Here is a 57,671-nt window from a genome sequence, read left to right as displayed (position 1 = left end):
AAGGAAAGACGGCACGACGAAGGAAAGACGGCACCGCGAGGAAATCCGGTGCCAAGAGGAAGAGCTGGTACCGGGAAGAAGAATCCGGCCCACGAGCGGCAAGGAAGCCCGGGCGGGAGGCGGACAGCACACGGCGCGGGGAGAGGCGGGCGGTGGAGCCGACGCCAGGGTGAGCCGGTGTCAGTGGGGCCGGGCGGCCTGGATCATCTCGGCCAGCGCCGCGACCGGTTCCCGCATCGTGGTCCGGCGGCTGGCGAGCACGAAGTCCACCTCGCCGGGATGCGGCAGCTCGTTCTCCGGGTCGACCTCGACCAGCCCCTCCGGGATCAGGCTCCTGGCGAAGACCGCGACGCCGAGCCGGCCCAGCGCCGCCGCGCGCAGGCCGTTGAGGCTGCCGCTGGTGCAGACGATCCGCCACTCGCGGCCCACCCTGGCCAGGGCGTCGAGCGCGTGCTGCCGGGTGTGGCTCGGCGGAGGGTAGACGATCAGGGGCACGGGTTGCGCCGGGTCCAGCCGGAGGTCCTCGGCTCCCGCCCACACCAGCTCCTCGCGCCAGACCACCCAGCCGTGGTCCTCCCCCGGCCGGCGCTTGGCGAAGACGAGGTCGAGGTCGCCCGCGCGCAACCGGCCGGTGAGCACGTCGCTCAGCTCGACGGTGAGCTCCAGGTCCACCAGGGGGTGGCGCAGGCGGAACCCCCGGAGGATCTCCGGCAGCCGGCCCACCACCAGGTCCTCGGACACGCCGAACCGGACCCTGCCGCGCAGGCCGGGTCCGGCGAAGTAGGCGGCGGCCCGTTCCTGGGCCTCCAGGATGTTGCGGGCGAAGCCGACCATGGCCTCGCCGTCGCCGGTCAACCGCACCGAGTGGGTGTCGCGGACGAACAGTTCCCTGCCGACCACCGTCTCCAGCCGACGCACGTGCTGGCTCACCGTGGACTGGCGGAGGTCCAGCCGGCCGGCGGCCCTGGTGAAGCTCCCCGTCTCCGCCACGGCGAGGAACGACCGGAGCAGACCATGATCGAACACGGGGTCGGTATACACCGGCCAGACCGGGCGGTCACCCCAGCGCATCGCCGTTGGACCGTTCAGCCGAAGGTCAGGTAGGTCAACAGGGCGTTGAGCGTGATCACACACACGGTGACGACCACCGCGGCGGCGGTGGTGGCGCGGCGGTTGGCGTGCTCGCCGAGGACCGAGCGGCGCGCCGTCAGCAGCACCAGGGGCACCAGGGCGAACGGCAGGCCGAAGGACAGCGCCACCTGGGAGACGACCAGCGCGCGGTCCGGGTCCATGCCGGCGGCGAGCAGCAGCAGCGCGGGCACGACCGTGACCACCCGCCGGACCAGGACCGGCACCCTGCGGTGCAGCAGTCCCGCCATCACCACCGAGCCGGCGTAGCAGCCCACCGACGTGGACGCCAGGCCCGAGGCCAGCAGGCCCACCGCGAACAACACCGCCACCACCTCGCCCAGCGTCCCGCCGACCGCCGCGTGCACGTCCTCGATGGAGTCGGCCGACGACCCGGCCAACGCGCTGGCGCCCAGCAGCAGGATCGCGAGGTTGACCAGCCCGGCGAGGGTCATCGCGACGGACACGTCGACGCGCGTCGCGGCGAGCAGGCGGAGGCGTTCGGGACCGGAGGGGTGTCCGAACCGGTCGCGGGACAACGCGCTGTGCAGGTAGATCGCGTGGGGCATGACCGTCGCGCCGACGATCCCGGTCGCCAGGAGCACGCTGCCGGAGTCGGCGAACCGGGGCAGCAGCCCGGCCACGGTGGCCGAGGGCGAGGGCGGGGCGACGAGCAGCCCGGCGACGAAACCCACCGCGACCACGGCGAGCAGCCCGATCACCACGCGCTCGAACCGCCGCTGCCCGCCCCGGTCCTGGGTCAGTAGCAGGGCCGTGGACACCGCGCCGACGACGAGCGCGCCGCCCAGCGGGGGCAGTCCGAACAGGACGTGCAACGCGATCGCCCCGCCGAGCACCTCAGCCAGGTCGGTGGCGGCGGCGACCAGCTCGGCCTGCGCCCAGTACGCCAGGCGGGCGACCCGGCCCAGCCGCTGGCCGAGCAGCTCGGGCAGGGTCCGCCCGGTCACCAGGCCGAGCTTGGCCGACAGGTACTGCACGAGGCCGGCCATCGCGTTGGCCACGACCACCACCCACACCAGCAGGTAGCCGTAGCGGGCGCCGGCCGAGGCGTTCGTGGCGACGTTGCCGGGGTCGACGTAGGCCACGGCCGCCACGAACGCGGGTCCGAGCGAGGCCGCGCCGGCCCGGAGCCGGCGCAGCCGGGTGGTCGGGCCCGGCGAGGGCGGGGCGCCGGCGGGCGGTGGGACGGCGACGCTGCTGACCGACGACATCGAGCCCTCCTCCACGACCGGCGCCCCGACGCTGGCGCGTTACTTCTTCTTCGCGATGACGATCGGCTTGACCTCCGCCGGGATCGAGGAGAAGGCCGAGGCGGGCACCCCGAACACCGCGCCGAGCACGTCCCGGGGAATGGCGTTGAGCGAGGCGACGATGCCGATGTCGTCGTTGGGCTCGATCGAGCTGGTGTTGAACATGACGAGGACCTGGAGGCGCTCGGTCTGGCTGGCGTTCTCGAAGTAGTGGAAGAATCCCTGAGGAATGAACACCAGATCGCCGGCCTCCGCCTGGAAGGTGTCCGCCTCGTACTTTCCGGTCGGGTGCGTCCCGAGAATCGTCCAGCGCACCTTCCCCGACATGATGTAGGTCAGTTCCCACGCGGTGGGGTGCCAGTGCGGCTCGCGCACGCCGTTCACGTCGAGGTGGATCATGTAGACCGAGGCGTTCTGCCCCTTGAGGATCGGGAAGTCCTCCTCGTGCGCGCCGCGCAGGTCGCCGCCGGGGAACGTGGTGGGCTTCGCCTTCTCCAGCGGGAACACGTACGGGTGCGGGCCGGGCTTGGGGGCCGAGGGGGCCTGGAGCCTCTCGGCGGCCTGGGCGGCCGGGGTGAGCGCCGCCCCGGCGAGGGCGGCGGCCCCCGCGGCGCCGGCCGCCGTTCCCAACAGTTTCCTGCGGTTCATCTCCACCATGACGGCATTCCTTTTCTCGCTGTCGGGGGAATTCCTGCTCCGCCCTTTTTCCCGGCGGCTGCCACCATCGTGTCGGCGACGCGGGGCGCACGGAAGGCTCCGGAGCGTGATCACTACTATCACGGGTCTCGATACCGCGCTTTCGGCGCGAAGTCGCCAACCGGGACAACGCGCCCGACAACCACGCCAACCGGACACGCGTGGCCGCGTTGTCGCAGGACGGCGTCGCGTTCTCCGTCGGGAGCCTCCCCCGGGAACGACAAATTCTGTCACCGTCCCGAGACGCACGTCACCCCCGTATCCGGGGCACCGGGAGGAGAAGGCGTCGGGACGAAGAGGACATCGGGGCGAAGAGGAGATCAGGACGAAGAAGACGCCCGGGAGAGGAAGACGTTGGGAGGGAAGAAGAGGTTGGGAGAGGAAGACGTTGGGAGAGAAGGAGGTGTTGAGACAGAGGAAGACGTTGGGACAGAAGAAGACGAAGAGGACGTTGCGAGGGAAGACATCGGGACGGAAAGGGACATCAGGGCGGGGAGGGCGTCAGGGCGGGCGTGACACTGGGGCGGGGACGGCATCGGCGCGAAGGAACGCGACGGTCCGGGCGAGGCGTTCCTGGCTCGCTACACCGGAAGCCGGTGCCTCATGCCTGAGGGCGGCGCTCCTCGCACGGTCGGAGCGGGCGAAGGCGCGGCCTATGCTGGGGTTCGTTCGTTCCCAGGGCGTTTCCGCGCCGGGGAACCCGTCCGGCGGGAGCGGGCCATGGCGAGCCGCTCACCAGATGATCTCGTCGACGCCGCGCGGGCCGTCGGCGTCACGGACGAACGTGTGCTCGGCGCGTTGCGTGCGACGCCGCGAGCCGCATTCGTGCCTCCGGAGCACCGACACAGCGCGTACGTCGACGAGCCTGTGCCGATTCCGCACGGGCAGGTCACCACGCAGCCCTCGCTGGTGGCGAGGATGGTCTCCCAGCTCGCGCCGCGCGCGGACCACCGCGTGCTGGAGATCGGCACCGGTTACGGCTTCCAGACCGCGGTCCTGGCCAGGCTGGCCGCCCACGTGGTGAGTGTCGAACGCTGGCCGGACCTCGCTGAGGCCGCGCGCCGCAACCTCGCCGCGCGGGGCGTCGCCAACGTCCTGGTGGTCGTGGGCGACGGCACCCGGGGCGCGCCGGACTGGGCGCCCTACGACGCGGTGGTGGTCTCGGCGGCCTTCCCCGAGGTTCCGGCGCCGTTGGTGGCGCAGCTCCGGGTCGGTGGCCGGCTCGTCCAACCGATCGGCCCCGGCGGGTACGAGCGGGTGACGCTGTTCGTGCGGACCCGGCACGGTCTGCGGGAGCGCGGCCTCGTCACTCTCGCGCACTTCGTCCGCCTCTACGGCGAACACGCCTATCCGGAGCGCCCCTGACGCCTCCTCCGCCGCCCCGACGCGCCTCGCGGCGGGAGATCGGGCAGGAGACGGCCGGAAACCCTGTCAGAAGAGCGGCGGGAGAGCGGCGGACGGGGCGGACCGGTCAGATGCGGCCCCGCAGGCGCGACCAGGCCAGCACGGCGTGCACCCGGTCGGGCAGGCCGAGCTTGCTCAGCACGTTGGAGACGTGCACCTTCACCGTGTACCGGCTGATCCGCAGGCGGTCGGCGATCTCCTGGTTGCCCATCCCCTCGGCGAGCAGCTCGAACACCTCGCGCTCGCGTTCGGTGAGCGACTGGATGGCGGCCACGACCGCCTTGTCGTCCTCGCTGGGCATCGACGGCTGGAGCGCCTCGATCATCCGGGTGGTGGCCTCGGGGGCGAGGATCGAGTGGCCGGAGGCCACGATCCGGATGCCGTCCCTGAGCCGCTCGCTGGGCGCGTCCTTGAGCAGGAAGCCGCTCGCGCCGGCCTGCAACGCCGCGTAGACGTAGCTGTCCAGGTCGTAGGTGGTGAGCATGAGCACGCGCGGCACGTGCTCGCCCCGTCGGTTCTGCACGATGCGCCGGGTGGCGTCGATGCCGTCGAGCACGGGCATCCGGATGTCCATCAACACCACGTCGGGGGCGTACCGGGCCACGGCGTCGATGGCCTGCTGCCCGTCGGCGGCGGTCGCGACCACCTCCAGGTCCGGCGCGACCGACACCAGCCGGCTCAACGCCTCACGGAGCAGCTCCTCGTCGTCACACACGACCACCCTGATGGTCATTCGATCCTCCCCGACGGCATGGTGGCGTACACCGTGAAACCCCCGTCCTCGGCGGGGCCGGCGTTGAGCGCGCCGCCGAGCAACCCGACCCGCTCCTGCATCCCGATCAGCCCCGTGCCCATGCCGGCGCCGCGCGGGCGCCGCCGGCCGTTCTCCGGCGGCCGGCTGTTGCGCACGACGATCTCCAACGCGTCCGGCAGGTAGGTCAGCCGCACCACCACGTCCACGGGGCCGGCGTGCTTGACCACGTTCGTCAGCGACTCCTGCACGACGCGGTAGCCGGCGAACTCGACGCTGGTGTCCAGCGGGCGCACGGTGCCGTGCCGTTCCACGGTGACCCGGGGACCGCCCTCGGGCAGGCTCTCCACGAGCTGGTCGATCTGGTCCAGGGTCGGCGGAGGGGCGACGGGGTTGTGGCTGGGCCGCTGGCCGTCGGGGCTGGCCCGCAGCACGCCGAGCAGCCGCCGCAGCTCGACCAGGGCGTTGCGCCCGGTGTTGGCCACCCGGTGCAGCGTCGCCCGCGCGGCCTCGCAGTCGCCGGTCTCGGCCCCCGCCTGCGCGTCGAGCACCATCGCGGTGACCGAGTGGTTGAGGATGTCGTGCAGTTCCCTCGCGAGTAAGGCGCGTTCCCGCTCGGCGGCCCGTTGCTCGGCCAGCGCCCGCTCACGTTCCAGCTTCGTGGAACGCGCGTGCAGTTCGGAGATCTTGTTGCGTTGCACCGCCTCGACCCGTCCGGTCAGCCCGAATCCGAAGAAGGCCAGGGAGAAGAAGACCAGTTCGACGAACCACCACCGGTCCAACAGGCCCGGCCCGCCGGCGGGGGACACGACCGCCGTCTCCACGACCCTGGTGCCGAGCACGGCCAACGCGGTGGCGAACCCGATGACGCGTTGCGCCAGCCCGCCCCACGCGGCGACGCCGTAGGTCGCCATGAGCGTGCCCAGCAGCAGGAACCCCTGCGCGACCAGCAGGTCGGACACGATCTGCGCGACCGCCGTGACCACCATGACCGTGGCCGGCCAGCGCCGGTAGCCGCACAGGGCGATCGTCTGGACCAGCGCCGCCGTCATGCCCAGGGCGATCCGGCCCGCGCTGAGCTGGTTCCACGCCGCCGTGAGCGCCCACAGCGCGGCGAGCGGGACCGGGCCGACCACGAACACGTCCATGGTGCGCCGCAACGGGTCCAGCTCGGTGAACCACGACATCCACGCCCGGCCGCGCCGGGTGAGGGGGTCGCCGGTGACCGGCTGCGCCGGCGGCCCGGTCAGGTCACCGGTCACGACCATCCCCGTCCCACCCCAACGACACGTCCCCTCCCCGACACGATCGCCGCGGCGCGGGAGGCACCCCGCCCACGGCACCCCACCCGGGCCGCCCCGCCGTCGCGGGACACCGCAACACGTCGCGGCCGAGGGGGAAGAAAAACATCTTTCACCCCGAAGCCGACCTCTGGCCAGAAATCCTATCGATCTTCTTCCCGAACGGGCCACCACCACCGTTTCCTCGGGCACGCCGGCGGCCCCGGCTAGTTCGCGGGAACTAGTTCCGCACGTGCCACGGCCAGATGTGTTCCCGTTCGTCGCCGGCCTACCGTGCTGATGTCGCCGTTGTCGCGGCGAGGTGTGCGTCGCGGTGCGTCGCCGAAATCCGGCGCCGTCACGAGGGGGAGGACATGAGGCGCGTTTCCCTGGGCCTGGCCGCGGTGCTGCTGGGCGTTCCGCTGGCGCTCGGCGTCGGCGGCTGCAAGGCGCTCGACGACCAGGGCGCGGGCTCCGGCGCCGTCACCCCGCCGTCGCTGACCAAGGCCAGCGAGGCCGGGAACAAGGTGAAGATCTGCGCGCAGGCCCTGGTGGCGTCCAACTTCAGCCCGGTCCAGAGCAGCCCGGAGCGCTCGGCGCGGGAGGCCGGCGACTCCGCGCGGGAGCTGGGCGAGCTGGCCGGGAAGGCGAGCGACCCGCAACTCCAGCAGGCGTTGCGCGAGATGGCGCAGGCCTACACCGACGTGTCCGAGGGGCGGGTCCAGCCCAAGGACTACGGCGAATGGAACAAGGTGAAATTCGACCAGGCCAACCGCCTGCGCAAGGCGTGCCTGGGCCACTCCAACTGACGGCCGGGACCGTCGGGGCGAACACGCCCGACACAACCGACACGACCAACCGGCCGACCACCGACCCTTTTCCCCGCCCGGCGTTTCGTCCCGGCAGTGTTCTCTCTCCCCCCACCCCCACACTGCCGGGACGAAACGCCACCCCCAGCGTTCGGGCCCCGCGCCAATGGCGCGGGGCCCGAACGCGTTTCCGGCTCAACCGGCGGGTTCCATCGACGACCCTGAACGCAGCAGGCGCCGGGGGTCGGCGTTGTCGACCACGCCGAGCAGGCCGCCCCTGGCCACCGTCCAGTCGTGCACGGAGTAGCCGAGCAGGTCGGTGACCCGCTCCGGCAACCGCCGCGCCACCTCCGGCGGCACGGACAGCACGCTGTTCTCCATCGCGCGCAGCCAGCCGGCGCAGTAGCTGAGCACGACCCCGCGCCGGCCCTCGTCCTCGGTGCGGTTGGGGCCGCCGCCGTGGATGACGTCCGAGCGGAAGAACAGGACGTCGCCGGGCTCCATGACGGCGAGCACCACCTCGCTGGGCTTGGCCCGACGGGCCGGGTCCTCCCACCGGTGGCTGCCCAACGCCACCCTGGTCGCGCCGTTGCGCTCGGTGAACGGGGTGAACGCGATCATCGCGTTGACCACGTAGGGCTGCTCGCCCCTCGGCAGGTGCGGGCCCCACGAGTCGGTGTCGCGGTGCAGGTACTGCGGGGTCTCCCCCGGCCCGATCTGCACCATCTCGCCCGCGCTGAGCAGGACGCTGGTGCAGATCGGGGCGAGCATGCGGTTGGCCCAGGCCACGATCTCCGGGTGGGCGACCACGTCGCCGCCGCTGGCGAACTTCGCCGGCAGCCCCTGGACCCGCACGGTGCGCGTGCCCAGGAAGTGGTCGTAGAGCTGCGACCCGCTGTCCGGCCCGTCGGCGCCGGGATGGGCCGCGATCCACGCGTCGACCTCCGCGTTGAACCGCGCGCGCAGGTCGGCGTCCACGAGCCCGGTGACGACCGCGGCGCCGTGGGTCAGCACGGCGTCGTCCACGGTTGGCCAGTCGGGCGGCGCGGCGAAGCGGGGCACACCCGCGACCCCGCCGGTGGGCGTGGTTGCTGCTGGTGGCACGGCCTCTCCTCTCAGTTCCTGGCGACGAGCTGGGCGAGGTGGGCGATGGTGAACTCCTGGAAGGCGTCCTCCGGGTCCACGGTCACCCCGAAGCGGCGCGCCACCTGGGTGAGGATCTGGTAGGCGAACACCGAGTCGCCGCCGAGGTCGAAGAAGCTCTCGTGCACCCCGACGTGCTCGACGCCGAACGCCTCCCGCCAGATCTGGGCGATCGCCTCCTCCACGTCGTCGCGTGGCGTCTCGCCGTCGTCCGAACGGCCGTCCGAACGGCCCGCGCCCCGGGCGGGGCTGGTGGCCTTGTGCGCCTCGGTCACCACGGTCGCGCCGGCGGCGGTGACGGTGGCCGTCGTGGCCGGCGCGGGCTGCGCCGGGGCCGCCGGAGCAGGGGCGGCCGGCGCGGGAAGGGCCCGACGCTCGCCGAGCAGCGTCAGCCCCGGCCCACCGGGGTGCAGCCGCACCAGCTCGTCGACCCCGAACGGCAGGACCACGGCCTGCGGCTCGTCGCTGGCCAGCAGCGACTCGAACAGCGCGACGCCGTCCTCGGGGGCGATGGCCGGCATCGTGTCGGCCAGCGCCTCCGCCCCGCCGGACGCGGTCGCCGCCATGCCCACGCCCGACCACGGGCCCCAGTTGACGGACTGGGCGACCTGGCCGGCGCCCCTCCGGTGGTGGGCCAGCGCGTCGAGGAAGGCGTTGGCGGCGCAGTAGTTGGCCTGGCCGGGCGAGCCGACGGCCGAGGCGGCGCTGGAGAACAGCACGAACCAGTCCAGCGGGTCGTCGCCGGTCAGCTCGTGCAGGTTCCAGCCGCCGCGCACCTTGGCGTCCATGACCTCCCGCAGCGCCTCGCCCGACAGGCCCAGCAGGGCCTGGTCGCGCAGCACGCCCGCCGCGTGCACGACGCCGCGCAGGCGACGGCCGTCGCGCCGCGCGGTGTCGAGCGCGGCGGCCAGCGCGGCGCGGTCGGCGCAGTCGACGGCGAGCAGCTCGACCTCGGCGCCCAGCGCGGTCAGCTCCTCGACGGCGGCCAGGGACCGGGGCGAGGTGGCGGACCGGGCGAGCAGGGCGAGCCGGCGCGCGCCGCGCTCGACCAGCCGGCGCGCGACCGCCAGGCCGAGGCCGCCGGTGCCGCCGGTGATCACGTAGACCCCCTCGGGGTCCGGGCGCGTGGCGTGCGGGGCCACCGGGCGGGCGCCGGTGAGGCGGTGGGTGAACCGCTGGCCGCCGCGCAGGCCCACCTCGCCCTCGCCGTCGCCGGCCAGCAGCTCGCGGACCAGGTCGACGGCCTCCTCGGCCGGCGCGGCCGGGTCGAGGTCGACGTGGTGGGCCGGTGTCGTCGGGATCTCGAACTGGGCCGCCTTCACCAGGCCGCGCAGCGGCGCGGCGTGGGGCTGGACGGCCGGGTCGGCCTCGCGGACCGGTTGGGCGTTCCTGGTCACCACCCACACGGAGGGGCTGGTGGTGACCGGGGCGGTCGCGGTGGCCCTGAGCAGCTCGACGGCCGCGGTGGTCAGGTGTTCGGCCGTCGTCGGCACGTCGTCGCCGAACGGGTTGCCGGTGCCGGGCAGGTCGACCGGCGACAGGAACACGACGCCGCGCAGGGGGCTCACGCCGCCGGCGACCTCACCGACGAGGCGTTGGTACTGCTCGGACCGCTCGGGGTCGAACTCCACGACGTCGCGGTTGTGCCAGGACCAGGTGGCGCCCGGCAGCGCGGTGACGACCTCCTGCCCGTGCTCGCGCAGGGCGGCGGCCAGCCGCTTGGCCAGTTCGCCCCGGTCGGCGACCAGCAGCCACATGCCGCGCTCGACCGACGCCGGCAGCGCCGGGGGCTCGCTCACCCGCCACTCCAGCGCGTGCACGCCGGGTCCGCGCCGGGCCGCCCTGCCCGGACCGGCGGTGAGGGTGTGGAAGCGCACGCCCTCGATCGCGCAGAACCCGCCGGCGTCGGTGGCCGTGCTGGCGGTGCTGGCGCTGGCGGCGACAGCGTCGACGGTCTGGTCGTCGCCCTCGCCCCGCAGGCGCACCTGGAGCGTGACCTCCGGGCTGAGCCGTCCGCGCACCCTGACGCGCCGGACGCCGACCGGGATCCCGGCCGAGGAGGCGTCGCTGAGCACGTCGGCCGCCGCCGCGAGCTGGAGCGCGGTGTCGAGCAGCCGAGGGTCGCAGTGGTAGCCCCGGTCGTCCTCCACCCTGGCCAGGCCCACGGCCGCGCCCTCGGCGCGGGCCGCGCGCCGCAGGCCGGCGAAGTGCGGGCCGTAACGCAGACCGCTCCGGCCCAGCCACGCGTAGACGTCGTCCACCGGCACGGGCTCCAGAGCTGCGTCGTCCACAATGGACAGATCAGGCGTCGCGCCCTCCCTGTCGTCCCGCCAGGTGTCGACGACGCCGGTGGCGTGCAGCGTCCAGCGGCCGGAGCCCTCAGCCCTGCGGCTGTGGACCTGCGCCCGGTAGCCGCCGTCGCCGCCCTCGTCGGGGCGCAGGGTCACCTGGAGCAGTCGGGGCGCGTCCAACAGCAGGACCTGGTGGAACTCCACGTCCCGCAGCTCGATCCGGTCACCGAGGCCGAGGTCCCTCCCGGCGGCGACCAGCGCCTCGACGTGGGCCACGCCGGGCAGCACCGGCGTCTCGGCCACGACGTGGTCCAGGAACTCCGGAACCCACCGGGTGTCCAGGCGGTGCTGCCAGATCAGCTCGTCGCGCACCGTCGCCAGCTCCAGCCGCTGACCCAGCAGCGGATGCCCCTCCGGCGCCGGGGTCTCGATCTCCGGCGCCGGCGTCTCGGCCCTGGGGGTCGGCGCGTCGCGTCGCGCCTCGGCGGGCAGCGGGGGAATCCAGTGCCGTCGACGGTTCCACGGGTACGGGGGCAGCGCGACGACCCGCCCCTCCGGGTACAGCGCCTCCCACGCCACGTCGGCGCCCCGCACGTACAGCTCCGCGAGGGTGTCGAGCACCTGCCTGCGGTCGTCCGCGTCCGGGCGCAGCGTGTTCAGCACGGCGATGCGGTCCTCGCCCCGCTGGCGCAGCGTCTCCCGCACCGCCCGCGACAGCACCGGCTCCGGCCCGATCTCCAGCAGCACGTCGACGCCGTCGTCCACCAGGCTCTCCACGGCCGGCTGGAACAGCACCGAGCCGACCATGTTGCGGTGCCAGTAGTCGGCGTCCAGCGCCTCTCCCGACAGGACCTTTCCGTCCACAGTGGAGTAGAACGGGACGTCGCCGGCCCTGGTGTCCAGATAGGACAGTCGCTCGGCGAGGTCGCCGGCGGACTCACTCATCATCGGGCTGTGGAACGGGTACGCGGCCGGGAGGAACCTGGCGAACACGGCGTCGGCCTGGAGCTGGTCCCGGAGCGCGGTGAGCGCGTCGGTGTCGCCGGAGAGCACGGTGCTGCTCGGCGCGTTCACGGCCGCGACGGACACACCGACCCGCTCGGCCAGCTCCCGCGCCCGCTCGACCGGCAGCCCGACGGCGAGCATCCGGCCCATCCCGGCCGTGCGCGCCATCGCCGCGCCCCGGTCCAGCGACAGCCGGATGCCCTGCTCCAGCGTCAGGCACCCGGCGGCGTAGGCCGCCGCCACCTCGCCCGAGCTGTGCCCGACGACGGCGACCGGGGCGACGCCCAGCGACCTCCACAGCTCGGTGAGCCCGGCCTGCACGGCGAACAGCGCCGGCTGGGCCAACGCCGTGTCGTCGAGCGCGGCGCCCGAGCGCAGATGCTCGCTGACGCTCCAGCCGAGGGCGGCCGTGGTGACCTCGTCGCAGCGCCGCACGACGTCGGCGAAGACGGGGTGGGTGTCGAGCAGGCCACGGGCCATGCCGGCGAACTGGTTGCCCTGCCCGGTGAACACGAACCCGACCCTCGGCACGGGCAGCGGCCGGCGGCCGTTGGTGGTGCGCGGTTCGGCCTCGGCGACCGCACGGAGCTGCCCGACCAGGTCGTCGGCGTCCACCGCGGTCACGGCGGCGCGGATCGGGTGGTGCGAGCGCCGGACGCCGAGGGTGTGCGCGACCTCCGCCGGGTCGCCCCCTCCGGCGTCGAGGTGGTCAGCCAGTTGGGACGCCAGTCCCCGCAACGACTCCGCGCTGCGGGCCGACACCGGGACGAGCAGCGGCCAGCGCCCGCCGGCGTCGTCGGCCGGCCGCGTCGGGGCAGCGAACTCGGCGGGAGCCTCCTGGATCACCGCGTGCGCGTTGCTGCCGCCGAACCCGAAGCTGTTGAGGCCGATCCGCCGGACGTGGTCGGCCCGCCACTCGCCGCCCTCGACCACCGGGCGCAGGCCCTGGCCGTCGAAGTCGATCTCCGGGTTGCCCGGCCGCGAGTGCAGCGTCCTGAACCACCGCCGGTGGTGCAGCATCAGCACGGCCTTCATCAGGCCGGCCACGCCCGAGGCCGCCTCGGCGTGCCCGATGTTGCTCTTCACCGAGCCGATGGGCAGCGGCTCGCGCGGCGTGCCGTCCTGGGGCCGCAGGACGCCGGACAGCGCCTTGGCCTCCACGACGTCGCCGATGGCGGTGCCCGTGCCGTGGCACTCCACGTAGTCGATGTCCTCCGGCTCCAGCTCGGCGTCGGCCAGCGCGGAGCGGATCACCGCCATCTGGCTGACCGGGCTGGGCGCGGTGATCGCGTCGGTCCGGCCGTCCTGGTTGGTCGCCGTGCCCCGCACGAGCGCGTAGCACCGGTCGCCCTTCGCCCGCGCGTCCGACAGCAGGCGCAGCAGCAGCACCCCGACGCCCTCGGCGCGCACGTAGCCGTTGGCTCCGGCGCCGAAGGACTTGCACCGGCCGTCCTTGGACAGCATGCCGGCCCGGCTCAGGCTCAACGAGAGCTGCGGCTCCAGGATCAGGTTGCTGCCGCAGACCAGGGCCTGCTCGCACTCCCCCGCGCGCAGGCTGCGCACGGCCTGGTGCAGCGCCACCAGCGAGGACGAGCACGCGGTGTCCACCGCCAGACTCGGCCCGCGCAGGTCGTAGTAGTGGGAGAGGTTGGCGGCCGTGACCGACAGGCAGGCCAGCGGCGCGAACCCGTCGGTGGTGGCCGGGTTCTGGTAGAGCAGCGTGCCGTAGTCGAACGTCGAGACCCCGACGAACACGCCGGTGGCGCTGCCCGCCAGGTCCTCGGGACGCCAGCCCGCGTCCTCGAACGCCTCCCACGAGGTCTCCAGCAGCAGCCGCTGCTGCGGGTCCATCCGGTCGGCCCGCGCCGGGGAGACCCGGAAGAAGCCCGAGTCGAACATCTCGACGTCGTCGAGGAAGCCGCCCCACCGGTACGGCGGGCTGTCCCCCGCGTCCGGGTCGGTCTCCCACCACGCGCCCAGCTCCCACCGCTTCGCCGGCAGCTCGCCGACCGCGTCGGCGCCCTCGGTCAGCAGGCGCAGGAACTCGTCCCGGTTCCGCGCGCCGGGGAACCGGCACGCCATCCCCACGATCGCGACGTCCTGGTCCCTGGGGTCACCGTGTCCCATCGACTCTCGCCCCTTCCTCGTCCAGCCCATGGCCGGCGCGCGCCGGCCCCTCCCCACGTGGCTCGTCCCCACCGTCCATCGTGGACGTGACGCGGCCGATGAAACCCAGCAGCGAGGTCATGCTCGCCATGCCACCCTCGGCGACGCGTCCGTTGTGGACGGACACGGCGCGCTCGGTCGGCACGACGTGGTAGCCCTCCTCCTCCAGCAGCCGCAGGTTCCGCGCGGTCGACGGGCGGGCGAAGGCGTGCTCGGAGTAGGCGGGCGCGACGAACACCGGCGCGGCCGTGCCGGTCACCACGCTCAGCGCGAGGCTGTCGGCGATGCCGTGCGCCGCCTTGGCCACGAAGTTCGCCGTGGCGGGGGCGACGATCACCATGTCGGCCCAGTCGGCCAGCTCCTTGTGCGGGACCATGCCCTGGTCGGTCGGCCAGTGCGGCCCCCACACCGGCGAGCCGGTCGCGGCGGCGAGCGCGTCCCTGGCGACCAGCCGGGAGCCGGCGTCGGTGAGACAGGCCCGGATGCGGCAGCCGTACCAGCGGCGCAGCACGACGGCCAGGTTCGGCAACTGCGTCACCGCGAACGCGCCGCACCCGACGAGCACGAGCTGCCCCCTCGGCAGCGGCAGGCTCTGCGGGGCTCCCTTGGGTGGTCGCGCCACCGCTTTCGGCATCGCCTTCCCCGTCGCGGAGTCGTTGTCGGTCACGCGGACCTCACCCGTCCTTTCCTGACGCGGTTGGTGCCATGTCCTGGGAGGCGGCGCCGGCGGTGCCGTCCGGTGGCTCGGCGGTGCCGTCCGGCGGCTCGGCGGTGCCGTCCGGCGGCTCGGGGGTGCCGTCCGGTGACTCGGCGGGCGTCGCCGCGTGCGGGGCGTCCAGCTCCGCCAACGGCCGGACCGCGACGGCGGCCGTCGTGACCAGCAGCAGGGCGACGGCCAGCCCGAGGAACACCGGCCCGACGCCGAAGGACTCGACCAACGGCCCCACGGCCAGGAAGCCGAGCGGGCCCGCCGAGTACGCCACGGCGTTGACCACGCCCAACACCCGCCCCCGCAGGCGCTCGGGCGTCCTGGTCTGCATCGCCAGGTGCAGCAGGGGGTTGATCGGCCCGTAGACCAGACCGCTGACCGCGCCCAGCGCCACCAGCACGGAGTACGAGGGCAGGAACGCCATGCCCAGCACGGTCACCCCGCTCGCGACGCAGGCGGCCACGAACGCCGTCCGCCGCCGGAACCGGTGGGCCAGCGCGCCGTAGCCGAGGGTGCCGAGGATGCCGCCGGCGCTCATCGCCAGCACCAGCGCGCCGAGGCGTTCCGGCTCGCCCCGCGCCTGGAAGTGGGCGGGCAGCACGACGCCCTCGATCGGCAGGTAGGCCGCGAAGATCGGGAAGGACAGCAGGACGATCGCCCGCAGCAGGCGGTCCCGCCACACGAACACCAGGCCCTCCCTGGTCGCGCGCCACAGGCCCCTCGGCCGCTCGTCCAAGGTCGGCGCGCCGGCCCTCGGCACGCGGATCAACGCGGCGGTGACGGCGGAGACCAGGTAGGCGGCGGCGACCACGGGCAGCGTCGCGGCGGCGCCGAACGCGCCGACGACCACGCCGGCCAGCCCCGGCCCGGCCAGCATCGTCAGCCCCCACACGCCCTGGTGCAGGCCGTTGATCCGTTCCAGGCCCCAGCCGAGGCGGCCGGCGACGGCGGGCAGCATCGCCTCCCGCGCGGTGACCCCCACCTGCACCAGCGACGCGCGCAGCACGCTGAGCACGACCAGCCACAGGACGTCGGGGCCGAGCCAGGCGTCCACGGCCGTCATGCCCAGCACGGCCACGGCGGACAGCAGTTCGCACACGGTCGCGGCGCGCCGCCGGCCGAGCATGTCCACGGCGGTGCCCGCGAACAGGACGGCGAGGATCATGGGGGCGGTCGTGGCCGCGGCGACCAGCCCGGCGGCCGCCGCGCTGCCGGTGCGGTCCAGCACCAGCCACGGCACCGTCAGGGTGATGATCCCGTTGGCGGTGCCGGTGAGCAGGGTCGAGGACTCCAGCAGGAGCAACGGAGCCCACCGGCCGGTGGGCTCCGCCCGGTCGACCCGCACCCCGGGGACGGTCGGCACGGTCAGTCCGTCCCACCCGGGTCGGCCGGGTCTGCCGGGTCGGCTGGGTCGGCTGGGTCGGGGAACCGCACGAGGCTGGTGGTCTCCGCCGTGCAGGCGACGCCGCCGCCCTCGACCTCGACGGTCACCGCGAGCACGACCTCGACGAACCCGCGCGGCCGGCGCCGCGCCGACGCGAGGGTGGCCGTGGCGCGGACCCGGGAGCCGACCGGGACCGGGGCGCGGAACCGCACGGCGTCGACCCGGTGGTTGATCTCCAGCTCGGCGGTCGGGACGCGGTACACGTCGTCGACCAGCGTGGGGATCAGCGACAGCGTCAGGAACCCGTGCGCGATCGTGCCGCCGTAGGGGCCGCCGGCCGCGCGCTCGGGGTCGACGTGGATCCACTGGTGGTCCCCGGTGGCCTCGGCGAACAGGTCGACCTGTCGTTGGGTCACCTCGTGCCAGCGGGACGAGCCGAGGCGCTCGCCGACGGCCCCCAGAAGTTCGTCCACAGTGGACAGGATGCGGGGGTTCGGGTCAGACGCCATTGAAGTGCGTCCCTCCGTCCACGTAGAGCAGCGACCCGGTGGTCGCGGGCAGCAGGTCGGACAGCAGCACCAGGCAGGCGCGCGCGGTCGGCTCGGGGTCGGCGGGGTCCCAGCCCAGCGGGGCCTGCCGGTCCCACCACGGCTCGAACTCGCCGTAGGTGTCGGTGCCGTCGGCGCCGTAGATGTTGCGGGCCGCGACCGTCCGCAGTGGACCGGAGACGACGATGTTGACCCGGATCCGGTTCGGCCCCAGGTCCCGCGCCAGGTAGCGGGCGCAGGACTCCAGCCCCGCCTTGGCCACGCCCATCCAGTCGTAGCCGGACCAGGTGCGGGCGCTGTCGAAGCTCAGCCCCACCACGGACCCGCCCGAGGACAGCAGCGGCAGGCAGGCCACCGACACCGCCTGGAACGAGTAGGTGGAGACGTGGAACGCGGTGGAGACGTCCTCCCACCGCGCCCGCAGGAAGTTCCCGCTGAGCGCCGTCGGCGGGGCGTAGGCGATCGAGTGCAGCACGCCGTCCAGCCGGTCGGTGTGCTCCCCGACCCGCTCCGCGAGCGTGTCCAGGTGGTCCTGGTTGGTGACGTCGAGTTCCAGCACGGGCGCGGGGCGCGGCAGCCGCGCCGCGAGCCGTTCCACCAGGCTGAGCCGGCCGTAGCCGGTCAGCACCAGCTCCGCGCCCTCCTCCTGCGCCATCCGCGCCGCGTGGTAGGCGATCGACGAGCGGGTGATGATCCCGGTGACCAGCAGCTTCTTGCCGTCCAGCATGCCCATGTCAGTGCCCCATGCCGAGTCCGCCGTCGACGGGGACGACCGCGCCGGTGACGTAGGCGGCGGCCGGCGAGCCGAGGAAGTAGGCGACCTCGGCGACCTCCTCGGGCGTGCCGAACCGGCCGAGGGGCACCTCGGCCGCGCTCGCGGCGCGGTCCGCCTCGCTCATCCCCGCCGTCATGTCCGTGCTCACCCAGCCCGGCGCGAGCACGTTGACGGTGATCCCCCTGCCGCCGACCTCGCGGGCCAGGGACCGGGCGAGGCCGACCAGGCCCGCCTTGGCCGCCGCGTAGTTGGTCTGGCCCGGTGACCCGCTGAGCCCGGCGGTGGAGGAGACCAGCACGACGCGCCCGCGCCGCTGCCGCAGCATGTTCCGCAGGGCGCGGCGGGTGACCCGGAAGACCCCGGTGAGGTTGGTGTCGAGGACGACGTCGAAGTCCTCCTGGCTCATCACCGCCATCAGCCGGTCCCGGACGATGCCGGCGTTGGCGACCAGGACCTCGACCGGCCCCAGCTCCTTCTCCACGGTGGCATAGGCCGACTCGACCTGGTCGAGGTCGGTGACGTCGCAGCGCACCGGGAGGAACGGCCCCTCGGGCGGGGTGTCGCGGTAGGTCACCGCCACCGCGTCGCCGGCGGCGGCGAAGCGCCGCGCGATCGCGAGGCCGATTCCCCGGTTGCCACCGGTCACCAGGACGACTGCCATGGCGTGCTGAACCCCCAGAAGAGAAGAACGTCACGAGACACCGGTTGGCGTCGGGCCGACGGCCGGCCGGTGGTGGCCCGGTGGGCGCGGGCATGGCGCGCGGCGCCGCGCCCACCGGGGTCGGCGCGGGCTAGCCGCCCAGCACGGCGAGCACGGCCCCGACCGGGACCTGCACGCCGCCGAACCTGATCCCGCCCTCGTCGGGCACGTCGATCATCCCGAAGAACTTGAAGTGGTAGAGGCAGTTGGCGAGCAGGAAGAAGCCCACGATGCCGATGATCCACAGCATGGTGTCCCTGCTGCCCTCGCGGATCTTGTCGCGCATCCGCTCCAGCCGGCCCCTGATCCGCTCGCCCATCAGCTTGTAGGCCACCAGCATCAGCAGCGGCGGCACGATCATGATCAGGTTGTAGATGACCAGCACCGGCAGCCACTGCACCATCGGCAGACCGGAGGTGCTGATCATGCCGATCGCGCCGAGGTAGGGGAACGCGGTGCTGAACTCCACCAACGAGATCAGCAGGCCGAGCCCGAAGATGGCGACGTGGTTGAGCGAGCGGGGCGTGCGGTCCTTGGGCTTCTTGTTCTTCCCGCCCGGCGGGTAGAAGCTGTAGTACAGCAGGACCGCGCCGACGACGCCCTGGATGCCGTAGGCCACCGGCCCGTCGAGGTAGCCGCTGAACTTCGCCTTGAGCACGTCCAGGCCGAGCACGAGCAGCAGGCCCACGGTGAAGTAGGCGACGAAGATGCCCGTGACGTAGGCCAGGACCCGGCTCGTCGGGCGTCGGGTGGCCAACAACAGGTAGATCGTCACCGCGAAGGCCGACGGGTTGATGCTGTCAACCAACGCGAGAGCGAAGACGCCGGCGAGCAGGCCGAGCATTGAGTCCTCCACCAGTGGCGCCCCGCGCGCCGGTGGTGGTGCGCGGTGGCGCCGGTCAACAGCGACGCCGGGCGCGCGGCCGTCCGCGCCCCCGGCGTCGCCTCGATCAACGTGCGACGCGGTCAGGTGCGGTCGACGCGGGTCTTCGCACGGTCCACCTCCCAGCGCAGCAACGACTCCAGGTTGTGCTCGGCGAGGTCGACCGCCGCCCTGCGGGGGCTGACGCCCCGCGCGGCGGCGTCGGTGAGCACGCGGTCCACCAGGCCGCCCAGCGTCTCGGCGATCCTGGCGAAGGCGCTCTCGGCGGTGGGCTCGACGTCGCCGAACAACGTCCACCACCACCAGCAGTTCGCCGCGCAGTTGGCGACGAAGTCGGGGACGACGACCACGCCCCTGTCGAGCAACGCGCGTTCGGCCTCGGCCGAGACCGACACGTTGGCGCCCTCCACGAGATAGCGGGCGACGACGTCGGCCTGGTTGCGCGCGTCCACGGCGTAGGAGACGGCGGCGGTGACCAGGACGTCGGCGGGGAGGCCCAGCCACGCGTCCCTGGGCAGCTCGTGGTCTCCGGCCCGCAGGGCGGAGCGGTCGAGCACGCCGTGCGCGTCCCTGGTGCGCAGGAGGTGTTCGACGTCGAGCCCGTCCTGGTTGACCACCAGGCCGCGCTCGTCCGCGATCCCGACGACCAGGACCCCGGCCTCGGCCAGATACCGGGCGGCGGCGCCGCCGATCGAGCCGAAGCCCTGCACGACGGCGGTCCGGCCCTCGGGCCGCTCGCCGCGGTGCCGTAACGCCGCCAGCGCGGCGGTGGCGACGCCGTGGCCGCCGACGAGGTCGCCCAAGCCGACGCCGCCCACGTCGACGGCGAACGCGCGGGCGAGGCGGTCGAGCCCGGCCTCGGCGCCGTCGGGGACGTGCGCCAGTGCCGGGTCCACAGTGGACCGCAGCCCCATCTCGGTCGCGATCTCGTCCAATGTGGACTGACGAACCCCGAGGTCCTCGCCGAACGCCCAGCGCCGCTCCAGCATCGGCCGCACCGCGTGCAGGAACCGGCCCAGCACGGCCCTGGCCTCGGGGTGGCGCGGGTCGAAGTCGATCCCGCCCTTCCCGCCGCCGAAGGGCACGTAACGGTCACCGGGGCGGTAGGCCAGCGCCTCCTTCAGCGTCATCGTCCTGGCGAGGTCGACGACCTCCTCCAGCGTGCAGCCGGGCCGCATCCGCAGGCCGCCGCTGGCGACCCCGCCCACCACCTGGTCCAGCACGAGGTGCCCCCGCGCCCCGGTCACGTCGTCGGTCCAGGTCACCGTGAGGTACGGCTCGGCGCGGCGCGCGAGCGCTCGGGGGGCGACCGGCCCTGGCGACGGGTCGGTCCTGGTCTCCGGTCCTGTCACGGTCTCACGCCACCTTCTCCGGCACGACGACCACGGTGGGCACGTCCGCCTCCAACGCCTCGCGCACGGCGCGCTCCACCTCGGGCGCGGTCGTCGCCGCGACCCCGCGCGCGCCGTAGGCCCCGGCCAGGGCGACGAAGTCCGGCCCGCGCAGGTCCACGCCGGTCGGCGTGATCCCGCGCTCCCGCATCTCCTCGCGCAGCACGCCGTACCCGCCGTTGTCCACGACCACCACGGGCAGCGGCAGGCCCATCTCCACGGCGGTGGCCAACTCGGTCAGGCTGAACTGGAAGGCGCCGTCGCCGGTGAGGGCCGCGACGGCGCGGCCGGGCGCGCCCACCGACGCTCCGATGGCGGCCGGCAACGCGTAGCCGAGGGTGGCGAAGCCGGTGGGGACGAGGAAACTGCCCGGCCCCGGCACGCGGAACTCGGCGAGGGCGCCGTGGTAGCAGGCCATCGAGGTGTCGCCGACGAGGACGGCGTCGTCGGGCAGGGCGCGGCGCAGCGCGGGCACGACGTGGTCCCAGCGGGCGGCCGCCCTGACCGACTCCTCCTTGATCGCCGACACCCGGGGATCGTGGAACGGGCGCGGGAGCGTGTCAATCGTCCTCGGGACGTAGTTCCGCCCTCCCCCCGACGGTCCTCCCCCCGACGGCCGTCCCGCCGACGACGCGCGCGCCGTCAGCTCGCGGGCCGCGGCGAGGAGCCGGCCCACGACCTCACCCGCGTCGCCGACCAGCGGGTGGGTGGGGATCACGGGGCGTCGGGTCTGGTCGACGTCGACGTCGACCCGCACGAGCGAGCCGGGCAGCTCGGGCGGCCCGGCCCAGAAGTCCGTTGTGGACAGTTCAGTGCCGACGGCGAGCACGACGTCCGCCGCGGCCAGCAGCTCCCTGGTCGCGGCGAGGTGCAGCACGGCCCCCACCGACAGCGGGTGGTGCTCCGGCACGGTCCCCTTGCCGTTGGCCGTGGTCAGCACGGGCGCGCCGAGCAGCTCGGCCAGGACGACGAGGTCGGCCGCCGCCCCTCGGGCCCCGCCGCCCGCGATGATCACCGGGCTGCGCGCGCCGACGAGCGTGGCCGCCGCCCTCCGCACGGCGTCGTCGCTGGGCGCGGGACGCGGCGGACGGGCCACCCCCAGGCGGGGCGCCGGCCGCGCCGGCGTCTCCAGCACGTCCAGCGGCACCTCCAGGTGGACCGGTCGGGGCCGGCCGTCCCGGACCTCGGCCATGAAGTCGTCGACGACGCGGTGGATCTCGGCCACGGACCGCACCCGGTGGCTGCTGGCGCAGATCGCCGCCATCGCCCCGCTCTGGTCCTTCACCTCGTGCAGCTCGCCGGAGCCCGGCACGTGCGAACGCGGCATGCCCGGCGAGACCAGCAGCACCGGCACCGAGTCCGCGTAGGCCACGCCGGCGGCGGTGGCCGCGTTGAGCAACGCCGGCCCGGTGGTGGTCAGCACGACGCCCGGCCGGCCGGTCACCCGCGCGTAGCCGTCCGCCGCGTAGCCGGCGCCCTGCTCGTGGCGCGGGGTCACCACCCGGATGCCGGAGCCCGGCAGGTGCCGGTAGATCTCCAGGTTGTGGGTGCCGGGGATGCCGAACACCACCTCGACGCCGTGCTCGGCCAGCGCGGCGACCACGGCCCGGCCCCCGGTCACCGACGCGGGCGCGCCCCCGTCGGCCCGGTCCCCGAGGGGAGGCCGGGCCGAGGGGGCGACGCGGACGCCGGCGCCGTCAGTCATGGTCGCCGCACGCCTTGCTGGCCAGGCTGGCCACCTGGCCGGCGTCGGACGCGGCGTGTCCGCCGTCGCGGTCCCGCCGGGCCAGCAGGGCGAGGATGTGCTCGTTGAGCCGGTAGCGGCCCAGCACGTCCTCGGACAGCTCCTTGGCCCCGGTCACCAGGCGGATGCAGTCGGGCGTGCCGCACTGGCAGACGAACGGCCCGACCATCTCCCACTCGGTGGACGGGTAGAAGAACGTCAGCTCCTCGCCCACCTCGATGGGCCGCAGCGCCACGACCTTGCCGGCGGCGACGTCGATGTGGGTGTTGGGCGCGCAGGAGTGGTTGAGGTACCGGATGGTCGGCCCGTCGACGTGTTCGTCCACTCCGGTCTGGACAGTGTGGATGGTCGGTCGCTCGGCCACCGCGCACTCGGCGAGGTCCAGCAGCACCGCGCCGGCGCGCAGCGCGACGGCGGCCCTCAACCCGAGGCCGGACATGCACCCGTCGGCCACCACCGCGGTGGAGGCGACGTCCCCAGTCAGCGACACGTTCGTTCCTTCCTCTCGGGGCAGCCGGCGCGCGCCGACGGCCGGGACGGGCTCACGACGAGCGCCGTGCGCGGTTCACCAGGGAGGTCAGGTAGCTGTCTCCCGAGCGCGCGAGACAGTCGGTGAGCACCCGTTTGGCCTGCGCCTTCTCCTGCGCGGAGATGACGTCGATGTCCTCCTCCGGCAGACCGGGCACGGACATCGCGTAGTACTCGTCACGCAGGATCGAACAGATCACGGCGTCGTGGTACTCGCCGTCCAGGAAGAAGTAGTCCCGCAGCACGCCCTCGACGGTCATGAAGCCCTTGGCGACGAACTGCAACATGTTCCGGTTGTAGTCACCGATGATCGCCTGGACGCGACGCGCGTTCCTGACGTGGAACAGGTAGCGCAGGAGGATCGCGGCCGCGTCCATGCCGTAGCCCAGCGTCCACCGCTCGGCGTCGCCGATGCCCAGGCCCACCTCGTAGCTGCCGGCGTGCGAGACCTGCGACCAGCTCACGCCGCCGACCCGCTGGCCGTCGTGCGCCACGGCCATGAGGTAGTGGAGGCCGGCGCGGCGCGCGCTCTCCTTCAGCTCCCTGCCGTCGACGAACTCCGGCCCGCTGGACGAGTAGACGCCCATCCGCTCACGCGACCACCGGGACAACAGCTCGTAGTCCTCGTCGGTCATCGCCTCCAGCGAAACGAAAGCGCCCTTCACCTGTTCCTCTTCCCTCCAGCGTGCCGGCGGCGCCGTCGGGACCGCTCGACCCCGTGACCGCGCCGCCCCGACCGACGGTCAGCCCTCGTACCGCCGCACCACGACGACGGCGTTGCGTCCGCCGAAACCGAACGAGTTGCTCATCGCGGTGCGCGTCGTCCACTCCTGCGCCCGGTGCGGCACCAGGTTGAAGTCGGTGACCTCGGGGTTGTCGAGGTTGATCGTCGGTGGCACCACCCCGGCGCGCATGGCCTCGATCGTGGCCACCAGCTCCACCGCGCCGGCCGCGCCCATCAGGTGGCCCTGCATGGACTTCACCGAGCTGACCGGGATGCGGGTGGCGTGCTCGCCCAGCACCTCGCGCAGCGCGCCCAGCTCGACGGTGTCGTTGAGCTTGGTGCTCGTGCCGTGCGCGTTGACGTAGTCGATCTCGTCCGGTTCGACGCCGGCGTCCTCCAGCGCGCGCCGGATGGCGTTCTTCGCGCCGAGGCCCTCGGGGTGCGGGGCGGTCATGTGGTGGGCGTCGGTGGTGGCGCCGTAGCCGAGGAACTCGGCGAGGATCGGCGCGCCCCTGCGCTCGGCGTGCCCGGCCTCCTCCAACACCAACACCCCCGCCCCCGCGCTCATCACGAACCCGTCGCGGTCGACGTCGAAGGGCCGACTGGCCTTCTCCGGCTCGTCGTTGCGCTGCGACAACGCGCCCGCCCGCGCCGTCGAGGTGACGTCGAGCCGGTTCAGGCAGTTGTCGGTCGCGCCCGCGAACATCACGTCCGCCACACCGTACTGGATCATGCGCGCGGCCTCGCCGACGCAGGTGTTGCCGGTGGCGCAGGCCGTGCTCATCGCGCCGGACGGGCCGGTCGCGCCGAACCGGATCGCGATCTCGCCGGCCGGGTTGTCGATGCCGCTGGTGGCCGCGAACATCGGGCTGACGATCCTCGGCCCCTTCTCGTGCATCCGCAGCACGCTGTCGAAGACGAGGTTGGCCGCGCCGTAGCCGGAGCCGACGATCACGCCCGTCCGCTCGCCCATCCCCTCGCCCACGGGCAGCTTCGCCATCTCGGCGGCCTGCACGGCGGCGGCCAGGCCGTACTGGGAGAACGAGTCCAGCCGGCGCGCCAGCGGCTTGGGCATGTAGTCGACCGGGTCGAAGTCCTTGACCTCACCGGCGATCCGCACGGGCAGGTCCGAGGCGTCGAACCGCTGGACGGGGCCGATGCCACTGCGCCCCGCGACCAACGACGCCCAGTACTCGTCCACGGTGTTGCCGATCGGCGTGACCACCCCGTACCCGGTCACGACCACCCGCCGGCGGAGTTTGCGCAGTTCCTCCAGTGACATCGTCACGTCTCCTGACTGTCGGGCTCGGCTCGGCCGGCTGGCTCGGGGCGGCGCACGGGCTGCTCGGGCGACCCGAAGCGCGGCGACGGCACCGAGGGCGCCCTCCGCGCGGACGTCGCCAGCTCGCGCAGCACCAGCTCCCGCAGCCGGTGAGCGTCCGGCTTCCCGTTGCCGTTCAACGGGAACCGGGGCACCACCACGACGTGGTTGGGCTGTTCGAAGGACGGCAGGATCGCGGAGAACTCCCGGCGCCAGCGCTGCGCCGGCGACCCCTCCGCGTCCTCGACGACGAACACGAGGCTGCTGCCCCTGCGCTCGTCGTCCAGGGCCACGATGCGCACCGGGCGGCCGCACTCCTCCGCCCTGCGCTCGATCGCCTCCGGGTAGAGGGTGTGGCCGAGCCGGTGGACGGCGAACTTCCTGCCGAGCACGTGCAGGTTGCCCTCGGGGTCCCAGTACCCGAGGTCGTGCGTCGGGTACTCGCCGGGAGCGGTGGGCGTCAGCTCGCCCGCGTCGTCGAGGTAGCCGCTCATCAGGTCGGGCGTGTCCAGCCACAGCTCGCCGACCTGGCCCGGCAGGACGTCCTCGCCCCGCTCGTCGCGGATCGCCACGCGCACGCCGTCGAGCAGCCGCCCACAGGCGACGGGGTTGTCCGGGGTCGCGAAGGCGACGTTGCCCGCCTCGCTGCTGCCGTAGCCGTCCAGGACGGGGGCGCCGAGTTCGGCGCGGAACCGCCGGGCGAGCGCGCGGTCCAGCGGCGCTCCGCCCGTGCACCACATCCGCACCGCGCGGAAGCACTCGCGCAGGGCGGGCCGGTAGTCGAGGAGGTTGAGCAGGCTGCGGTAGGTGGCCGGCGTGGCGTCGGTGATCGTCGCCTCCGCCGATCCCGCCACCTCGGCGACCTGGTCGAGCCGGCGGTAGGGGCCCACGACCAGGGAGGCCCCGCTGATCCAGGCGAGCACGGCGATCGACAGCCCGTACTGGTGGGAGAAGGGCAGGATCGGCAGCAGCACGTCGCCTTCGGTGTAGCCCATGAGCTTGCGGGTGCGCTCCAGGTTGTCCAGGAACGCGCGCCCCGACTTCGCGATGATCTTGGGTTCGCCGGTGGAGCCCGAGGAGGACAGCAGCATCGCGTCCGGCCGGCGCCGCCAGGCGTCCCAGGACAGGCCGTCGGCCAGGGGCCGAGGGCAGTCGGCCGGCGCCAGCGCGTCCAGGGGGAGAATCGTCCCTCCGATGCCGGCCTCGACGTCGGCCTGGCTGTCGGAAATCGTCCACCTCACGCGCGCGCGTTCCGCGAGACGCTGTTTCTCCGCCACGGTCCTGCGGTGGTCGACGAGAAAGAGCGAGGTGTCGAGGTGGGCCGCCGCGAGCACGACGGTCAGGTATTCCTCGTGATTGTCGGAGGAGAAGAGAACGCGGTCCCCGGCGGCGACGCCCAGGGAACGCAGGGCGGCGGCGACCCGAAGCGCGTCACGTTCGACCTGACGTCCGGAACGCCCGGACCGGACGCCGATCAGCCGGGACATCATCGCCATCCACCCCATTTGTCGCCGGTTTCTCGCCGGTGCCGCCAGAACGGGAGAACAAAGGCCGCCCCCATCGCGGTGCCGTCAGCGCCCCCTCGGTGCCGACGCGCGGGGCGGCCCAGCCGCGGGGCCGCCGGTCAGGCGGCCCCGCGGGCGGTGACGGGGCGGTCGCGACGGACCGCCCCGCCGGTCATGCCCTGCTCAGCACGAGTTGCTCGAGAAGCTGGCCGGCAGCAGGGTGTCGTCCTCCGGAGCGAGCTCCATGTCCTGAAGGTCGAGAACGTTCTCCATGTCGTGCACCTCCTCCCAACAATGCGTTACCAAGACCGCACCCCAGTGAGCGCGGTGGTCATGTGGTGTTTCTTCCGGTCAGGTCGCGACCGGCGGGGCGACGCCGTCGCCAAGAAAGGGAAGGAACTCGAACTTCCGATTTCTCGCGCTCGTCATCCCCAGGAGCACACCGGCGGTTCCGGTGCCAAGATCCATGGACAGCCTGTAACTCTGCCCTCCGGGAAAGGCAACCTCTCCCTGATATGAAACAGCATACCACAGAAGGCGCCTCGCGCGAAGCCCCACAATCTCACCAATTTCTGTCGAGGAATCGCCGGCCGACATGCGCGACAACGCGGCGACAATGCCCGACAAACCGGTGAAGAGCTGCGGTTCCACGACGAACTCGGGCTGGCAGGCCAGCACGATCGCGGGCAGCGCCTCGGCCAGGCGCTCGTCCTCGACGTGCCGCAGCACCTCGCCGGCCACCAGACCGATGCCGCCGCTGCCCCCGTCGAGGTAGACCAGCGTCCGCACGCCCTTCTCCTCGACGTGCAGCGACCCGTTGCGGGTCCGCACGCAGTGGTCGAGTTCGCGGTGCAACGCGCGCACCGCGAGGTCCAGGAAGGAGCGGTCTCCCCCGGCCTCGTAGGCGCGGAGGAAGAACAGCGCGGCTCCCGACCACCCGCCCAGGAGGCCGACGGGTTCCCGTGGCCCCACCCCGCGCTCCCAGCGCTCCGCCAGCCGCCGCGCGCAGGCGAAGGCCAGGTCGCGGTGACGGGAGTCGCCGGTGCGCTCGGCGAAACGCAACAGGTTCAGCCCGATTCCCGACAGGCCGCTGAGCATCCCCGGCGCGGTGACCCGCGCCGTCGGCTCCTCGGCCCTGTCGAGCAGGTCGAGCGCCACGTCGTGGTGACCCAGGTGGTCCAGGACGTAGGCGATGCCGTGCAGTCCGGTGTAGAAGCCGGGCTGGGTGGGCGGTTGTCGGCGCAGGGCGTCGAGCAGCCACTCCTCGTGCCGCGGGTGGCGCCCGAAGCCGCACACCGACAACGCCCACAACACCCCGGCCGCGCCGTAGGCGAAGCCCAGGCCGCCGCCCTCGTGCGTGAACTGCCGCATGTCGCCGGGGAACAGCCGGTCCCGCCGCTCCGGCGTGGCGCTGCGCAGGATGCCCCTGACCATCGAGTCGGTGATCGCGGCCCAGTCCGGCTCGGCCGCGGTGACGTCCACCCGCAGCGGGCGGTAGTCGGGCAGCCGGGACAGGACCGCGCCGGGGCGTGGGGCCAGCTCGGCGCGCACCGAGTCGCCGTAGCCCTCCGGCAGGTCGAAGCGTCGCTCCACAACGGACACGAACTGGTCCACTTTGGACCAGTCAAGCGCCCAGGTGCGGTGGAAGGGCATGAACATCCACAGCCGCACGGCGGCCATCGCGTGCCGGTCGGCGTCGAACCCGGAGCGGTCGGCCCACGGCGGCGCGAACCCCACCACCTCCAGCGGGGGCCGGCGGTGCGGCCGCCCGGCGGGCGTGGAGATCTCGAAGTCGATGAGCCAGACCCGGTCGTCCTCGCTGACCAGGATGTTGCCGGGGTGCAGGTCGCCGAGCACCACTCCCCTGCGGTGCACCTCGGCGACGATCTCCTCGATCGTGGCCACCACCCGGAGGGCGCGGCGCGTGTAGGCCGCGACGCTCTCCTCGGTGACATCCGGGTTGACGAACGGGTTCTCCTGGCCGACCCAGCGCCAGACGACCTCGCCGGGCACGTGCTCCAGCACGAGGAAGTGGTGCCCGTCCACCACGTGGTGGTCGAGCAGCTCGGGGATGCCGGGCACCCCGCGCAGCCGCTCCAGGATGTCCTTCTCGTGCAGCAGCCGGCCCACCGCGTCCCTGCCGTCGCGGTCCAGCCCGGCGTGCGGGCGGCCCTCCTTCAGCACGACCTGGCGGTCGTCGCTGGTGCGACGGGCGAGGTACACGCCGCCGGCGTTGGAGAAGTGCAGCGGCCGGACGACGCGGTAGGGGAAGTCAGCGGCGGAGCGGGACTTCCGCGCGGCCAGGTGGGGCTCCAGGAAGGCCGGCAGCGTGACCCAGTCGGGGACGGTGAAGCCGCCGCCGCGGCGGTCGGGCACGAGCGTGCCGTCCGGCCGCTCGACCGCGAGCACGGTCTCCCCGTTGGCGTCGGTGCACTCCATCCTGGCGAAGCCGCCGTAGCGCACGTACAGCGGACCCTCGCCCCAGCGCAGGTCGCTGAGCACGTAGGGGCCGTGCTGCCCGGCGAGTTCGGCCGACAGCTCGGTCAGCAGCGTCCCGAGCTGTTCCTCGTCCGTCGGGTAGATGGTGACGAACTTGCCGCTGGACTCGCGGGGCGCGTACTTGGAGTTCTGGACGAAGAGCATGTTCCTGTCGCGCAGGAACTTGAACGCGATCCGTCGGGGAACGCAGTACTCCCACACGCGGTCCAACACGTCCTCGGCATTGTCCATCGCCGCCGAGACATGCACCTTCCAGCCCTGCGCGGGCAGTTCCCCGCCCGCGGGGCGCACCGAAACCCAGAAATCACGGTCGGACCGCTCGAAACCGTCCGGCAACGCCCGCCCCACCGCGCCGAACGGTTTTTCGTCGGTACGCCAGCGCGTGGGCGAGTCATAGAAGACCGGATCGGCGAGAGCGAACAGCGAGTACCGCTCACGCATCAACGGAAATGCACCTCTGCAAGCTTTGTGAAAGAAAGCCGTCGCGACGCCGGGCGCGCCGTTCGACGGCGCGACGCCGACGCGTTCGTTCGGGTGACACCGCGCCCGACGACCAGGAGGGCGATGCCCGGCGCGACGCGGCCACCTCGCACGACCACGCGTGTGACCAGCGAAGACAGTGTGTCTCAGAGCGCCGAGGAGACCCTCGACCCCGGCAGCGCCGGCAGCGCCGGGCTCGGCGTCGAGCGTGGCGCGGCGTGCCGACGAGACCGCCGCCGCGGTGGCGCGCTTGTCCAGACCATCCCCAGCCCCCAGGTGATGTGCGCCGCCCGGCCCCAGGCGGCCCGACCTGTTCTCGGCCCGTTTCGCTTCGCCGGCGACGCTACCTTGACTCCGCAACCATGTAAAGGCGGCGACCCGGAATCGCGAACGAAACCATTGCTACTCCGTTCGGAGCACGTAACCGCGATTCACGGCGAAGCAGGAGGTGTTCACCCCGTTTCCCTCCCTTCGCACGAGAACGACCTCTCGAGGCGATGACTGTAAGTGTCACAACCCGTTCGCGCATACCTCGGAGGGACTGATTCGCCTAGTTCCCGAGAACTAGTACACCGTTCCGTCCTCGACCGATCGGCCGGTCTTTCCGTTACCGGGGGTAACACCAGTGGGGGACCCACCCGGTCAGGGGGACGCGCTCCGCCCCCGGTCGGCGTAAACCGTCGGCGTCACACCCGGAACCGCGCCCCGACGCGCGGGAGAACCCCAGGAAAACCAGCGGTGACGCGCCAATATTCGCTTCCTTCTTGTTCGCCGTACAAGTTCTCCCGCATTGTGGGAGACCTCGGATCACCCGATGAGCGCGTATCGGGGAAGCGGTGGGGCGGTGCCACCCGTGCGGGGCCAGCGTCCGCGCCGCCCTCGTCGCCCGCGCCGCCCCGACGACGACACGCCGCGGCGGCGGCCGGGACCCTTCCCCTCAGCCCCGACCGCCGCCGCGTCCCCCACCCTCCCACTCCTGCCCCCGACGGCGTCAGCACCACACGAGTCCACTGAGGACGTCCCAACACCCCTACGGGGCAAACCGTTCGAAACGGAGCAATCAGCATCCTCAGTAGACAAAAGGTCTGTCCTCAGTGGAGCGATCGCGGACGGTGACCCGGTCCGACGTCACCACCAGCCCGCGCACCGGCCCGCGAAGTCGGCCACCCTCGACCGGGGAACGCACCGCAGGTCGGCGGCGTCGCCCCACACCGCCTCGTCGAACTCGTCCCGGTCCGGCGAGCGGTCGGCCAGGGCCACCATCTGGGAGAACCGGGTCGCCACGGCGTGGTGCCGCCGCGAGCCGGTGATCCACTTCGTGTGCGAGCGCCTGGCGTACAGCCCGACCACCTCGGGCCCCGAGCCGTCCGGCCGGACGGTCAGCCCGGCGAGCTGCGTCAGCCCGTTGTCGACCCCGACCACCACCTCGGCCGACGCGAACAGGTCCACGCAGTCGGCGGGGTCCGGCGCGTGCACGACCTGCGCCGACATCTCCTCCAGCTCCGGGACGGAGCGCAGGGTGCGCGGCACGACCGCCGTGAACCGCCACGGCGCGCTGCGCGTGCGCATCATCTCGGCGGCGACGGCGGCGAACTCGGCGGAGCCGTAGCTGGAGCGGGACGAGCCGGCGCACAGCACCAGGACCGCGTGCCACGGCACCGCGCGCTCCTCGGAGCGGAACGTCGGCGCCGGGGTGTCGTCCAACGACAGCCGCAGGCCGAGCTGCTGCTCCATCGCCAGGTAGTGCCGCATGGGGAGCGCGCCGTGCACCTCGACCTGGCCGGGGGCCAGGTGGTCCAGCCACGCCGGGGGCTCCTCGGCGTCGACCCGGAACCGCACCGGCGACCGGGTGCCGGTGCGCACGATGTGGGGTCCCCACCCCTCGGTGGTGGTCATCGGTATCGAACACCGCCGCATCAGCCGCGCGCGGGGACCGCTGTAGTGCAATGACAGCCCCGGCGTCACCTCGCGGAGCGCGACCACCGCCGACAGCCCGAGCAGCATGTCCGCCAGCCCCTGCTGGCCGAGGTCGGCCAACCACCCCCTGGACCGCACCAGCGGCAGGCAGCCCGGCAGGGGCGTCTGCCCCGCTGCCCTGCGGTAGGGCAGCACGCGCCCGAACGGCGCGTGCTCCACCGGCACGAGTTGGCGGCCCCCTCGGTGCCACCGGACGTCCTGGACCTGCCACCGGATCGCCGTCTGACCGGACCGCACCGCCTGCTCCGTCCGCACCGCGCCCACCTCCGTCACCCTCGGTCGCCGCCTGAACTGTGCGGGTGATCACCCGGACATCGCACCGACCAAGGGGGACATCTGCCGGACACACGGGGGACATCTGGCGTTCGCGCGCCGGGAACACCCCGTTCACTTCCTAGGGTGGAGGGTGTCCCCGACGTCCGGAGCCTGCCACAAGGGGGTGGCGACATGCGTGGCACCCACCCCGTCCCCCGCACGCGCGTCGAACAGCTCGTCCGCCAACGCCGGCTGACCACCCAGGAGTTCTGCGCCGAGTTCCACGCGGCCTCGCAACGGGTCGGCCGCCCGCTCGCCGTGTCCGAGCGGCACGCCAGCCGGTGGTTCTCCGGCCGGCTCGGCGGCTTACCCCACCCGGCGACGTGCCGGGTCCTGGAGCACATGTTCGGCGAGCCGGCGGAGGTGCTCTTCGGCCCCCCGCAACCCGACCCCGTCCCCGGCGGTCCCGAGGCCACGTCCTCCGTCGCCGCCGAGGGGGGTGTGGAGACAGCGACGACGGCGTCGTGGGAGAGGGAGATCGCCATGGCAGCGGTGGAGTCCGCCCGGTTCGGGCAGTTCGCGGAGCAGACCAACGTCGGGCCGCACACGTTGGAGCAGTTCCGCGCCGACGCGGCGCGGATCGTCGCCACCTACCCGACGCGGCCGGTGTACCCGGTGTTCGTGGAGCTGCGCGAGCTGCGCAACCGCATCTTCGAGCTGTTGGAGGGACGGCAGCACCCTCGGCAGACCCGGGAGCTGTACCTGGTGGCCGGGGTGCTCTGCGGGGTCCTGGCCAACGCGTCGTTCGACCTGGGATGGCTGGCGGCGGCCGAGACGCAGGCGCGCACGGCGTTCCTGTGCGCGGAGCTGGCCGGCAACAACGCCCTGCGCGCGTGGATCAGGGGGACGCAGAGCCTGGTGGCGTACTGGGACGAGCGGCCGAGGATGGCGGTCGACCTGGCCGTGGACGGCTGGCGCTACCTGCCGGAGGCCGGCACCGCGCGGGTGCGGCTGGCCGCGATCGAGGCCAGGGCCCAGGCGCGGCTGCGGGACCGCAGGGCCGCGGAGGACGCGTTGCGCCGCGCCGAACAGGCCCGTAACGAGGTGCGCGGCGAGGACGATCCGGGAGGCATGCTGGCCTTCCCCGTCGCCAAGCAGACCTTCTACTCGGCCACCTCGCGGCTGTGGCTCGGCGAGCAGGCGGATCTCGTCCTCGCCGAACAGCAGGCCGCCGAGGCGGTGGCGCTGTACCAGGAGGACCCGCCGGAGCACCGCCGTCTGGGCGAGCTGTGCCTGGCCCGGCTCGACCTGGCCGCCGCCCGGCTCGGCCGGCACGACCTGGAGGGCGCCGCCGAACAGGTGCAGGAGGTCATGGTGATGTCCGGTCGGCGACGCACCGACAGCGTGCACCGGCGGTTGCGGCAGGTCGCGAACGCGTTGCGGCGGCCGCACTACCAGACGAGCGCCCTCGCGCTGGACCTGCGCGACCAGATCCTCACCTTCTGCGGCGCGCCGACGGCGCCCGCCCTGCCCGGCGGTGCGGGGTGAGAGCCCCCCGCCGGGCGTTGACACCCCGCCCGCGCCGGGTAGTTCCGCTGTGACGCCGCCGTGACACCCACCGCCGTCCGGGAGGTCCCGAGGTGAAGTCCACCGCCAGCCCGCCGCCCCGCACCAGGTCCTGGACCCCGTCCTGGCCGCCCGTCCCCGTCGCGCGCCGAGCGCGGCCGTCACGGGCGGTGCGGACGGTGCGGGGCTCGTCGGCGGGTGAGCTTCGATGACGACCGTGGCGCTGCTGCACCCCGGTGCGATGGGCTCCGCCGTGGCCGCGGAGATCCGGCGGAACGGGCACACCGTGCTGTGCTGCCCGGCGGGGCGCAGCGCGCGGACGCGGGCGCGGGCGGAGGAGCTGGGGCTGGTCACCACGGACCTGCCGACGGCGTTGGACAGGGCGGCCGTCGTGCTGTCGATCTGTCCCCCCGTGGCCGCCGAGGACGTGGCGCGGGAGGTGGCCTGGCTCGGCTACACCGGCGTGTACGTCGACGCCAACGCGGTGAGCCCCGAACGGGCCCGGCGGATCGCCGCGATCGCCGGGTCCGGCGGGGCCACCGCCGTGGACGCCTCGATCATCGGCCAGCCGCCCGGCGAGACCAGCACCGCGCGGCTGTACCTGTCCGGGCCGCGCCTGGCCACCAGGGCGACCGCGCGGGTGGTGGCGGGGACCCGGTTGCAGCCGGTGCGCCTGGGCGACGAGCTGGGCAGGGCGAGCGCGTTGAAGATGGCGTTCGCGTCGTTCCAGAAGGCCAGCCGCACGCTGGCGGCGGTCGCCCACGCGCTGGCCGACCAACACGGGGTCACCGACGCCCTGCTCGCCGAGGCCGAGCGGATGCCGACGCGGCTGTTGGCCGACCGCGCCTACCTGCCCAGCGTCGCGGCGCGGGCCTGGCGGTGGGCTCCGGAGATGGACGAGGTCGCGAGGGCGCTCGACGCCGCGGGGCTGCCGGCGGAGCTGGCGCAGGCGACGGCGAGCGTGCTCACGGTGTGGGGCTGCGAGAAGGACGAGGCCGCCGCGCCGGTGGCCAGGGTCCTGCGCCAGCTCCACCTGCACGGCTAGTTCCCGCTCCCCCCGCCGGATCGGCGGGAGCGCGACGAGGGAATCCCTGTCCCTCTCCGGTCGCGCTCCCGCCGATGGGCGTTTTCCTTGCCACGTCAAGGAGAAACGGCCGCCCACCCTCCGCTCTCCGGGGCGGGGACGCTTCTTCTCGCCCTTCCGGCGCGGGAAAGCCCTGAGCACGCACAGCACATCGGCCTCCGCACGACACCACTGTGGACGGTCCCCCGATCGGCGAGAGGGCGACACTCCGACGCGGGAGACCGGGCCGACACCCCGGACTTGATGCCCCAAACGAGTGAACATGAGGGGAAGGACTCCCCCTACTGACCAGTTCAAGGTCAACTAACCGCGTCGGTACGGAAAACAATCGGGGCGACGGAGGTTTCGGGAACCAATCCGAAAAACTCTCACGTCCGCCTCGCGCTCACCAACGAGGTGGTGGCTCCGGGCTGCGCGGAATCGTCGGGCAAACGCTTACCGAGCCCCGTTCGGGGCGGTCAAACTTTTTCCACGAGGGAGCGTGAGAATGTCAGTCACGCACGAGTTCGCGAACGCGGCGGGGACGGCGGGCCGGGAACGGCACCGCCGAATCACCGTCGCGGTGGTGGACGGCAGAGCCGTCGTCCGCAGAGGAATCCCGGCCATGCTCTCCGTCGCCCCCGAGATCCGCACGGTCCGGTGCTTCTCCGGTGTTTCCCGGGTGGACGAGGTGGCGGGCTTCGACGTGCTCGTGCTCGGCGTCCACTCCCGGCGCGACCTGGGCCTGCTCACCCTGGCCAACGACCTGGCGGGGCGCAGCCGTGTCCTGCTGCTGTGCAGCTCCGTGCTGATGGCGGCGACCCTGGCCCTGCTCGACGCCGGCGCGGACGGGTACCTGACCACCGACGCCCCGGAGCAGGCGGTGCGCGACGCGGTCCGCCGGGTCGCCGACGGCCAGCCCTACCTGGGCGGACCCGTGGCGGAGCTGTTGCGGCACTCCGCGCCGAGCACCGGGGCGCCCCGGCTGGCCCCCAGGGAGGCCGAGCTGCTGCGCCACCTGGCCGACGGGCTCACCCACGCCCAGGCCGCGCGCAGGATGGGCGTGGCCGTGGGCACGGTGGAGACCTACGCCCGGCGGATCAGGACGAAGTTCGCGGTGGTCGGGCCGGTGCAGCTCGCCAGGCTGGCCCGACAGGCCCAGTTGCAGCGAATGCTCGACTGACCGGGTGACGCGCTCAAGTCTCCATATTCGGGGACTGTGCCGGCGCGAGGCGCTCGGAGACCGTTTTCCCCGGGGGCGGCGACGACCGAAATCGGCCGGAAACGGGAGCGCATTCGATGGACCTCGCGGCGTTCTACCTGCTGCACTGCCTGGCGGACGAGAATTTCTACGACAGCGTGCGGTGGTGGGACGACTCGGACAGCCGGTTCGCGTTGGCGGACCAGGAACCGCCGGCCGGGTGGGACCGCGCGGAGCGGGGAACGTGGGTGTTCCTCCTCCCGCCCGGCCGGCGACTTCCCGACCAGGGGTGGAAAGTGCACGTCTCGGCGCACGTGACGAATTGCGCCGAGGTTCTCGCGGTTGTGCGGGACTTCTGCGTCGAACACCGGGTGGCGTTCAGGTTCCTGCGCAGCGTCGCCGCGGTGCGCCTGGCCAACTCGAAACACGCCGACCGCGCCTCCAGCGGGAGGTTCTGCACGCTCTACCCGGGCGGCGTCGACGAGCTGGACCTCGTGCTGACCACCCTCGGCGAGGCCCTGTCCGGCCAACCCGGCCCGTACGTCCTCGGCGACCTGCGGTGGCGGTCCGGCCCCCTGTCCGTCCGCTACGGCGCCTTCCGCCGTCGGCACCGGATGGACGAGACCGGGGAGCTGGTGCCCGCCCTGACCGACCCGTCGGGGCGACTGGTGCCCGACCCGCGCGGCGTGGCGTTCCGCGTCCCGTCGTGGGTGGAGGTGCCCGCCCGGCTCGCCGAGCAGATCGCGGCCCGCGACGCCGACCGCGTCACCCTGCCCTACCAGGTGCGGGAGGCGTTGCACTTCTCCAACGCCGGCGGCGTCTACCTCGCCGTCGACCCGAGGAGCGGGCGCCGGGTCGTGATCAAGGAGGCCCGCCCGTTGGCCGGGCTCGACGGCGAGGACGTCGACGCCGTGGAACGGCTGCGCCGCGAGCGGTCCGCGCTGGAACGACTGTCCGATGTGGACGTCGTGCCCTCGGTGCTCGGCGGTTTCGTCCGCTGGGAGCACCACTTCCTCGTCGAGGAGCACATCGAGGGCGAGCCCCTGACCCGGTGCGTCGAGGCGCGCCACCCGTTCTCGCTGCCGGACCCCTCCCGGGAGCGGGTGGCCGCGTTCACGGCGTGGGCGCTCGACGTCCTCGACCGGCTGCGCGCCGCGGTCGACGTCGTGCACCGGCGCGGACTGGTCGTGGGCGACCTGCACCCCTCCAACGTCATCGTGCGGCCGGACGGCCGGGTCGCCCTGGTGGACCTGGAACAGGCCATGCCGGTGTGCTCGCGCCGGAACGCGGCGCTGGGCGCGCCCGGCTTCGCCGCGCCGCCCGACCGCGTGGGCGTCGCGATCGACGACCACGCCATGGCCTGCGTGGCGCTGTGGATGTTCCTGCCGTTCGCGCCGGTGCTGCGCGTGCGCGACCCCGACAAGACCGAACTCTTCCTCGGCGTCCTCGCCGACGACTTCGGGGTGCCGGACTCCCTCCTCACCGAGCTGCGCCGGCAGTTCCGCCCCACGCGGGCCACGGCGACGCCCGAGCCGGCCGAGCCGGCCGGGACGGCCGGGGCCGCGGTGGGCCAGCGCCGAAACCGTCCACTGAGGACAGTCGAGGTCGAGTCCCGGCGCGCGGTGCGGCGGGCGCTGGCCGACCCCGGCCCCTCCGACTGGCCGGTCCTGCTCCGGTCGATCGCGCACGGCGTGCTCGCCAGCGCGACCCCGCTGCGCAGGGACCGCCTCTTTCCCGGCGACGTCGAACAGTTCCGCTCCGGAGGCGTGAACCTGGCCCACGGAGCGGCCGGCGTGTTGCTCGCTCTCGCCAGCGCCGGCGCGCCCATCGACCCGCACCACGTCGACTGGCTGCTGCGGGCCGTCCAGGACTGGGACACCCCGCGCCCCGGGTTCTACACCGGGCTGCACGGCGTCGCCTTCACCCTCGACCAGCTCGGCCGGCGCGCCGCCGCGCTGTCCGTGCTGGACAGGGCGGTCGAGCTGATGAGCGGCGGGGTCCCCGCGCGGGGGCTCTTCGGCGGACTGGCCGGCATCGGCCTGAACCTGCTGCACTTCGGGCACGCCACCGACGACGTCGTGCTGCGCCGCAGCGCCCTGGTGGTCGCCGACCAGCTCGCCGACCAGATGGTGGGAGCGGACGAGCGCGGCGACCCGTCCCCACGCGCGGGCCTGGCCCACGGCGGGGCCGGCATCGCCCTGTTCTTCCTGCACTGCTACCGCGACACGCTGGACACCGCGTTCCTCGACCTCGCGGCCACCGCGTTGCGGGCGGACCTGGCGCGCTGCCGGGTCGGAGCCGGCGGCGCCCTGCACGTCGTCGAGGGCGGCGACGCCCTGCCCTCCCTCCACTCCGGGGCCGCCGGCATCGGCCTGGTGCTGCGGGAGTTCCTCCGCCACCGGCACGACGAGCGGTTCGCGCACGCCCTGGACCGCGTCCGCCGCACCTGCCGCGTCCAGTCGGTGGCCTTCCCCGGGTTGTTCTCCGGCCACGCCGGGCTGCTCGCCACGGCCGCCGTGCTCGGGGACCAACCCCCGCTGGCGAACCCGGCGGTCCGCGCCCACCTGCGCCGCCTGTCCTGGCACGCGGAGTTCCACCGCGGCCGGCTCGCCTTCCCCGGCGAGCAACTGTTCCGGCTCTCGACGGACCTGGGGACCGGCGCGGCCGGCGTGCTCCTCGCCCTGGCCACCGTCTTCGAGAACCGCCCCGGCTTCCTGCCGTTCCTGCCCGTCGGCACCGACCCGCTCGACGCGGAGCCGGAAACCAACGGGGGCCACTGGGTCGGACTCCCCGCGCCCCGGTGCGGAAGCGGCGCGCGATGACACGCACCGCCGCCGCGCGCCAGGGCTCCCCACCGCGCCACCGGAGCACACCGGCCCGGCGCCCCGAGACCACCACGGACGACGCGCTCCGGACTCCTCCCTCCCCGGAGGCCGCGCCGGCCGTGCGGTGGACCCCCGCCCCCGTCCCGAGAGGAGGTGACCAGATGACCACGATCCTGGAGCTCCAGGAGCTGGAGCCCAGGCACGGCCCCGCGCCGAACCCGAGCGACGTGCTGAGCACGCCCCTCCACGGGCTCCCGTGCCCGTGAGGTGACTGATCCGGTCGGCCGGCGGGCAGGGCAACTGTCGAACCGGTCCCTGTCGGCGCCCACGCGCCCGCCGGCCGGCACCCACCCCGCGGGTCCGACGACGCCCCGCGCGTCGTCCCCGCCCGCCCCGGCGTCCCGAGGGAGGCCCGTGCCACCCCCGTCCCGACTCCTGGCCAACCGCGACTTCCGGCTGCTGTGGCTGGCCGCGAGCACCACCGCGGTCGGCTCGCTCGCGGCGGCCGTCGCGCTGCCCCTGCTCGTGCTCGCCACCGGCGGCTCCGCGGCGGAGGCCGGCCTGGTCGGCTGCTGCGTGCTGGCCGCCGCGGCCGCGGCGGCCCTGCCGGGAGGCCGGCTCACCGACCGGCACGACCGGCGGACGGTGATCACGGTGTGCGCGTGCGGGAGCGCGGTCGCCACCGGCCTGCTCGCCCTGGCCGTGCGGGCGGACGAGCACTCCCTGCCGCTCGTGCTCCTCACCGCCGGGGTCGACGCCGCGCTGCGCGCCACGCTGGGCGCCGCCGAGATGGCGGCCCTGCCGCGCCTCGTCCCCGGCCCGAGCCTGCCGAGGGCGCTGTCCGCCCACCACGCCCGGCTGGCCGGGGCCGCGCTGGCCGGCCCGCCGCTGGGCGGGGCCCTGTTCGAACTGGCCCCCGCCCTGCCGTTCGCGGTGGCCGCGGCCGGCTCGCTCGTCGCGGCGCTGTGCGTGCTCGCGATCGACACCCCGCTGCCCGCCCCCCACCGCGAGGAGGGCTCCGGGCTGTTCGCCGGGCTGGCGTTCCTGTGGCGGGACGGGTTCCTGCGCCAGACCACCCTCGTGCACGCCGCGCAGAACGCCGTGTTCAGCGCGGTCCCCCTGGTCGTGGTGGCCGTCGGCGTCCGGCACCACACCTCGGGGCTGTCGATCGGACTCGTCTACGCCACGGTCGGGGCGGGCGCGCTGCTCGGCTCGGCGCTGGCCACCGGCGTCGGCCACGTCCTGTCGCCGTGGTCGGCGGTGCTCGCCACCTGCTGGGTCCCCGCGACCCTGCTGGCGCTGTCCGCCAGCGCGCCGGTGCTGACCGTCCTGGCCGCCGCCCTCACCGTCAGCAGCGGGGTGAGCCCGGTCGCCGGCGCCGTGCTCGGGTCCCTGCGCCTGCTGCGCACCCCCGACGCGCTCCGGGGCAGGGCGCAGGCCGCCGCCGCGCTCGTCGGCACGGCCGCCACCCCGCTCGGCCCACCCGCGGCCGGCCTGCTGCTCGACCGCGCCGGCCCGGCCGCCGCCCTGCTCGCGCTGGCCGCGGGCCTGGCCGCGCTGGCGGTCGTGGTGACCTCCAGCAGCCGCCTGCGACGCCTCCCTCCCCTGCTGCCCACGCGGCAGGCCGACCCCGACGGAGAACACGGAGAACCCGGTGCCTGACCGCCCCGACTACCCGATCACCCCGCTGCGCCCTCGGTCCCACCGGATCGGCGGGATCGAGTTCGACGACCCGTACCAGTGGCTGGAGGTCGACAGCCCCGAGACGCTGGCCTGGCAGTGGGCGCAGGACCGGCTGGCCGTCCGACGCCTGCGCGGCGGGCCGGCCTGGGAGCAGGCGCTGGCCGCCGCCCGCCGGTTCCACGCCTCCGTGCTCGACCATCACCCGCCCGAGCCGCACGGGCGCTGGTGGTTCCGCGAGCACGTCCCGCGGGGGGCGCGGCTGCCGGTGCTCGACGTCTCCGACACCCCCACCGGCAGGGGCCGCCGCGTGGTCGACCTGGCCGAGCTGGTCCCCGACGGCCCGGCCACGATGCTGTGGCAGCCCTCGCCCAACGGCCGGTTGCTCGCCCTCAGCGTCGGCGGCCCCGCCCGGCCGCCGCTGTTCCGCGTGATCGACACGGCCACGGGCGACGTCGTCGTCGACGGCCTGCCCCGCCCCGGCCACTGCCGGGTCACCTGGCTGCCGGACAGCCGCCGGTTCTTCGCCGTGGTCGTCGACCCGGCCCGACCGGACGGCGCCACCCAGGTCCTGCTGGTGCGGGTCACCGGCAACGCGGCCAGGCCCGAGATCGAGCCCCAGGCGCTGCCGCCCGGGTTCGCCGCCCGCAGGATCACCGTGTGCCAGGAGGGGCGCTGGGCGCTCGCCCACGGCCCCTCCCGGCCCCACTACCAGCGCGACCTGTACTCCAGCGTGTCCTGGCGCCCGTTCCTGCGCACGGTCCCGGGCTCCTTCCGCGGCACGGTCGTCGGCGACAGGTTCGTCGCCGTGACCGACGACCGGGGCCCCAGGGGCCGGCTGGTCGCGATCCCGCTCAGCGACGGCGGCCTGGACCGCCGCCGCTGGCGCGAGCTGGTGCCGCCCGGTGACGCGGTGATGTCCTCGGTGACCGCTGTCGGCGCCGAGCTGGTGCTCGCCGAGCACGCCGACGGCGCCACGCGCCTGCGGCGGATCGGCGTGGACGGCGGTGTCAGGGGCGAGATCCCGCTGCCGGAACCCGGCATGGTGGGGGCGGGCGGCGGCAGGGACACCGGGCTGGTCGCGCCGGCCGGCGCCGGCTGCGCGTTCGTGTTCTCCTCGCTGACCCGCGCCCCCACGGTGTACCGGTACGACTTCCCCACCTCCGCGCTGCACCGCCTGACCCGGCCGCACGCCGTGGTCGACGACGCGCGCGTGATCGAGGCGACCGCCCCGGGCGTGGACGGCACCCCGATCCCCTACAAGGTGGTCCTGCGCGGCGACCCGGAACGCGGGCCGCTGCCGGCGGTCATCGGCGGCCACGGCGCCCTCAACGTCGCCTGGCTCCCCGCCTACCTGTCCGGCCTGCCCGCCGCCTGGGTCCACCTCGGCGGGATCTACGTGCACGCCCACCTGCGCGGCGGCGGCGAGTACGGCGCCGACTGGTGGCGGGCCGCCCGGCGCCGCACCAAGCAGACCACCGTCGACGACCTGCACGCGATCGCCGCCGACCTCGTCCGGCGGGGCTGGACCAGCCCGGACCGGCTCGGCGTGGTCGGCGCCTCGCTCGGCGCGCTCGCCTCGGTCGCGGCCATCACCCAACGCCCCGGGCTGTACCGGGCGTGCGTGGCCACGCTGCCCCTGCTCGACCTGCTCCGCTACCGCCAGGACCGGGCGACCCCGGCCGACGCCGTCATCGCCGACCTCGGCGACCCCGACACCCCGGAGGACGCCGCCGTCCTGCACTCCTACTCGCCGTACCACCAGGTCCGGCGAGGGACGCACTACCCGGCGGTGCTGCTGGACTGCGCCGCGCTCGACCGGAGCTGCCCCACCTGGCACGGCCGCAAGATGGCCGCGCGCCTCCAGGCGGCCACCGTCGGGCCGCACCCGGTCCTGCTGCGGGTGCGGCAGACCGGACCCGCCAGGGAGAACGGCCAGGAGGACCGGCTCCTGCGGGAGGCCGAGCAGCTCGCGTTCCTGATGACCGAACTCGGCCTGTGCTCGGCGGCGGTGTCCTCGGCGCTGACCGGGTCGGCGTCGGTGTCGGTGCTCAGCGAATCCCGACGGCGCGCAGGCGCTCGGCCCGCAGGGCGTCGACCTCGGGGATCGACAGCGGCGCCAGCTCCGTCCCCGTGACCATGGACAGCAGCCGGTCGGCGAACTGCGGGTTGCGCGCCAGGCACGGCCCATGCAGGTAGGTGCCGATCACCCTGCCCTGCACCGCGCCCTCCACGGCGTTGACGCCGTTGCCGACGCCGGACAGGACCGCGCCCAGCGGGCGGGCGTCCTGGCCCAGGTAGGTGCAGCCGCCGTGGTTCTCGAACCCGGTCAGCAGCTCGCTGCCGAACGCCGGGTCGGGCCGCACGACCAGCTCGCCGATCGCCCGCTTGGGCATCGGCCGCGTGCTGACGTCGAGCAGGCCGAGCCCGCCGTGCACCACGCCGTCCGAGCCGACGAACGAGGTGCCGAGGATCTGCATGCCGGCGCAGATCGCCAGCACGACCGCGCCCCGCTCGGCCGCCGCGACGAGCGTGCCCTGCTGCCGCAGGTGCCGCACGGCCACGAGCTGGGCGACGTCCTCGCCGCCGCCGATCATGTAGAGGTCGCAGTCGGCCGGCACGAACTCGCCGGCGTTGATCTCGACGACCTCGCTGTCGATGCCGCGCAGCCGCAGCCGCTCGGCCAGCACGGCCACGTTGCCCCGGTCACCGTAGGTGCCCAACATGTCCGGCAGGACCAGGGCGATCCGCACGGCCGAGGTCCTGGGGGTCCCGCTCATGCCTCACCCTTCACACGCAGCATCCGGAACGCGGTGTAGTTCGCGATGACGTCGAGGTCGCCCGGCGGGGCCAGCCGCACCGCCTCGACCGGGTCGGGGTTCATGGTGACGTCGACCCTGGCGTAGCGCAGGCGCACCGCCATGTCGGCCGCGCGCTCGCCGGCCACCACCACCTGCGCGCCCGCGAGCTGCTCGAACGGCACGTCCCACAGCCACGACAGGTCGAAGCCGTCGGCCTCCCTGGCGTTGACCACGAGCATCACCGGGCGCCCGCTGGTGCGCACGAGCTGGAGCATCTCGTGCCAGCCCGCCGGGTTCTTCGCCAGCAGCAGCCGCACCTTGCGCCCGCCGATCACCAGGTCGCCGTAGCGGCCGGCGACCTCGGAGACCTCCCTGATGCGCGGCAGCGCGGCCTCGGGCACGACGCCGAGCTGGGCCACCGTGGCCATCGCCAGCGCGGCGTTGCCGTAGTTGACCTGGCCGGGCAGGTTGAGCTGGAGCTCCAGCTCCCTGCCGCCGTCGGTGACCACGGTCTGGCCGTGCACCGACCACGCCGGCTCCGGCCGGCGCAGCCCGCACGAGCAGGCCCAGCGCTCGACCGAGACGTCGATCCGCTCGCCGCACTTGGGGCAGCTCGCGGCGTCGCCGGTCCAGCGGCCGCCGCCGACCGACACCCACACCGCCCTGCGGGCCGGCTCGGCGGCGAAGACCACCATCGGGTCGTCGGCGTTGGCCACGACCACGGCCTGCGGGTTGTCCACGACGACCTGGCGCAGCCGCGCGGCCACGGTGCGCACCTCGCCGACCCGGTCGATCTGGTCGCGGCTGAGGTTGAGCAGCAGGATCGCGGCGGGCCGGGTCTGCTCGGCGGCGACGTCGAGGTGCATCTCGTCGACCTCAAGCACCGCGTAGCGGGCGTCCGGCCTGGCCATCAGCGCGGCGACGTGCCCGTCGGGCATGTTCGCGCCGGTGCTGTTGCTGGCGACCGGGCCCGCCGCCGACAGCGCCCTGGCGACCATCGAGGTCGTGGTGGTCTTGCCGTTGGTGCCGGTCACGAGGACGACGGTGCGGCCGGCGGCCAGCCCGGACAGCACGTCGCGGTCCAGCGCCATGGCGACGCGGCCACCGATGATCCCGCCCTCACCGAGCCCGGCGGTGCGCGACAGCCAGGCCGCGCCCTTCCCGAGCTTGGTGGCGGCGAGCGTGCGCCGCCGCTTTCCCGGATCGCGCGAACCCACCAGGCCCACCACCATCTGCCGTCCCATCCCGCTCGCCGTCACGCGTGCCGGTCCCGGCCGCCGGCGGTGGCCGGCGGTCCGGTGCGCCGGCCACCGCCGGCGCTCCACACCCCGTACGGCAGACGTCCGCCACCGCCCCGGGTTGCCCGACCGCTCGTCGCTGCTTTCCCCCAATTGTTGCGGATGGGTCTCGGTGCGCCCGAATTCCGCAGGTCCGAGCCGGTTTTCCCTCTCTGGTGCCACCGGTGGTGTGACCGAGACGGCAGCCGAACACGGCGCGCGAGGGCTCGCGTCGGGCCGGTGGCTAGGGTGGCGGTGTGCGGACACCCCGACGACACGACCACGACGCGGGCGGGCCGTCCGAGCTGCTGGCCGCCAAGGCGGAGCTGCGGGAGCGGGTGTGGGCCGAGCTGACCGACGCCCGCGTCGCCCGGTTCCCCGGCGCGCGCGGCCGCATCCCGAACTTCACCGGGGCGGAGGCGGCGGCGGAGCGGCTGCGCGCCACCGAGGCGTGGCGGCGGGCGCGCACGATCAAGGCGAACCCGGACTCGGCGCAGTGGCCGGTGCGGCAGCGCGCCCTGGAGGACGGCAAGACCGTCTACATGGCCGTGCCCCGGCTGGCCGAGGAGTCGCCGTTCTTCCTGCTCGACCCGGCGAACCTGGCGGACACGCCGCGCAGGGCGTCCTCGATCAGGGGGGCCACGGCCTCCGCGGTGCGGGTCGCGGTGGCCGACCTCGAACCGGTGGACCTGGTCGTGACCGGCTGCGTCGCGGTCGACCGGCACGGCACGCGCCTGGGCAAGGGCGGCGGGTTCAGCGACCTGGAGTTCGCGGTGGCCGCCGAGGCCGGCCTGGTCGGGCCGGAGACGCTCGTCGTCACCACCGTGCACGAGATCCAGGTCAGGGAGCCGGGTGTGATCCCGTCGGTGGACCACGACGTGCGGCTGGACCTCGTCGTCACCCCGGAGCGGGTCATCGACTGCCGGGACGGCTCGCCCCGGCCGAGGGGCGGCGTCCGGTGGGACGAGCTGACCGAGGAGAAGATCGCGGCGATCCCGCTGCTGGCCAGGATGCGCGCCGAACGCGACGGGACCGGCTGACGCCACCCGACAGGGTCTGACGCGCCTGACGCCACCCGACAGGCTGACCCGGCCGTCCGACAGGGCTGACACGACTGACGGGCGTCATGCGTGGGCGGTGGGGACGTGCGGCGACCGAGGACGTACCCGGTCGCGTCCCACGCATGACGCCCGCCAGGAGGATCGGGTCGGTCCGCCCCACCAGGCTGCCCCTCCTTACCGGGAACGGACCAGCCCGACCCGACTCGGACCGGCGGTGGGCCACTCCCCCGAGCTGCCCCGCCGCGCGGTCACGTCACCACGTTCAGGTTCCGCGGGTGGCGGCCACCATGCCGTCGACCGCCCTGACCCGACGTGCGGTCGTCGGGACGTCCACGGCGGGCGCCTCGCCACCCAGAACCGATCTTGGACTCGGCCGTTCCGGTGGAGCATCGTGGAAACCCCGTATTCCGGGTCGCGGATTCCGTAGCGTCACCCCCGTGCCGGGATTGGTGGGCAGGTCGGGTCAGCTCGGCGCGTGGGGCGCGACCCTGAGGGCGTTCCCGTCGCGGTCGGCCTTCGTCGAGGTGGTCGGCGAGCCGGGCATCGGCAAGACCCGGCTGCTCACCGAGTTCGCCGCGGTCGCCACGGCCGAGGGGCGCCGGGTGTCGTGGGGCGGGGGCTCGGAGTTCGAGCAGGAGGTGCCGTTCGGCGCCTTCCTCGGGATCTTCGACGAGCTGCTGCGCGACCGGGAGGCGGAGGCCGACCCGCTGGTCACGGCGGTCGTCTCCGGGCAGCCGGTCAGCTCGGTCGCCGCGGAACGGCACCGCATCTACCGCGCGGTGCGGCGGTTGCTCTCCGCCGCCGGCGCGCGGGTGCTCGTGCTCGACGACCTGCACTGGGCCGACCGGGCCTCGCTGGAGCTGCTCAGCCACCTGCTGCGCCACCCGCCGGCGGGCCCGCTGCTGGTCGTCGGCGCCTACCGGCCGCGCCAGTGCTCGCCCCGGCTCGCGGCGGCGATCGCGGAGACCGCGCCCGCCCTGGACCGGGTGCGGCTGGACGTGGACCCGCTGTCGGAGGACGACGTCGCCGAGCTGTTGGGCGCGCGGGCCGGCGGCTGCGCGCCGCGCCGGCTGTTCCTGGCCAGCGGCGGCAACCCGTTCTACCTGGAGGTGCTGCGCCACCTGCCGGACACGGCGTGGACGGCCGGCCCCGCGCCGGCGCTGGACGGGGACCTGCCGGCCCCGGTGCTGGCCGCGCTGCGCCGCGAGCTGGTCGACCTCCCCGCCGACGCGTTGGCCGTGGCCAGGGCGGCGGCGGTGATCGGCGACCCGTTCGACCCGTCCCTGCTGCCCGAGGTCGCCGACCTGCCGGAGGAGGCCGCGCTGACCGGGCTGAACACCGTGACCGAACGGGACCTCGTGCGGCAGGAGGAGGGGCGGCGCTCCTTCCGGTTCCGGCACCCGCTGGTCAGGAGCCTGGTCTACCGGGACAGCAGCGGGGGCTGGCGGATCGCCGCGCACGACCGGGCCCGCCGGGCCCTGGCGGCCAGGGGCGGCGGCCCCCTGGCGCTGGCGCCGCACGTGCTGCGCGCGGCCACCGTGGGCGACCTCGACGCGGTCGCGCTGCTGCGCCGGGCCGCCACCGACGTGCTGGACACCGCGCCGGCAACGGCCGTGGAGTGGTTGCGGGGCGCGTTGTCGCTCCTGCCGCCGGGCCGTGACCCCGCGGCCCGGCTGGAGATGCTGGTGATGAAGACGAGGGCGCTGGCGATGACCGGCGACCTCGGGCGGAGCCGGGAGCTCCTGCACGACATGCTCGCGTCGGCGCCCCGGCGTCCCCTCGGCCTGCGGGTCGCGTTGGTCGCGCAGTGCGCGCTGGTGGAACGGGTGCTCGGCCACTACTCGGCGGCGGCCGGCATGCTGACCGCCGAGCTGGCCGAGCCCGACCTCGCCGGGACCCGCGCCCACGCGACGCGCCCGACAGCCCCGCCGGACGCGGCAGTCCCCACCAAGGCCGAAGTCCCGTCCGAGGCGGCAGTCCCGTCCGAGGCGGCAGTCCCGTCCGAGGCGGCAGTCCCGTCCGAGGCGGCAGTCCCGACCAACGCGGCCGACGCGACAGCCCCGTCGGACACGGCGGAAGCGGCGGAAGCGGCGGACCCGACCCTCTCCCACCCCCTGCGGCTGGAGCTGGCCACGGTCGCGGCCCTGCGGGGTCGGTTCGAGCAGAGCCGCGCGCTGGTGGCCGCGCTGGGCGACCACGCCAACCGGGTGGTGGTCACCGCCGCGCACGCCGTGCTCGCCGTGGGCGGAGCGCACACCGGCGCGATCCACCAGGCCCGGCGGTCGGTGGAGCGGGCCGCCGCCGGGGTGGACGCGATGAGCGACCGGGAGCTGTCCGGCGTGCTCGACGCGGTCGGCCAGCTCGGCTGGGCCGAGACCCTGCTGGAACAGCACGCGGCCGCGACGCGGCACCTGGAGCGCGGGTTGGCCCTGTCCCGCCGGTTCGGCCAGAACCACGTGGTCACCTACTTCCTGCTCGGCCGGTGCTTCGCGGCGAACGCGCTCGGCGAGCTGGCCACCGCCGTGGAGCTGGCCGGGGACGCGGCCGAGAGCGCCCAGCTCATCGCCAGCCGGCCGATGACCGCGATGGCCCACGCGCTGCGCGCCAGCGCCGAGCTGTGGCTGTCCGGCCCGGAGGGCGCGGCGCCATGGGCGGAGCGGGCGGTGGCCGCGACCGACCGGCACACGTGGTGGTGGGACGCCGCCGGCGGGGCGCTGAGCAGGGTGCGCCTGGCGCAGGGCCGGCTGGCCGAGGCCCGCGACCTGCTCGCCGACGTGCTCTCCCGTCCGGCGGGCTGCATGCGACCGACCTGGCTGGCGCTGCGCGCCGAGATCGCGCTCGCCGCGGGGGACCTGCCCCTGGCGCGGCGGTCGGCGGCCGAGGCCGTGGACGAGGCGACCGCGCTGGAGCTGGCCGGGCAGCGGGGCGGCGCCCTCGTCGCCGCGGCCCGGGTCCACCTGGCCGACGGCCGGCTCGACCTGGCCGAGGACGCGGCCCGCCGGGCCGAGGAGGACCAGCACGCCGTGGGCCAGCCGCTGCCGCGCGCCCGCGCGCTGGTGACGGCCGCCGAGATCGCGCTGGCCGCCGGCGACGCGGCGGCCGCGGCCGAGCACACCCGGCGGGCCAAGGCGATCGCCAGGGAGCGGGGCGCGACCGGTCTGCGGCCGCCCGTGCTCGACCTGGAACGCCGGCTGGGGGCCCGACTGCCCCGGCCGTCCGAGCCCGACCCGGCCGGCGGGGCTGGCGTCCTCGGCGCGCTCACCGGTCGCGAGCGGCAGATCGCCCAGCTCCTCGCGGCCGGCCTGAGCAACAAGGAGATCGCCGAGCGGCTGGTGATCGCCCCGAGGACGGTCGAGACCCACGTGACGCGGGTGCTGCGCAAGCTCGCGGTGCGGTCCAGGGCCGGCGTGGCGCGGCTGCTGCCCGACTCCGATCCCGTCTGAGATCGTCTGAGATCGCCCGAGGTCCTGTCCGGGAGCCCGTCGATCCCCGTTTGGGGCGACCCGCTCCAGCCGGGCCGGCGGAGGCGGCGGGTCGACGCGCCGTGGCGCGTCGCTTCGCGGCAGCCGTGCGGCGGCGGGCCCGCGCCCCGGAGGGGCCACCGGACCCGACCCGGCGGACGAGGGTCCGCCGTAGCCGGCCCGGTGGCGCCCACCGTCCGGCGGAACGCTCCTCAGGTGGTGGCCATGCCCAGGCCGAACGCCTCGGCCACGGCCTCCCTGCACCACCGCATCCTGGCCACGGTGATCTCCGGGTACTCCCCGTAGGCCTGGGCGAGTTCGCAGGCGCAGGTGCTCGGGTCGCCGCTGTGGGCCCGCAGGCTCGCGCGCACGGCGTCGCGGACCTGGTCGGGGGATGGCCGGTCCTCGGGGCGGAGCGGACTACAGAACAGGGCCTCGGCGAGGTCGGCCAGACTCTCGCCTCGACCATCCGACTGCGCGTCGTTGCGCATCGTCATCACGGTGCTCTCCTCCCCACCTCGCGGGGGTTCGGTGTGTCGGCGAAGGGACGGAGCAACACCCGTCGGCTGACGGATCACCAGCCAGTATCCACGCGTCACCCCCCGTTTGTTCGCGCCTCGCCCAAACTGCCGCCCAACGTCGGCCGACCCGTGCTCGACCCGCTCGCCAGGACGACACGGGGGCACACGAACGGTGACGGTCGGGGACCGGAGGGGAGCCGACGGGCACCGACGGGAAGGACGCGCGCCGCCTCCCCGGGGCCGGAGCGGCGCCGCGCCGGGACGGGCCGTGATCATGGACGTCCCCCCGGCGTGTCGCGTCGCCCCGCACCGGACACGGGTACCCGGAACGGACACCGTTACCGGACGGAGATTGGCCCGTACGGCCCACGGGCGCACCCGCCAATGACCACACCGAGGGCGGTCCGCCGGGGGCGACACGGCGAAAAAATCCGTTAAAGCGGACGAACGCGCGACGAAACAAATGATGACGAGAGGGGCCGACTCGGTCCATACTTCACGTCCCCGCACGGACCCGTGGCACGGCTCGCGCGACCAGTCAACCACCCCGGCGCAATCATTTTCACCAGACGGGACCGCGGGGGCGCTCCCCTGGCCCCGGAGTAGCGGACTCTGGGCCGAATGGCGGAAGACACGGCCTGGACCTCGACCAACGTCCAGGTTGTTGCGCCGTTCGGCGGCACCACGTTCACCCGTCCGCTCCCGCCCCTTATACCGGACACCCGTCCTGGACGCAATGTCCCAGGGTCCACGTCCCACGGAGAGCGTCATCATTCCAAGGAATTGGAAACCGACCGAAAGAACGGCCTCCCCCCCGAAGGAATTAGGCCGACCCGGTGACGCGGGTTGCTGGTCGCAACCCGACACGTTTCAATCCGGCGATGTGGGGAAATTGCCGTCGGCCGTCATCGTGGTGGAAAGCCGCGCAGGACGCACTGGGGGACCGCTCCACGGGCGCGCGGGCGCCCTCGGACCGGTCACGCCGAAGGCCCCCGTCACGCCGAACACCACTGGGGAGCCCAAGATGCTGGGAACGTTGGACAGGGAAGAGGTGCAGTTGGTGCGCTGGCCTGCGGAGGCCGCGCTCCGCGACCACTGCCGGGCGTTGGGCGTGCCCCGGCTGCTCGTGGTCGAACGCGGCGCCTCCGCGCCGATCTCCGCGGACTTCCGCGAGGACTGGGTGCGAGCGCCCATCTGCAAGAACGACCTCAAGGCCAGGGTGGCCGCACTGCGCGCCAGGGTCAGCGCGCACCGCGTGCCCCAACTCGACCCCAGCGGGGTGATCCGGTTCGGCACCCGCTCCGTCACCATCTCGCCGACCCAGGCGGAGCTGCTCGAACTGCTCGTGGAGCGCTTCGGCCAGCTCGTGCCGCGCAAGGCGCTGGGTGCCAGGATCGCCGGCCGGCCCGGCGGCGCCACGCGCAACGCGCTGGACCTGCACATCATGCGGCTGCGGCGGCGCATCCAGCCGTTGGGCCTGGCCATCCGCACCGCGTGGGGCAGAGGCTACCTGCTGGAGGCGGCCGAGCTGGACGGGCGCTGACGGGCGCTGACGGGCGCTGACGGGCGCTGACAGCACTGACCGCCGCTGACGAGCACTGATCGCCGCTGACGGCCGCCGACGCGGCCGCCACCGCGCACACGACGGGGCCGGCGGGCTCACCTTCGGGGGAGCCGCCGGCCCCGTCGGCGTGTCAGCGGGGGCCACCCGGCTGGTAGTCGCCGACCGGCGGCCGCTGCACCGTCATCAGCCGGTTCCACGCGTTGATCGCCACGATGGCCATGACCAGCTTCGCCAGCGTCGGCTCGTCGAAGTGACGCCGGGCCTCCTCGACCACCTCGTCCGACACGTGCCCCCGGTCGAGCAGGGTCAGCGCCTCGGTCAGCGCCAGCGCGGCGCGCTCCGCGTCGGTGAAGAACGTCGTCTCCCGCCAGGCGTTGAGCGCGTAGAGCCGCTGCTCGGTCTCCCCCGCCGCCCTGGCGTCCTTGGTGTGCATGTCGAGGCAGTAGGCGCAGCCGTTGAGCTGCGACGCCCTGACCTTCACCAGCTCCCGCAGGATCGGGTCGAGGTCCCCCCTGGTGGCCGCGCTGAAGGCGAACATCGCCTTGTAGCCCTCCGGCCACGCCTTGCCGAGATTGATCCGGTAGTCGCTCACCCCGGCGAGGCTAGGTGCGGCTCCGGCGACTGGTCCACGATCCTGGACCAGTTCCGCGCTGGAACACTGGACCAGTGACCGAGCTGCACCTCGACCTCCCCCCGATCCGCCCGCTGCGGGTCGCGATCGAGCAGGCCCTGCGCGAGGCGATCCACACCGGCCGGATCACCACGGGGTCCGCCGTGCCCTCCACCCGGGAGCTGGCCGCCGCCCTCGGCGTCTCCCGGGGCACCGTGGTGCACGCCTACGACCAGCTCATCGCCGAGGGCTGGCTGACCGCCCGGCAGGGCGCGCCCACGATCGTCGCCAGGGGCCAGGTGGCGGAGAGCGCGGTGTCGCCGGCGCCGCCCCCGCCCCGGCCCCGGTGGGACCTGCGGCCCGGCCACCCCGACACCTCCCTGTTCCCCGCGCGGGCGTGGACCAGCGCGCAGCGCGCCGTCCTGGACAGGGGCGAACCCGACGCCCACGAGTACCCCGACCGGCTCGGGCAGCGGGACCTGCGGGTGGCGTTGGCCGAGCACCTGGCCCGCAGCCGCCGGGTCCTGTGTCCGCCGGAGCGGATCGTGGTCTGCCCCGGCTTCGGCTCCGCCCTGGTCACGCTGGCGACGATGTTCCGCGCGCTCGGGCACCGGGCGATCGGCATGGAGGACCCCTGTTTCCACCTCCACCGCCAGCTCCTGGAGCGGGTGGGGCTGCGGGTGCGGCCGGTGCCGGTGGACGACCACGGAGTCGACCCGGCCGGGCTGGTCGGCGTCCCCGTGCGCGCGCTGGTGGTGACCCCCGCGCACCAGAACCCGCTGGGAGCCACGCTCACCCCGGGACGCCGCCGCCAGCTCGTGGAGTGGGCGAGGCGGGTCGACGGCTACCTCGTCGAGGACGACTACGACGGCGAGTACCGGTTCGACCGCAGGCCGGTCGGCGCGCTGCACGCCCTGGACCCGTCCCGCGTGATCTACGCGGGCACCGCGTCGAAGACCCTGTCCCCCGGGCTCCGGCTGGCCTGGCTCGCGGTCCCGGCCCGCCTGATGGACGCGCTCGCCGCCGCCGTCCCGCTGGGAACCGTCCCCAGCCTCGACCAGCTCACCCTGGCCGAGATCCTCCGCGACGGCCGGTTCGCCCGTCACGTGCGGCGCGGCCACGCCGAGTACCAGCGCCGGCACCGGCGGCTGGTCCGGCTGCTGGCGACGGTGCCGGGGGCGCGGCTGACCGGCATCGCGGCCGGGCTGCACGCGGTGCTGCGGCTGGCCGGCGGCCCGGCCAGGGAGCGGGAGCTGCTGGCCGCCGCCGCGGAGCGGTCGCTCGCCCTCTCGGGTCTGGAGCCCTACTGGCACGGCCTCCCCCGAGCGGGTGGTCTGGTGATCGGGTACAGCCGACCGCCCGTGGCGGACGCCGACGCCGCGATCGACCAGTTGGTGGATCTCCTCCACTCCACCCGCTGACCCTGCTGACACCCCACCCGGTCGGCTCGCACCCGGCCAGCCCTAGGCGGCGCTCGCCCGTTCGGCCGGGCCACGGCTGGTCCGGTCGACCCACACGACGAGACCGGCGGCCACCAGGAACGCGGCCGCGACCACCCCGAGGACGAGGGGGAGCCCGGCCGAGCCGAGCACCGACACCAGCCGGGGCTCCAGGCTCGCGCCGAGCACGAGCGTCACCAGCGACAGGGACAGGACGGAGTCGCGCGCCTCGCCGGCCACGGCGGCCAACGCCTCGTGCAGGGCCGGCGCGGCCACCGCCACGCCGAGCGTCACCAACACCAGGGCCACGGCCACCACGCCCACCGAGCCGCCGCCCACGGCCAGCGCCGCCGTGGCCGCCGCGTCGACGACCAACGCCGTCGCCGCCACCCGCAACGCCCGCAGCCGCCGGAGGAATCCCCCGGCCAGCGCGACGAGCGCCACCGGGGCGACGGCCGCGGTCCGCACGGCGACCATCGTGTCGGCGTCCCCGCTCACCGTCTCCGGCCCCAGCGACTCCAACGCCGTCCCGACCACGCCCACGCCGCCGAGGACGGGCGCCATGGCCAGGCACAACACGGCCGCCCTCGGGCGCGCCAGCACCTTCCCCTTCTGCCGCAACGACGGCAGCAGCACGCCCCTCGGGCCGTGCACGGCCGTGGCCAGCACCAGGTGCAGCCAGGCCCCTGACCAGACCAGGGCCACCGCGCCCGCCCCGAACACGCCGCGCCACCCGACGAGCGCGGCCACCGCCTCGGCGAGGGCAGGGCCGGCCACACCCGCGCCGACCACCGTGAGAACGACCCACCGCGCCGCCGCCGGCCACCGGTCCGGCGCGACCCGGTCCCGCAGGTGGGTCAGGGCCCCGGCGAGGAAGAACCCGGCGCCGACCCCCTGGACCACGCGGAACGCGCCGCCGGCCGCCAACGACGGGGCCGCGGCCAGCGCGGCGCTGCCGAAGGCGAGCACGGCCATGGCCAGCGCCATGGCCGGCCGGGTGCCGAGCCGGCGGGCGGCGGACCCGCCGAGCAGGAAGGCCGCGACCGCGGCGACGCCGAACGCGCTGACCAGCTCGGTGAGGTCGGCCGGCGGGGCCGACCAGTCCCGTCCCAGCTCGGTGAGGAGGGGGACCACCGCGTACTGCTGTCCGGCGACCAGGACCGTGGTGAGGACCATCGCCGTGACCGCGCGACGCCGCCGCTCCCACGGCGCGACGGGCGCCACCCCGGTTCGGTCTGCTGTTGGGTCGTCTGGGGTCCGGTCCGCGGTCTCGTCGGTGGTCGTGCCCCCGGTCCGGTCCGCGGTCCGGTCTGCGGTCGGGTCTGCGGTCGGGTCTGCGATCCGGTCGGCGGGCTGGTCAGTGGTCGGGTCGGCGGGCTGACGGAGGGTCGGTTCAACGGGTTGGACAGTGCGCTGGTCGACGACCGGAGCGTCGACGCGGTCGGCCTTCTCGGGCACCGACGAAGACATACGGGTCGCCCCTCCCCTGGCTCCACGTCTGGTCCCGCCACGGGTCACCCGCCGGTGGCCGAGCCCACCGCGGACCGCGCGCGCCGCGGTGGACGCCCCGGCGGATGTCCCGGGCGACACGGTAGGAACCCCGGTCGGGACGGGTCCAGCGAATCAGCCGATCCCACCCGCGCGGACGCGCGGCACACCCCGTTCGTCCCGCACCCGATCAGGCCCCGCGTACCCCGGTCGGTCGGCCCAGCAGCTCCCGCCCCAGCAGGGTGGCCCCCACGACCGCGGCCGGCATCACCACGACCGCCGCGAACGGCACGATGCTCAACAGGTAGGTCGGCACCCCCATGCCGAGGACGAGCGCGCGACGCCCCCGCAGCGCGCGGCGGCGCTCCGCCAGGCCAAGCCCCCGCCGTTCGAAGGCCACACCCACCAGTTCCAGCACGAGCATCCACGCGCCGACGCAGGCGCCGACCACCGGCACGACCGTCTGGCCGAGCACGGGGATGAACCCGGCGAGGAACAGCGGCACCGCGCACAGCGCCGACACGAACACCAGCACCACGGCCTCGCGAAGGCCCCGCGCCAGGCCGCGCAACCACCCGGTCTCCACCGCGTTCGGCACGCCGCCCAGCCCGTCCTCCACGATCTCGGCGATCCGCTCGTAGAACGGCTCGCCGACGGCGAGGGTCAGCGCGCTGAACGCGACGACGCCGACCGCCACCGCCCCGCCGAGCACGGCGATCCCGGCGACGATCCTGGCGGCGAGGCGCGCGGTGTCGCCCCAGCCGTCGGCGAACGGGGTCAGCCACGCGGCGAGGTCGCCGATCCACACGGCCAGCGCCACCCACGCGCCCAGCATCAGCACGGAGGTCAGCAGCGCGGGGACGGCCCCGAGCACCAGCAGCCGCGGGGAGCGCAGGACGATGCCCCACCCCCGGCCGAACAGGCGCAGCCCCGTGACGAAGTCCCGCATCCGTGACCCTTCCTCCTGTCGAGAACCCGGCGGGCATGATCGCACGTCACCCGCTCGTCGGTGGGTGGAATGCTGGGAGGCGTGTATCGGGAGCGGTCCTCGGTGTTGCCCGGCTCGGCGGTGTGGACCAGGACAGTGGGGGCGGAGGGAGACAGCCACCGGGTGCTGCCCGACGGCTGCCTCGACCTGATCTGGGTCGACGGGTGCCTGCTGGTGGCCGGCCCGGACACGACCGCCCAGGTCGCGGTGGGCGCGCCGGGCGCGTCCTACACCGGCCTGCGGTTCGCCCCCGGGGTGGGACCGGCGGTGCTCGGCGTGCCGGCCCACGAGCTGCGGGACCGCCGCGTGCCGCTGGCGGACCTGTGGCCGTCCGCGCGGGTGCGCCGCCTCACCGACCAGGTCGGCGCGGCGGCGCGGCGGGGCCGGTTCCTGGAGGAGGTCGCGGCGGAGCGGCTGCGCCACACGACGACTCCACCGGACCCGGCCCTCCCGGTGATCGTGGCCGGCGCGGCGGCCGGCGAGCCGGTCACGACGACCGCCGAGCGGGTCGGGGTGGGCGCGCGGCAGCTCCACCGCCGCTGCCGCGACGCCTTCGGCTACGGACCCAAGACCCTGGCCAGGGTCCTGCGGCTGCGCCGCGCGCTCGCGTTGGCCCGGTCGGGTGTGCCGTTCGCCGAGGTCGCCGGCGGGGCGGGGTACGCCGACCAGGCCCACCTCGCCCGCGAGGTGCGGGCGCTGGCCGGCGTGCCACTGGGGGACCTCGTCCGGCCCGCCGCCTAGGTCCTGTCCTGCGCGTCCTCATGACCTGGGTGAACGTGGTGCGGTCGTTGATGTTGCCGCCGGTCAACACCACCGAGTAGTGACCGACCGTGGCCGCCGCAGGCGAGAGGGATCGTCGTGGTGGGTCCACCGCGGGAGCAGCCGAGGGCGTGATCATCTGGCTCTCACCCTGCACTCCGCACGATCCCTCTCCCTTGTGGGGGACGCGGAGGTGCGGCGCGCCGGCGGCGTGCTGGTGGGCACGCACGAAACTGGGGCCGACCCGAACCTCCCGGTCGAGTTCGTTCATCGCCTCGGCGATCACCCGCACACCTGTCACCCGAGTGGTCACGGTATTGGCGCGTGACCAGACCAGCCATCCCGTTGATCGCACGGATGCCTCGTCCGCCGTGGGCGTCCCATCGCACGGGAGGCGGGCAACAACGGCTCGATCGCCTGCACCAGATCAGCCACATCGGCTTTGAAGACAGGCCCGAGGGTCTGTTCTCAAAGCCGGATGAGCGGGGTGGCCAGCTCGATCACGCCTCGGTGGGAGATGGCGGTCCGTCGTAGCGGCTGGCGATGGCGCGGAACTGCTGAAGCCGGCTAATGCATCGTTCGACCACGGTGCGGCGGGGGTCGGCGGCGGGGTCGAAAGCGGGGAGGAGAGCGCCCGAGGGCAAGATCAACTGGCTCACCCTGCCCACCGCACGATTCGCCGTGAGTGACGCGGAGGTGCGGCGGCGTGCTGGTGGGCACGCACGGTACTGGAGCCGACCGAGACCTCCCGGTCGGGTTCACTGATCACCTCGGCGATCACCCGCACACCTGTCACCACAGTGGTCAGGGTTCCGACGCGTGACCACCGCCAGAGCGGGTCGACACCTCTCCCAGGGCTGGCCTATGCCGTTCCAGCAGGTCAAGCCACACAACAACGGCTCGATCGCCTACCACTGCTCGTCGGTCAACTCGTGCGCGCGTAACACGCCCCGGGCTCACATCAGATCAGCCACACCAGCTTTGAGGTCAGTACACCTAGGACGTGTCCTGCGTGTCGTCGAAGGAGCGGGGCGGCCAGATCACGCCTCGAGAGGAGGTGGTCCGTCATAGCGGCTGGTGATCGCGCGGAACCGTGTGAGCCGGTCGAAGCGGCGTTCGCCATGGTTCGGCGTGGGTGGATCACGGGATCGTAGGTGGGTGGCCGGCCACCGACCCGTCACGGCGGGCACGGTGGGCTTGCTGGCCCTGGCGCTTGGGGTGGTGGCCCGGCCCCCGACGAAGGTGAGCGGAGTGGGCGCGACTGGAGCAATCCTTGTCCGCGATCACCCGGCTCGCCTTGGTAGGCCATGCCGAACCGGGATGACGGAACGAGATGTCCGCATCACCTGGGTGAAATGTGGTGCGGTCACTGATGTCGACACCGGTGGGCACGATCGTCTGTGGCCGGCCGTGCCCGCCGCGCGAGAGAGGAATCTCCGTGGTCGGTCCGCAGTGGAAGCGGCCGATGGCATGGTCATCTGGTGCGTTGTGCCCGCCGCACGTCCCGCATACAGGGGGCGGGACGTGCGGCCGGCGCGACGGCGTGCTGGTGGGCGCGCACGAAGCTGGGCCCACTGAGACCTCCCGGTCGAGTTCGTCGATCGGCGGTTGATCGCGCCGGCAGGTCGAACCAGACCAACCACACCAGCTTCGCGGACAGCACACCTAGACGAGTAATGCGTAAGTCCGGGGTGGTGCCGGGAGACGGACGAAGGGTGCTCAAGATCAGTTTGTGACGACCGACCTGAACACCCTTCTCACCGCACTCTACGTCAAGATCGACGATTACCTGGCTGGCAGGCCCCGGTGGGGCCGACCTCCCAAGCTCACTGATGCGGAGCTGATCACCCTCGCGGTGGCCCAGGCGCTGCTCGGGTTCACCTCCGAGGCACGGTGGCTGCGGTTCGTGCCTGACCACCTGCCCGGGGCGTTTCCTGACCTGCCGGGCCAGTCCGGCTACAACCGCCGCCTGCGCGCCGCGTTGCCTCTGGTCAAGGAGG

Annotated in this window: 42 protein-coding genes and 1 pseudogene; 16 read left to right on the top strand and 27 right to left on the bottom strand. The window is 74.1% G+C overall.

The genetic code is table 11. The annotated features are described in order from the left end of the window. Positions 1-180: 180 nt before the first annotated feature. Genes LX15_RS13825 through LX15_RS13815 form a run of 3 tightly spaced genes read right to left on the bottom strand, consistent with a single transcriptional unit; the run spans position 181 to position 3,056 of the window. Entirely contained in the window at positions 181-1,026 is an 846-nt protein-coding gene (locus LX15_RS13825; RefSeq protein ID WP_253669972.1) for a LysR family transcriptional regulator, read from the bottom strand. Positions 1,027-1,085: 59 nt separating this feature from the next. Next, positions 1,086-2,360, bottom strand: coding sequence for an Nramp family divalent metal transporter (locus LX15_RS13820; protein ID WP_253669971.1), 1,275 nt, complete (start codon positions 2,358-2,360; stop codon positions 1,086-1,088). 39 nt (positions 2,361-2,399) lie between these two features. After that, on the bottom strand, positions 2,400-3,056 hold the full coding sequence (locus tag LX15_RS13815) for a cupin domain-containing protein (RefSeq protein ID WP_253669970.1): 657 nt from the start codon (positions 3,054-3,056) through the stop codon (positions 2,400-2,402). A 393-nt stretch (positions 3,057-3,449) separates the two neighbouring features. Between LX15_RS13815 and LX15_RS13810 the strand changes: the two genes are divergently transcribed. Both LX15_RS13810 and LX15_RS13805 read left to right on the top strand, forming a co-directional pair. After that, positions 3,450-3,611: a hypothetical protein gene (locus tag LX15_RS13810; protein ID WP_253669969.1), complete on the top strand. Its 162-nt coding sequence runs from the start codon at positions 3,450-3,452 to the stop codon at positions 3,609-3,611. A gap of 204 nt (positions 3,612-3,815) precedes the next feature. Next, positions 3,816-4,460, top strand: coding sequence for a protein-L-isoaspartate(D-aspartate) O-methyltransferase (locus LX15_RS13805; RefSeq protein WP_253669968.1), 645 nt, complete (start codon positions 3,816-3,818; stop codon positions 4,458-4,460). Positions 4,461-4,566: 106 nt separating this feature from the next. Here the strand turns inward: LX15_RS13805 and LX15_RS13800 are convergent, their stop codons facing one another. Then, a complete protein-coding gene (locus LX15_RS13800; RefSeq protein WP_253669967.1) occupies positions 4,567-5,232 on the bottom strand; it encodes a sigma-70 family RNA polymerase sigma factor in 666 nt (221 codons plus the stop codon). After that, the gene (locus tag LX15_RS13795) at positions 5,229-6,518 is read right to left on the bottom strand and encodes a sensor histidine kinase (RefSeq protein WP_253669966.1); all 1,290 of its coding nucleotides are present in this window, start codon (positions 6,516-6,518) and stop codon (positions 5,229-5,231) included. The genes LX15_RS13800 and LX15_RS13795 overlap by 4 nt, the downstream gene beginning before the upstream one ends. Before the next feature lie 386 nt (positions 6,519-6,904). On the opposite strand from LX15_RS13795, the gene LX15_RS13790 reads away from it, so the two are divergent. Then, positions 6,905-7,339, top strand: coding sequence for a DUF8711 family protein (locus LX15_RS13790; protein WP_253669965.1), 435 nt, complete (start codon positions 6,905-6,907; stop codon positions 7,337-7,339). 195 nt (positions 7,340-7,534) lie between these two features. On the opposite strand, the gene LX15_RS13785 is transcribed toward LX15_RS13790, so the two are convergent. The 16 genes from LX15_RS13785 to LX15_RS13710 form a co-directional block, all read right to left on the bottom strand. Next, on the bottom strand, positions 7,535-8,443 hold the full coding sequence (locus LX15_RS13785; protein ID WP_253669964.1) for a phytanoyl-CoA dioxygenase family protein: 909 nt from the start codon (positions 8,441-8,443) through the stop codon (positions 7,535-7,537). Positions 8,444-8,454: 11 nt separating this feature from the next. Beyond that, positions 8,455-13,905, bottom strand: coding sequence for a type I polyketide synthase (locus LX15_RS13780; RefSeq protein WP_253669963.1), 5,451 nt, complete (start codon positions 13,903-13,905; stop codon positions 8,455-8,457). Next, positions 13,892-14,611, bottom strand: a complete 720-nt coding sequence (locus tag LX15_RS13775; RefSeq protein ID WP_253669962.1) for a flavoprotein — start codon at positions 14,609-14,611, stop codon at positions 13,892-13,894. The genes LX15_RS13780 and LX15_RS13775 overlap by 14 nt, the downstream gene beginning before the upstream one ends. A 7-nt stretch (positions 14,612-14,618) precedes the next feature. After that, positions 14,619-16,016, bottom strand: coding sequence for an MFS transporter (locus tag LX15_RS13770; RefSeq protein WP_253669961.1), 1,398 nt, complete (start codon positions 16,014-16,016; stop codon positions 14,619-14,621). A 2-nt stretch (positions 16,017-16,018) separates the two neighbouring features. Further along, entirely contained in the window at positions 16,019-16,546 is a 528-nt protein-coding gene (locus LX15_RS13765) for a MaoC family dehydratase (protein ID WP_253669960.1), read from the bottom strand. After that, a complete protein-coding gene (gene fabI, locus LX15_RS13760) occupies positions 16,536-17,318 on the bottom strand; it encodes an enoyl-ACP reductase FabI (RefSeq protein WP_253669959.1) in 783 nt (260 codons plus the stop codon). The genes LX15_RS13765 and fabI overlap by 11 nt, the downstream gene beginning before the upstream one ends. Position 17,319: 1 nt before the next feature. Then, entirely contained in the window at positions 17,320-18,021 is a 702-nt protein-coding gene (fabG, locus tag LX15_RS13755) for a 3-oxoacyl-ACP reductase FabG (RefSeq protein ID WP_253669958.1), read from the bottom strand. Positions 18,022-18,151: 130 nt separating this feature from the next. Beyond that, positions 18,152-18,904 (bottom strand): GAP family protein, encoded by a 753-nt coding sequence (locus LX15_RS13750; protein ID WP_253669957.1) that lies wholly within the window; start codon positions 18,902-18,904, stop codon positions 18,152-18,154. A 122-nt stretch (positions 18,905-19,026) separates the two neighbouring features. Next, entirely contained in the window at positions 19,027-20,295 is a 1,269-nt protein-coding gene (locus LX15_RS13745) for a Glu/Leu/Phe/Val dehydrogenase dimerization domain-containing protein (RefSeq protein ID WP_253669956.1), read from the bottom strand. A 4-nt stretch (positions 20,296-20,299) separates the two neighbouring features. Continuing rightward, positions 20,300-22,039 carry a 5-guanidino-2-oxopentanoate decarboxylase gene (locus LX15_RS13740; RefSeq protein ID WP_253669955.1) on the bottom strand — a complete coding sequence of 580 codons (1,740 nt, stop codon included), beginning with the start codon at positions 22,037-22,039 and terminating at the stop codon, positions 20,300-20,302. Then, on the bottom strand, positions 22,032-22,568 hold the full coding sequence (locus tag LX15_RS13735) for an SET domain-containing protein-lysine N-methyltransferase (protein ID WP_253669954.1): 537 nt from the start codon (positions 22,566-22,568) through the stop codon (positions 22,032-22,034). The genes LX15_RS13740 and LX15_RS13735 overlap by 8 nt, the downstream gene beginning before the upstream one ends. Positions 22,569-22,620: 52 nt before the next feature. Next, the gene (locus LX15_RS13730) at positions 22,621-23,241 is read right to left on the bottom strand and encodes a GNAT family N-acetyltransferase (RefSeq protein WP_253669953.1); all 621 of its coding nucleotides are present in this window, start codon (positions 23,239-23,241) and stop codon (positions 22,621-22,623) included. 108 nt (positions 23,242-23,349) lie between these two features. Next, a complete protein-coding gene (gene fabF / locus LX15_RS13725; RefSeq protein ID WP_253669952.1) occupies positions 23,350-24,612 on the bottom strand; it encodes a beta-ketoacyl-ACP synthase II in 1,263 nt (420 codons plus the stop codon). A gap of 2 nt (positions 24,613-24,614) precedes the next feature. Next, positions 24,615-26,147 (bottom strand): class I adenylate-forming enzyme family protein, encoded by a 1,533-nt coding sequence (locus tag LX15_RS13720; RefSeq protein WP_253669951.1) that lies wholly within the window; start codon positions 26,145-26,147, stop codon positions 24,615-24,617. Positions 26,148-26,507: 360 nt separating this feature from the next. Continuing rightward, a complete protein-coding gene (gene lanKC / locus LX15_RS13715; RefSeq protein ID WP_253669950.1) occupies positions 26,508-29,096 on the bottom strand; it encodes a class III lanthionine synthetase LanKC in 2,589 nt (862 codons plus the stop codon). A 1,167-nt stretch (positions 29,097-30,263) separates the two neighbouring features. Then, a complete protein-coding gene (locus LX15_RS13710; RefSeq protein ID WP_253669949.1) occupies positions 30,264-31,367 on the bottom strand; it encodes a glycosyl transferase family 9 in 1,104 nt (367 codons plus the stop codon). A gap of 192 nt (positions 31,368-31,559) precedes the next feature. On the opposite strand from LX15_RS13710, the gene LX15_RS13705 reads away from it, so the two are divergent. The 7 genes from LX15_RS13705 (at position 31,560) to LX15_RS13680 (ending at position 41,839) form a co-directional block, all read left to right on the top strand. Continuing rightward, complete coding sequence (locus tag LX15_RS13705; protein WP_253669948.1) at positions 31,560-32,915, top strand: NsdA family TPR-like regulatory protein; 1,356 nt, start codon at positions 31,560-31,562, stop codon at positions 32,913-32,915. A gap of 226 nt (positions 32,916-33,141) precedes the next feature. Continuing rightward, entirely contained in the window at positions 33,142-33,978 is an 837-nt protein-coding gene (locus tag LX15_RS13700; RefSeq protein ID WP_253669947.1) for an NAD(P)-dependent oxidoreductase, read from the top strand. 526 nt (positions 33,979-34,504) lie between these two features. Continuing rightward, positions 34,505-35,179, top strand: a complete 675-nt coding sequence (locus tag LX15_RS13695) for a LuxR C-terminal-related transcriptional regulator (RefSeq protein ID WP_253669946.1) — start codon at positions 34,505-34,507, stop codon at positions 35,177-35,179. Positions 35,180-35,295: 116 nt separating this feature from the next. After that, the gene (lanKC, locus tag LX15_RS13690; RefSeq protein ID WP_253669945.1) at positions 35,296-38,019 is read left to right on the top strand and encodes a class III lanthionine synthetase LanKC; all 2,724 of its coding nucleotides are present in this window, start codon (positions 35,296-35,298) and stop codon (positions 38,017-38,019) included. Between the two features lie 164 nt (positions 38,020-38,183). Beyond that, the gene (norA, locus tag LX15_RS33845) at positions 38,184-38,288 is read left to right on the top strand and encodes a noursin family copper-binding tricyclic lanthipeptide (RefSeq protein ID WP_443729318.1); all 105 of its coding nucleotides are present in this window, start codon (positions 38,184-38,186) and stop codon (positions 38,286-38,288) included. 148 nt (positions 38,289-38,436) lie between these two features. Then, positions 38,437-39,684: an MFS transporter gene (locus LX15_RS13685; protein ID WP_253669944.1), complete on the top strand. Its 1,248-nt coding sequence runs from the start codon at positions 38,437-38,439 to the stop codon at positions 39,682-39,684. Then, on the top strand, positions 39,677-41,839 hold the full coding sequence (locus tag LX15_RS13680; RefSeq protein ID WP_253669943.1) for a prolyl oligopeptidase family serine peptidase: 2,163 nt from the start codon (positions 39,677-39,679) through the stop codon (positions 41,837-41,839). Before LX15_RS13685 ends, LX15_RS13680 begins: the two co-directional genes overlap by 8 nt. On the opposite strand, the gene LX15_RS13675 is transcribed toward LX15_RS13680, so the two are convergent. After that, positions 41,754-42,482 (bottom strand): type 1 glutamine amidotransferase, encoded by a 729-nt coding sequence (locus LX15_RS13675; RefSeq protein WP_253669942.1) that lies wholly within the window; start codon positions 42,480-42,482, stop codon positions 41,754-41,756. The two genes, LX15_RS13680 and LX15_RS13675, sit on opposite strands and share 86 nt — an antisense overlap. After that, on the bottom strand, positions 42,479-43,747 hold the full coding sequence (locus LX15_RS13670; RefSeq protein WP_253669941.1) for a Mur ligase family protein: 1,269 nt from the start codon (positions 43,745-43,747) through the stop codon (positions 42,479-42,481). The genes LX15_RS13675 and LX15_RS13670 overlap by 4 nt, the downstream gene beginning before the upstream one ends. A 290-nt stretch (positions 43,748-44,037) precedes the next feature. On the opposite strand from LX15_RS13670, the gene LX15_RS13665 reads away from it, so the two are divergent. Together LX15_RS13665 and LX15_RS13660 are read left to right on the top strand one after the other, a co-directional pair. Further along, positions 44,038-44,820, top strand: a complete 783-nt coding sequence (locus tag LX15_RS13665) for a 5-formyltetrahydrofolate cyclo-ligase (RefSeq protein ID WP_253669940.1) — start codon at positions 44,038-44,040, stop codon at positions 44,818-44,820. A gap of 458 nt (positions 44,821-45,278) precedes the next feature. Then, positions 45,279-48,284, top strand: coding sequence for an AAA family ATPase (locus LX15_RS13660; RefSeq protein ID WP_253669939.1), 3,006 nt, complete (start codon positions 45,279-45,281; stop codon positions 48,282-48,284). 230 nt (positions 48,285-48,514) lie between these two features. Here LX15_RS13660 and LX15_RS13655 read toward each other — a convergent pair whose 3' ends face one another. Then, positions 48,515-48,799 carry a hypothetical protein gene (locus tag LX15_RS13655; protein WP_253669938.1) on the bottom strand — a complete coding sequence of 95 codons (285 nt, stop codon included), beginning with the start codon at positions 48,797-48,799 and terminating at the stop codon, positions 48,515-48,517. Positions 48,800-49,847: 1,048 nt separating this feature from the next. Between LX15_RS13655 and LX15_RS13650 the strand changes: the two genes are divergently transcribed. Further along, positions 49,848-50,366 (top strand): helix-turn-helix domain-containing protein, encoded by a 519-nt coding sequence (locus LX15_RS13650; RefSeq protein ID WP_253669937.1) that lies wholly within the window; start codon positions 49,848-49,850, stop codon positions 50,364-50,366. Positions 50,367-50,517: 151 nt separating this feature from the next. On the opposite strand, the gene LX15_RS13645 is transcribed toward LX15_RS13650, so the two are convergent. Then, a complete protein-coding gene (locus LX15_RS13645; RefSeq protein ID WP_253669936.1) occupies positions 50,518-50,979 on the bottom strand; it encodes a carboxymuconolactone decarboxylase family protein in 462 nt (153 codons plus the stop codon). A 74-nt stretch (positions 50,980-51,053) separates the two neighbouring features. On the opposite strand from LX15_RS13645, the gene pdxR reads away from it, so the two are divergent. Further along, entirely contained in the window at positions 51,054-52,418 is a 1,365-nt protein-coding gene (gene pdxR, locus LX15_RS13640) for a MocR-like pyridoxine biosynthesis transcription factor PdxR (protein WP_253669935.1), read from the top strand. A 42-nt stretch (positions 52,419-52,460) separates the two neighbouring features. On the opposite strand, the gene LX15_RS13635 is transcribed toward pdxR, so the two are convergent. Together LX15_RS13635 and LX15_RS13630 are read right to left on the bottom strand one after the other, a co-directional pair. Then, positions 52,461-53,660, bottom strand: coding sequence for an MFS transporter (locus tag LX15_RS13635; RefSeq protein ID WP_253669934.1), 1,200 nt, complete (start codon positions 53,658-53,660; stop codon positions 52,461-52,463). Between the two features lie 454 nt (positions 53,661-54,114). Next, complete coding sequence (locus LX15_RS13630) at positions 54,115-54,873, bottom strand: EI24 domain-containing protein (protein WP_253669933.1); 759 nt, start codon at positions 54,871-54,873, stop codon at positions 54,115-54,117. Positions 54,874-54,942: 69 nt separating this feature from the next. Here LX15_RS13630 and LX15_RS13625 point away from each other — a divergent pair, with 69 nt between their 5' ends. Then, entirely contained in the window at positions 54,943-55,653 is a 711-nt protein-coding gene (locus tag LX15_RS13625) for a helix-turn-helix domain-containing protein (protein ID WP_253669932.1), read from the top strand. 1,750 nt (positions 55,654-57,403) lie between these two features. Continuing rightward, positions 57,404-57,671 (top strand): annotated as a pseudogene (locus LX15_RS13620) (IS982 family transposase); the annotation flags it as partial.

The organism is Streptoalloteichus tenebrarius (assembly GCF_024171885.1).
Classification (GTDB): Bacteria; Actinomycetota; Actinomycetes; order Mycobacteriales; family Pseudonocardiaceae; genus Streptoalloteichus; species Streptoalloteichus tenebrarius.
The sequence above is the reverse complement of the archived record's forward strand: the minus strand, read 5'-3'. Positions and strand labels throughout refer to the sequence as shown.

What these genes read in the sequence shown, in the direction of transcription:
- fabI (WP_253669959.1), bottom strand. Translation starts at nt 17,318, where the DNA reads ATGGGCATGCTGGACGGCAAGAAGCTGCTGGTCACCGGGATCATCACC.
- norA (WP_443729318.1), top strand. Translation starts at nt 38,184, where the DNA reads ATGACCACGATCCTGGAGCTCCAGGAGCTGGAGCCCAGGCACGGCCCC.
- fabF (WP_253669952.1), bottom strand. Translation starts at nt 24,612, where the DNA reads ATGTCACTGGAGGAACTGCGCAAACTCCGCCGGCGGGTGGTCGTGACC.
- LX15_RS13630 (WP_253669933.1), bottom strand. Translation starts at nt 54,873, where the DNA reads ATGCGGGACTTCGTCACGGGGCTGCGCCTGTTCGGCCGGGGGTGGGGC.
- LX15_RS13805 (WP_253669968.1), top strand. Translation starts at nt 3,816, where the DNA reads ATGGCGAGCCGCTCACCAGATGATCTCGTCGACGCCGCGCGGGCCGTC.
- LX15_RS13780 (WP_253669963.1), bottom strand. Translation starts at nt 13,905, where the DNA reads ATGGGACACGGTGACCCCAGGGACCAGGACGTCGCGATCGTGGGGATG.
- LX15_RS13815 (WP_253669970.1), bottom strand. Translation starts at nt 3,056, where the DNA reads ATGGTGGAGATGAACCGCAGGAAACTGTTGGGAACGGCGGCCGGCGCC.
- LX15_RS13700 (WP_253669947.1), top strand. Translation starts at nt 33,142, where the DNA reads ATGACGACCGTGGCGCTGCTGCACCCCGGTGCGATGGGCTCCGCCGTG.
- LX15_RS13790 (WP_253669965.1), top strand. Translation starts at nt 6,905, where the DNA reads ATGAGGCGCGTTTCCCTGGGCCTGGCCGCGGTGCTGCTGGGCGTTCCG.
- LX15_RS13750 (WP_253669957.1), bottom strand. Translation starts at nt 18,904, where the DNA reads ATGCTCGGCCTGCTCGCCGGCGTCTTCGCTCTCGCGTTGGTTGACAGC.
- lanKC (WP_253669945.1), top strand. Translation starts at nt 35,296, where the DNA reads ATGGACCTCGCGGCGTTCTACCTGCTGCACTGCCTGGCGGACGAGAAT.
- LX15_RS13655 (WP_253669938.1), bottom strand. Translation starts at nt 48,799, where the DNA reads ATGACGATGCGCAACGACGCGCAGTCGGATGGTCGAGGCGAGAGTCTG.
- LX15_RS13765 (WP_253669960.1), bottom strand. Translation starts at nt 16,546, where the DNA reads ATGGCGTCTGACCCGAACCCCCGCATCCTGTCCACTGTGGACGAACTT.
- LX15_RS13675 (WP_253669942.1), bottom strand. Translation starts at nt 42,482, where the DNA reads ATGAGCGGGACCCCCAGGACCTCGGCCGTGCGGATCGCCCTGGTCCTG.
- LX15_RS13720 (WP_253669951.1), bottom strand. Translation starts at nt 26,147, where the DNA reads ATGGCGATGATGTCCCGGCTGATCGGCGTCCGGTCCGGGCGTTCCGGA.
- LX15_RS13820 (WP_253669971.1), bottom strand. Translation starts at nt 2,360, where the DNA reads ATGTCGTCGGTCAGCAGCGTCGCCGTCCCACCGCCCGCCGGCGCCCCG.
- LX15_RS13730 (WP_253669953.1), bottom strand. Translation starts at nt 23,241, where the DNA reads ATGACCGACGAGGACTACGAGCTGTTGTCCCGGTGGTCGCGTGAGCGG.
- LX15_RS13705 (WP_253669948.1), top strand. Translation starts at nt 31,560, where the DNA reads ATGCGTGGCACCCACCCCGTCCCCCGCACGCGCGTCGAACAGCTCGTC.
- LX15_RS13670 (WP_253669941.1), bottom strand. Translation starts at nt 43,747, where the DNA reads ATGGGACGGCAGATGGTGGTGGGCCTGGTGGGTTCGCGCGATCCGGGA.
- LX15_RS13800 (WP_253669967.1), bottom strand. Translation starts at nt 5,232, where the DNA reads ATGACCATCAGGGTGGTCGTGTGTGACGACGAGGAGCTGCTCCGTGAG.
- LX15_RS13625 (WP_253669932.1), top strand. Translation starts at nt 54,943, where the DNA reads ATGCTGGGAGGCGTGTATCGGGAGCGGTCCTCGGTGTTGCCCGGCTCG.
- fabG (WP_253669958.1), bottom strand. Translation starts at nt 18,021, where the DNA reads ATGGCAGTCGTCCTGGTGACCGGTGGCAACCGGGGAATCGGCCTCGCG.
- LX15_RS13795 (WP_253669966.1), bottom strand. Translation starts at nt 6,518, where the DNA reads ATGGTCGTGACCGGTGACCTGACCGGGCCGCCGGCGCAGCCGGTCACC.
- lanKC (WP_253669950.1), bottom strand. Translation starts at nt 29,096, where the DNA reads ATGCGTGAGCGGTACTCGCTGTTCGCTCTCGCCGATCCGGTCTTCTAT.
- LX15_RS13650 (WP_253669937.1), top strand. Translation starts at nt 49,848, where the DNA reads ATGCTGGGAACGTTGGACAGGGAAGAGGTGCAGTTGGTGCGCTGGCCT.
- LX15_RS13695 (WP_253669946.1), top strand. Translation starts at nt 34,505, where the DNA reads ATGTCAGTCACGCACGAGTTCGCGAACGCGGCGGGGACGGCGGGCCGG.
- LX15_RS13740 (WP_253669955.1), bottom strand. Translation starts at nt 22,039, where the DNA reads ATGACTGACGGCGCCGGCGTCCGCGTCGCCCCCTCGGCCCGGCCTCCC.